Genomic DNA, 57,361 nt, shown 5'->3' with positions numbered 1-57,361 from the left:
AGGTGGCCTGCCGCCGGTCCATCGGCTGGGACGTCCACCAGCCGTGCACCGCCGCCGTCCGCGCGAGTTCCACGAGCTCGGCACGGTCGTCGCCGGTGACGTCGAGTGCGTCGGCGATCTGCCGGATGACGATCTCGTCCGGCCTGCCCTGGCCGTTCTCCAGCCGGCTGATCTTCGCCGCCGAGACGCCGATCTCGTTGCCGAGCTTGGCGTGGGTCAACTTCGCGCGTTCGCGTCGTTCGCGTAGCTCCCGGCCGAGCCGCTGCCGGCGCACCATCGGACTGCTTCTCACCCCGTGCCCCCTGTCGCCGTTGCGTACCCGGGCGCCCTGGTTTCGGGCCGTCGGGTACCTTCCCGTCCTGTACGGAGTGTCACCACTTTTTACAGAACGTCGCCAAATGAGGTTTGGATCATAGGCGGTGGAGCATCATCAATCCTGCCGAATGATGCAGATTCGGCGAGAACCCGAGTTCCGGTGGGGAGGCATGATGATCGGAACGACCTGGCACGACCAACATCGAGCCATCAGTGCCCGCCTCGCGCCGTGTACCGCGGCCGCGGGTCGGATCGCCGCCGAACTGGCCGACCGGTTCGAGCCCCTTGGAGTCGACGCCGCGCCGTTGTGGGACGAGCGCCGGGGTCGTTGGGGCGTACGAGTTGTCGAACCCGCGAACGGCCTGCTCCACATGCACGTCTGGCTGGACGACGACCACTGGACCTGGGTGCCCGGGTGCGCGTGGTCAGCGGCCGCCGACGACCACGACCGCGTGGTCCGCTTCGTGCTCACCTGGGTCACCGAACACCGGGTGGTCGTGTGATGGCCACCTTCGAGCTCCCGCCGCGTCGAATGCCTCGACCCCCGAAGTCCTTGGCGCGGCGGGCTTCCAGACTGGCCGGCCCGGGGGCGTCCCCGGCCCATTCCCTGCGTTCCCGGGTCGGCCGCACCACCCTGACGGGCACGCCAAGCAACGCCCCCACCGTCCGGGACGTGCTCCGCGAACGCGCCATCGCCCGCGACCTCGGACCCGAGGCCGTCGATGCGCTGGCCCGGGACATGGTCATCCGGCACACGCCCGAGCGAACGGGCTTCGGGCTGCGTCGCTGGTGCGGCCTGCCCGTACCCACCCTGCGCAGGCCGGTGTGTGCCGACTGCGCCGGAGTGTGGCCCTGCGCGCACGTGCGCTGGGCCGAACGCCGCACCACGGCCGCCACCACCACGGGCGGGCGTACGCCTCGCCACGACTCCGGTGCCGAGGCGGCCGAGACACCTGCGGCCCCCACGAACACCCCGCTCGCCCCGTCCACTAACAAAATCCTGATTAGGGACGGGCGGGGTCGGAAAGAAAGAGTAAGTCCCCCCGGGCGAACGACTTTGGCAGAAGCGACGCCCGGAAACCCCCTGATGAGAGGACGTTAAGCCATGCAGGCTTTCACCGCTACCCCCGGCAACGGCTCCAGCTCCGCCGACGAGACGCTCTTCGGCAGCACCGGTGTCCAGCGTGACCAGCTCACTGGTGAGCGGCTGGGCGACCCCCGGGCCTGAGCCCCGAAGGACGGGCCCTCGGACAACGGCGTCCGGGGGCCCGCCCCTGGCCCTGCACGGGGAGGGCCAGGGGCAACTTCGTGTCCGGGACGACATATGAACGCGCTAGCTCGCCTTTACGAGACCAATCCTGAGTTCGTGTCCTACTGCCTCGACGCGCTGTTCGTCCTGGCGGTGGGCTACATGGTTTCCTGCCACCTGCATCCGGACGTCGACTGCCGTAAGTGCAAGGGCACCGGCAAGCACCGGAGTTTCATCTACAAGCGGGCTCGCCGCCCGTGCCACAACTGCGGCGGTACGGGTAGAACCCGCCGCTTCTTCGCCTGGGCGACGGACATCGGCCAGCCGCGCCTCCACGGGCCCCGCTGGTTCAAGTCGAAGCGACACGTCTGAGGGCCGGAGCAAGCCCGGCCCGGTCCGCTGATCGCCGACTCGATGACAACTTCCGCGTTCGAGTAGGTGCGATCAAGCGTGTCTGTCATCGGTGAGAGCGACGTGACGACTTCCCTCATCCTCGAGTTCGAGTTCGAGTTCGAGTTCGAGTTCGAGTTCGAGTTCGAGTTCGAGTTCGAGTTCGACAGGTGACCTGTATCCGGGTCGTGCGACGAGGCGGCCCGCCTCCTCAGTTCGGCGAGGCGTGGGCGTCGAGGATGACGCTGACGGCGTAGTGGAGGTCGAGGGGGTCGCCGGACCACCAGGGCGGGGTGAGCACGTCTTCGCCGAGTGTGGGGTGGAGGTTGGCCCAGTGGTCGAGTACGGATCGGGCGAGGTTGTTGTTGGTGGTGGCTTCGCGGGTGGTGTCGGTGAGGCCTGGCAGTGGGGGTGTTGCGGGGATCTCGGTGCCGTCGGGCCGGTGGAAGCTGAAGTGTCCGCCGGGGCGGGCGGTGAAGGTGTGGCCGCCTTCGTGGGCGAGCCAGTGGTGGTAGCGGCAGATGAGGATGAGGTTGGCCAGGGTGGTGGGGCCGCCGTGGGACCAGTGGTGTGCGTGGTGGATCTGGAGTCCGTGTCTGGTGGTGCATCCGGGTGCTTGGCAGGTGTGGTGTGCGCGGATTCTGACTGCTCGTGCGGTTGCGGCGCGGGGGAATCTGGTGGGGTCGCTCAGGCTGTGGATCTGGCCGTCTGGGTCGAGGTGGAGGGCGGTCCCGGTCGATTCGCAGGCGAGGCGGTCCGCGGTGTCGGGGGCGAGTGGAACGCCGTCGTCGAGGGACGCGGGCTGTCGTGGCGCCGGGCGCGGAGTCGCTTGGCCGGTGGTTGGGGCGGTGGCCGGGGTGAGCTTTGGGGGCTGGGTGGGGTGTAGGTGGATGATGACGCGGTATTTGTCGGCGGAGTTGAGGAATGCCGGGGTGTGGGACAGCAGGGTTTCGGCCATCAGGACGAGTGCGTCTGCGGCCAGTGCGGCGCGGTGGCGGTGGGGGACAGCGCGTGGTGTGTGGCGTGGGGGCGCGGGGTCCGGCGGAGTCTGGTGTGGTCGGTGGTCGGATTCTTCCGCGGAAGAATCCGGGCTGGTGCCATCCGGCGCGGAGTGCACGCGCGTCTCGGCAGGACCGGTGGCGCCGCCGGATCCCGCGGAATCGGGGCGGGCCCCGGCCGGCAGTACTGCGGAGGGCGCGGCTGGTTCGGGTGACGCGGCTGGTTCGGGTGACGCAGGTGGTTCGGGTTTCCGTGCCAGCAAGGTGTCCAGTGCCGCTTCGAGTGCTGCGACGACCGTCGCGCCTTCGTCGGGGGCCAGCCTTCCGCGGATGACCAGTGAGCCGTCCTCGTCGTAGAACCAGCTGATCCCGCGCCGCATCGCTCGCCGGAGATTCTGCTCCTTCGAGCGAGCCGCGGCGCAGCCACGAGCGATCCGGTCGAGTTGGGAAGCGGTGGCACTGAACGCGAGGTTGAGCAGCTCGTCCTCGGCGTCCTCGGCCTCCGTTTCCTCCGCTTCGGCGCCTGTTGGCTGCGCGCCTGTTGGCTGCGCGTCCGTTGGCTGCGCGTCCTCTGGATGCGCGTCCTCCGGCTGAGTGTCCTCACTCCCGTATGTGCCCGAGTGGTCTGGACGATTCTCTTCGCCGGCGTGGTTCTGCGAGTCGGCGGGTTCGCCGTTCGGAACAGGTTCGGATTCCTGCGCCTGGTTTCGGGCTGAGCGAGACGAACGTTGGTCGGCGTCGGCGATCCTTGTGAGCGCGCGCACCTTCGAGTACGACAACCGGCCGGCGGCGAACTCCGCGGCGACCTTGGGGAGTTCTTCCAGGGCGCGTCCGACCCGGAGGTGTTCGTACGCGGCGGACAGACTCGTCCCGCAACGCCAGGACAGCCACTGTGCCGTGGACCTGCACCCGGAGGTGCGCCAGCCCTCGCGGCGGTCGAAGGCGACGATCAGCCGCAGCCACTCGTGCGTGGCGATGGCGATCCTGGAAGCGAGGTCGCAGATCTCGGCCTCCAGACCCTCCAGCGACCTGGGTGCACCACGCGTGCCGGCCAGGTCCGGCCCACCTGTCGCTCCTGCGATTCCTGCCGAACCTGAGGAACGTGCGGTGTCCGGTGGCGCCGAGGTGGACGTCGGCAGTGGCGGTCCATCTCCGGTGTCTGCCTGGTCGGGCATGGCCGGACGTGGAATCCGAGCCCGCGGTGCGGGCGAGGGGCCAGAGGGGTCTGTCGGCGCGGCAGCGAATACGGTCGCAGGGGTATTGAAATCGCTCATGCGTTCGATGGTAGAACTGGCCACCGACAGGCAGCCGGGATCCGATGGCCGGCTGGTCGATGAGGCTCATCAAGACCGACGAGAGCTCCACCTGCGCCGCACCGGGTCGAGGTCCCTCCGAACGACAGAATCCGATGAGCGTCAACGACGGCGGATTCTTCCGCGGAAGAATCCGCCGTCCGTCGAGCTCGCCGCTCCGTCTGGTCGCTGAGCAGGCGTCGAGGGGGTTGTGGAGCGGATCGGGGCGGGCAACTGTTCGGGCAGGCGGGCAACTGTTCCGGGTCGAGGAACGGGCATGGATTCTTCCGCGGAAGAATCCGGAGTCGGGTGGAGCGGGTGCTGAGGGACAGGCCGGAGCAGGTGGTGACTCCCTGGCTACGGACACGCCGGGAAGGTCGTACTCCGAAATGGGTGACAGGGCAGACTCGGCGGCGACGCGCGGCGAGTGGTTTGCCTAGGATCGCCGGGTGACCAGTGCCGAGCTCGATCCCGAAGACGCCAAGATCATCACCCTGGCCCGCTCGACCAGAGCGCGCGCCGGGGCCGCCGAAGGCGCCGGCGTCCGCGACACCACCGGACGCACCTACACCGCCGCGACGGTGGATCTCCCGTCGCTGCGGCTGTCCGCTCTCCGGCTCGCGGTGGCGATGGCCGTGTCCAGCGGCGCCGACGGGCTGGAGGCGGCGGCCGTGGTCACCGAGGCGGTCGAGGCCCCGGCGGAGGACGTCGCCGCGGTGGCCGACCTGGCCGGCGCCGGCGTCCCGGTCATGGTCGCCGGGCCGGACGGGACCGTCCGGACGGTCGCCCACACCGGATAGGGGACAATCGGCCGGGTGAGCGAGGCTACGACGCAGTTCCGGAGCGGGTTCGCCTGCCTGGTCGGGCGACCCAACACCGGCAAGTCCACGTTGACGAACGCCCTGGTCGGCCGCAAGGTGGCCATCGCGTCGTCACGGCCGCAGACGACCCGGCACACGGTGCGGGGGATCGTCAACCGGCCCGACGCCCAGCTGGTCCTGGTCGACACCCCAGGTCTGCACAAACCGCGCACCCTGCTCGGCGAGCGGCTGAACGCGCTCGTCCTCAGCACCCTCGGCGAGGTCGACGCCGTGGGGGTGTGCCTGCCGGCCGACGAACGCATCGGGCCCGGCGACCGCTTCCTGGTCAACGAGATCTCGAAGGTACGCAGGCGTCCCACGGTCGCGATCGTCACCAAGTCCGACCTGGTCGACCCGAGCCGCATGGTCGAGCACCTCACCGCGGTCGCGGCGATGACCAAGGACACCGGCGTCGAGTGGGACGACATCGTCCCGGTGTCGGCTCAGGACGGCACCCGGGTGGACCTGCTCGCCGACCTGCTCGTCGGCAAGCTGCCGCCGGGGCCGCCGCTCTACCCCGAGGGCGAGCTGACCGACGAGCCCGAGGAGGTGCTTGTCGCCGAACTCATCCGCGAGGCCGTCCTCGAGGGTGTCCGCGAGGAGCTGCCCCACTCGATCGCCGTACTGGTGGAGGAGATGGGGCTGCGGGAGGACCGCCCGCAGGACCGGCCGCTACTCGACATCTACGCCCACCTGTTCGTCGAACGCCCCAGCCAGAAGGCGATCGTCATCGGCGCCAAGGGTCGCCGGCTGGTGGAGGTGGGCACCACGGCGCGCAAGCAGATCGAGACGCTGCTGGGTACGCCGGTCTACCTCGACCTGCGGGTCAAGGTCGCCAAGGACTGGCAGCGCGATCCCAAGCAGCTGCGCCGGCTCGGTTTCTAGGGCAGACCTGATCAGACTGGCCGGGAGCCGGCCGGGAGCCGGCCAGGAGCCGGCCAGGAGCCGGCCAGGAGCCGGCCAGGAGCCGGCCAGGAGGCCGGGGCCCGACAGGCGCCAGGGCTGAGGCCCCACTTCGGCGTACGGGCCGGCGTGCACCGCCGTCGACCCGTTCCGGCACGTTCGCTTCCCCGCCAGACGAACGTTCTGCCGTGCGCGCACCACGATCGACCTTCCCGCTCGGCGCACCCTTGACCGCTCGTACCTAACGGTTTAGCTTGAATACCTAACCGTTGGGGATGTGAGCGATGCCTGAAGCTGTGGCCGCGTCGGAGCGGGAACCGTCGCGCGGGATTCAACTGGGTGTGGTGCAGGAAGTGCTGCTCGCGCTGCTGGCGAAGGAGGGCTCGCACGGCTACCAGTTGCGGGCCCGGTTGCAGCTGGCCCTCGGGCCGTTGGCCGAGGCTCTCAAGGAGGGTCAGGTCTATGTGACCCTGAACCGGCTGGAGCGGGCCGGGCTGGTCGACGTCAAACGGGTCGGGCAGGCGGATCGGCCGGATCGCAAGGTCTATGCGCTGACTCCGGCGGGGCGCGACCGGGTGGCCGAGTGGCTGGCCGACACCAGCTGGCCGAAGCCGGCACCGGCGGAGTTCCATCTCAAGTTGGTGGCGGCGGCCGCGGCCGGGCTGGGTGATCCGGCGCGGATCGTGGACGCCCAACGGCACGCCGTACTCGCCGAGCTCGCCGTGGTGCAGCGGGCGGCACTGGCCGAGCCCGCCGAGTCGCCGGCCGGGCTGCTGCTGGAAGGCGTGGTGCTCCGCCTGCAGGCGGATCTGCAGTGGCTGGAGGCGTGTGCCCGGTTCTGGGCCGCGCCACCCAAGGGCATATCGGGGAGAGGGAAGCCATGAACGCAGTGCTGTGTGCCCGCGACCTGCGGATGACGTACGGCCGGGGAACAGGTCTGGTGACCGCGCTGAGCGGTGTGGACCTCGAGGTGGCGCAGGGCGAGACGGTCGCCGTGATGGGGCCGAGCGGGTGCGGCAAGTCCACCTTGCTGCAGCTCATGGGTGGGCTGCAGCGTCCCAGCGGCGGCGAGGTGTGGGTGGCCGGGCGGCCGCTCACCGGGATGAGCGAACGGAAGCTGGCCCGGCTGCGGCGGGACGCGATCGGGTTCGTGTTCCAGTCGTTCCACCTGATGGACGAGCTGACGGCGGTGGAGAACGTCGAACTGCCGGCGCTCCTGGCCGGTCGTTCGTCCGCCCGTGCGCGCAGCCGGGCGCAGGCACTGTTGGAACAGGTCGGGCTGGCCGAGCAGGCCGGGCGGCTGCCCGCGGACCTGTCCGGTGGCGAGCGGCAGCGGGTCGCGGTGGCCAGGGCGCTGAGCAACGAGCCGCTGGCGGTGCTGGCCGACGAGCCGACCGGCAACCTGGACAGCGCGTCCACCGCGGATGTGCTGCGGCTGTTGGACGCCCTGCGGTCGGACGGGCAGACCCAGGTGATCGTCACTCACGACGCCCGGGTGGCGGCCGCCGCGGACCGGCTGATCTCGATGCGGGACGGCGTGTTCGTCGAGGAGACCCGGCTGAGCCACGGCAGCGGCGGCCTGTTGTCCGGGCTGGCGGGTTGGGGGAGCGAGCGATGAGCCGGATCCTGCTGGTGGGCCGGCTGGCCGTACGGGACCTTCGGCGCCGCCCGGGCCAGGCCGCGCTGCTGCTCCTCGCGCTCGCGGCGGCCACCACCACGTTGACCGTCGGGCTGGTGCTGCAAGGGGTGACCGACCAACCCAACCAGCGCACCCGGGCGGTGACCGCCGGGCCGGACGTCGTGGCCGGGACAGCGCCCGCGCCCGGCCGTCCGGCCGACCTGGCCGAGCTGCGGCGACTGGCGGGGGAGCCGGGTGTGGTCGCGGTCAGCGGACCGTACCCGTACACCCAGAAGACGATGACCGTCGGCGGCCGGCCGGTGACCGCCTGGCTGCAGGGCCGCGACACCGAGTCGGCCCCGGTCGACCGGCCGGCCCTGACGGCCGGAGAGTGGACTCACCCCGGCGGCGCGGTGCTGGAAGCCGGGTTCGCCAAGGCGCTCGGCATCCGTACCGGTGACAGGGTCGACATCGGAGGACGCCCCTTCAACGTCGCCGGACTCGCGGTGACCGCGGCGTCCGGGCAGTACCCGAAGGTGTGCTTCGCCCCGTGCTGGGGCGGCGCCGCCAAGCCGCTGCCGCCGACCGGACCGCCGAACGGGCCGCCGACGGCAGACGTCGGACCGAGCCCGTTCACCCTCGGCCCGGCCGGCCTGATCTGGCTCACCGAAGCCGACACTCGTTCGCTCGCCGGCCGGGACGCCCTCGGCTACGTGCTGAACGTGAAGCTCGCCGACGAGGAGGCCGCACCCGCGTTCGCCGCCGCCCACGTCACCGGCAACGGCAACTTCACCCTGATGACCTGGCAGGACGTGCAGGTCCTGAACGCCTGGCTGACCGAGGCCAACCAGTTCTCGATGCTGCTCGGCAGCTGGCTGCTCGGCCTGATCGCGCTGGCCAGCATCGTGGTGCTGGTCGGCACCCGGATGGCCGACCAGACCCGCCGGGTGGGCCTGCTCAAGGCCGTCGGCGCCACCCCCGAGCTGGTCGCGGCGGTGCTGCTCGTCGAGCACCTGGTCATCGCTCTGCTGGCCAGTGTCACCGGGCTGGCCGCCGGACGGCTGCTCGCCCCGGTGCTCACCACCCCCAGCGCCGGGCTGCTCGGCCGGGCCGCCCCGGCCCCGTTCACCGTGACGACGATCGTCTCGGTGATGACGGCGGCGCTGGGGATCGCCGCGGCGGCGACCTTCGTCCCGGCGGTACGCGCCGCCCGGACCAGCACCATGCGGGCGCTGGCCGGCACTGTCCGCCCGCCGCGCCGCCGGCCCCGGCTGATCGCGCTCTCCGCACGGTTGCCGGTTCCGCTGCTGCTCGCCCTCCGGATCGCGGCCCGGCGGCCGCGCCGCACCTGGCTGGGCGTGTTCGCGGTGGCGGTGACGATCACGGGAGTCACCTGCGCGCTCGCCACCCGGGCGCACCGGTTCGAGGAGGCGGCACCCGGGCTGGACCCGAGGCTCGCGATGACCCAGGGGCTGCTGGTGATCACGGTCATGCTGGCCGTCCAGGCGGTGGTCAACACCATCTGCCTGGTCTGGGCGACCACGCTGGACACCCGGCCGTCGGCGGCGCTGGCCCGGGCACTCGGCGCGACCCCGGCCCAGATCAGCGGCGGACTGTCGTCGGCTCAGGTGCTGCCCGCCCTGGCCGGGGCGCTGCTCGGGGTGGCCTGCGGGCTGGGACTGGCCCAGGTGCTGGACGACGACCCGCTCACCGTGCCGCCGCTGTGGCAGCTGGCCGCGGTGCTGCTCGGCACCGGCCTGGTGATCGCCGCCTGCACAGCCCTGCCGGCCCGCATCGGTGCCGTCCGTCCGCCCGGCCCCACGCTCGACGCACCCCGGTCCTGAGGACGGCCGGCCCCCCGACCGCGGCCGGTCAGGAATCGAGAAGCGGGCGCGTCCGCGGCCCGGCTAGCGTGGCAGCCGAGCACCCGAACGCCGCACAGATGGAGACCCGATGACCAAGGCCCCCAAAACGGCAGCGAAACCAGCCGCGCAGCCGCCCGCGCCGCACGTCGCCGACAGCCACGACCTGATCCGCGTACAGGGTGCGCGGGAGAACAACCTCAAGGACGTGAGCGTCGAGCTCCCGAAGCGCCGGCTGACGGTCTTCACCGGGGTCTCGGGTTCCGGCAAGAGCTCGCTGGTGTTCGCCACCATCGCGGCCGAGTCGCAGCGGATGATCAACGAGACCTACAGCGCGTTCGTGCAGGGGTTCATGCCGACCTTGGCCCGGCCGGAGGTCGACCTGCTCGACGGGCTGACGACGGCGATCATCGTGGACCAGGAGCGGATGGGTGCCGACCCGCGGTCCACGGTCGGAACCGCCACCGACGCCGCCGCCATGCTGCGCATCCTGTTCAGCCGGATCGGCACGCCGCACATCGGTTCCCCGCAGGCGTTCTCCTTCAACGTCCCGACCCGGATCGCGAGCGGGGTGATGAGGACGGAGAAGGGCCAGACCGAGCAGAAGTCCGTCGTACGCAACGCCGTCTACCAGGGCGGCATGTGCCCGCGCTGTGAGGGCATGGGCAACGTCAGCGACATCGACCTGACCGCGTTGTACGACGAGAACAAGTCGCTCGACGAGGGCGCGCTCACCATCCCGGGCTACAGCATGGAGGGATGGTACGGCCGGATCTTCCGCGGCTGCGGCTACTTCGACCCGGCCAAGCCGATCCGGAAGTTCACCAAGAAGGAACTCAACGACCTCCTCCACCGCGAGCCGACCAAGATCAAGGTCGACGGCATCAACCTGACGTACGCCGGACTGATCCCGCAGATCCAGAAGTCCTTCCTGTCCAAGGATGTCGACGCCCTCCAGCCGCACATCCGCGCCTTCGTCGAGCGGGCGGTGACGTTCGCGGTGTGCCCGGAGTGCGGCGGCACCCGGCTGAGCAAGGAGGCCCGGTCGGCGAAGATCGGCGGGAAGAACATCGCCGACCTGTACGCCATGCAGATCAGCGACCTGGCCGACTGGGTACGCGACCTCGACGAGCCGTCGGTGGCGCCGCTGCTCGCCGGGCTGCGGCACCTGCTGGACTCGTTCTCCCGGATCGGGCTGGGCTACCTCTCCCTGGACCGGCCGGCCGGCACGCTGTCCGGGGGAGAGGCGCAGCGGACGAAGATGATCCGCCACCTCGGGTCGTCCCTCACCGACGTCACCTACGTCTTCGACGAGCCGACCATCGGGCTGCACCCGCACGACATCGCGCGGATGAACGAACTGCTGCTGCTGCTGCGGGACAAGGGCAACACCGTCCTGGTGGTGGAGCACAAGCCGGAGACGATCGCGATCGCCGACCACGTGGTCGACCTCGGCCCCGGCGCCGGCACCGACGGCGGCACGGTCTGTTTCGAGGGCACGGTGGAGGGGCTGCGGGCCAGCGACACCGTTACCGGCCGGCACCTCGACGACCGGGCGACCCTGAAGTCCGCGGGGCGTACGTCGGCCGGCGCGCTGGAGGTCCGCGGCGCGTCCACGCACAACCTCGCGAACGTGGACGTCGACATCCCGCTCGGGGTGCTCTGCGTGGTCACCGGTGTCGCCGGCTCCGGCAAGAGCTCGCTGATCCACGGCTCGGTCGCCGGCCGCGACGGCGTGGTGGTGATCGACCAGCGCGGGATCCGGGGTTCCCGGCGGAGCAACCCGGCGACCTACACCGGCCTGCTCGACCCGATCCGCAAGGCGTTCGCCAAGGCCAACGGCGTGAAGCCCGCGCTGTTCAGCGCCAACTCCGAGGGCGCCTGCCCCGCCTGCAAGGGCGCGGGGGTGATCTACACCGACCTGGGCGTGATGGCCACGGTCGAGTCGCCCTGCGAGGAATGTGAGGGAAGGAGGTTCCAGGCGTCGGTGCTGGAGTACACCTTGGGCGGCGCGAACATCGCCGAGGTGCTGGCGATGTCGGTGGCCGAGGCCGAGGAGTTCTTCGGCGGCGGCGAGGGGAAGGTGGGCGAGGGGAAGAACGAGGCGCACACCCCGGCCGCGCACAGGATCCTGGACCGGCTTTCCGACGTGGGGCTCGGCTACCTCCACCTCGGCCAGCCGCTCACCACGCTGTCCGGCGGCGAACGGCAGCGGCTCAAGCTGGCCGCGGCGATGGCGGAGAAGGGCGACGTCTACGTCCTGGACGAGCCGACCACCGGACTGCACCTGGCCGACGTCGAACAGTTGCTGGGACTGCTGGACCGGCTGGTCGACTCCGGGAAGTCGGTCGTCGTCATCGAGCACCACCAGGCGGTGATGGCGCACGCCGACTGGATCATCGACCTCGGCCCCGGCGCCGGGCACGACGGCGGCCGGGTCGTCTTCGAGGGCACCCCGGCCGACCTCGTGGCCGCGCGTTCCACCCTCACCGGGGAGCACCTCGCGGCCTACGTCGGCACCTGACCGGGCCGAACGCCGGCGACCCCCGGTCGCGGCCTACGTCGGCCGCTGACCGGCCTCGGCGCCGGCGACCCGCGACCCCGGCGGAAGCCGGGCAGGTCCGGGCGTACGCCTCGAAAGATGTACGCCCGGACCGGCTCCCTCACACGGCCCGCTGCCAGCCCAGGTGCCGGGTGACGATGCGGTATCCGAGGGCCTCGTTGACGGCGATCATGTACGAGTTGGACTCGGCGTTCCAGGTGTCCAGCCAGCGGATCGCGGGCTCGGCGGACCGCAGCCAGGTGACCATGTCCGCCTTCAGCAGCATCCCGAGCCGGTGGCCGCGGTGCGCACCCACCACCGCGGTGTCCCACTGCCAGGCCCACTCGGGCAGGTCGACCGGGCGGCCCACCACGGTGTGTCCGGCCAGCGGCCCGTCGGTGCCCAGCCGGGCGATCACGCGGTAGAGCTTGTTGCCCGCGGCCTCCTGCGCGGCCTCGAACCCCCGCACCCGCTTGGCGTCGAACACCTCGTCCTCGATGTCGAGGTCGTCGGTGGGCGCGTCGTTGATCGCGGCGGACATCTCCGCCACCTCGTCCAGCAGGTCGTCGGGGACCGGGCCGTCCATCCGGATCAGCGTGTAGTCGCGGGCGGCCTCGGCGGAGTGCGCCCGCAGCTCGGCCACCCGGGCCGGGTCGACCTCGGTGAGGTCCTGGCGCCGCTGCACCTCGATGCTGGCGCGGGTGAAGCCCATCGCGGTGGCGAACGCCGCGGGCACCTCCGCGTCCAGCGTGCCGGTCGTGACCAGCCGGCGGCCGCTCGCGCGGACCCGGGCCAGCCCCTCCTCGAACAGCGCCCGCCCGCGCCCTTCGCGCCGTTTGTCCGGATGGACCGACACGCCCATGCCCGCCATGTGGGTGTTGTCGCGCTCGGAGAAGTGCAGGTGCAGCGTGCCGGTGACCTGCCCGTCCTCGATCGCCAGCCAGGCCTCGCCCGGTTCGCCGTCCCAGCCGTACCGCAGCGAGGACACGAGGCCGCGCTCGGTGTGCGGCGGGTCCCACGGAGTGTCGGCGGCGCGCGTGGCCTGGTGGAAGGACAGTGCGGCGGCGACCGCGGCGGCGTCGTCGGGGTCGAGGCGCTGAAGGTTCATACCGCACAGGGTGCGGGCGGGAGCGGCACCGGGCAACCGGATTTCGCCCGGTCGGGGAGGGGGCTTGCCGGGCCCCGGTTGTGCGGGGCTAAGCTGACCAACCTATGTGGTACGCAGGACTCCTCCTTCGCTGCCGCGACGGGGCCCTCTAGGCCGGGCTCCTCGTCGCGGGCTGCATGACGTCCCGGCCGGCCGAAGCGTCATCCCGCCACCGCCACGAAGCGAGGGACCTCCCCGATGCCACATCGTCAGCAGCCCAGCCGTATGCCCTTCCACCGCTACGCCGCGTTCCCGCCGGTCGAGCTGCCCGACCGCACCTGGCCGGACGCCCGGATCACCCAGGCACCCCGATGGCTCACCACCGACCTGCGTGACGGCAACCAGGCACTGATCGACCCGATGAGCCCGGCCCGCAAGCGCCGGATGTTCGACCTGCTGGTCCGGATGGGCTACAAGGAGATCGAGGTCGGCTTCCCGTCGGCGTCCCAGACCGACTTCGACTTCGTACGCGCCATCATCGAGGAGGGTCTCGTCCCCGACGACGTGACCATCTCGGTGCTGACCCAGGCGCGCGAGGACCTGATCGAACGCACCGCGCAGTCGCTGGTCGGCGCCAAGCACGCCACCATCCACCTGTACGCCGCGACCGCCCCGATGTTCCGCCGCGTCGTGTTCGGCGTCGACCGGGACGAGTGCCGCGCGATCGCCGTGCAGGGTGCGGAGTGGGTGGTGAAGTACGCCGAGCAGCTGCTGGCCGACACCGACTTCGGCTTCGAGTACAGCCCGGAAATCTTCATGGACACCGAACTCGACTTCGCCCTGGAAGTGTGCGAGGCGGTGATGGACGTGTGGCAGCCCGGTCCCGGCCGGGAGATCATCCTCAACCTGCCGTGCACCGTCGAGCGGTCGACACCCAACGTCTACGCCGACCAGATCGAGTGGATGAGCCGCAACCTGTCCCGGCGTGAGCACGTGTGCCTGTCGGTGCACACCCACAACGACCGGGGTACGGCTGCGGCCGACGCCGAGCTGGCCGTCCTGGCCGGCGCGGACCGGATCGAGGGCTGCCTGTTCGGCAACGGCGAACGCACCGGCAACGTCTGCCTGGTCACGCTGGGGCTGAACCTCTTCTCCCAGGGCATCGACCCGCAGATCGACTTCTCCGACATCGACGAGATCCGGCGCACGGTGGAGTACTGCAACCAGCTGCCGGTGCACCCGCGCCACCCCTACGCCGGGGACCTGGTCTACACCGCGTTCTCCGGCTCCCACCAGGACGCGATCAAGAAGGGCCTGGAGGCGCTGGACAAGGCCGCCGCGAAGGCCGGGGTGCCGGTGGGCGAGTACCCCTGGGAGGCGCCGTACCTCCCGATCGACCCCAAGGACGTCGGCCGCTCCTACGAGGCGGTGATCCGGGTCAACTCCCAGTCCGGCAAGGGCGGAGTGGCCTACGTGCTGAAGGCCGAGCACCAGCTCGACCTGCCGCGCCGGCTGCAGATCGAGTTCAGCCGGGTCGTGCAGGCGCACACCGACGAGGAGGGCGGCGAGATCCCGTCGGCGCAGATCTGGTCGACGTTCGAGCAGGAGTACCTCCGCACCGACGGGCCGTTCACCCTGCACAAGGTGCACACGTCCGCCGCCGACGGCACGCGCGACGCGCTCACCGTCACGGTCGAGCACAAGGGAAGGCAGCGGGTGCTCAGCGGTGAGGGCAACGGCCCGATCGCGGCGTTCGTGGACGCCATCAGGCAGGTCGACGTCGACGTCCGTGTCCTCGACTACAGCGAACACGCGCTCGGCGCCGGTGGAGACGCCACCGCCGCGGCGTACGTCGAGTGCGAGGTCGGCGACGACGTCTACTGGGGTGTCGGCATGGACGTCAACATTCTCAGCGCTTCGCTGAAGGCGGTCCTCTCCGCTGTCAACCGCGCCTTGCGCTGAGGGATCAGCGCAAGGCCCGGTTGACACGACCCGGCGAACGGGTCAGCCGGGGGGAGTGAGGGACGTCCAGCCGGTGAGGGCGTCCAGGACGGGGCCCTCCGCGCGCGCCTTGGCCTGGGCGTACGCCTCCTCCAGTACGTCGGACACCAGGACGCGGCGGCCGTCGCGCGCGGACTCGATCGCGGCGTACACCATAGCCAGGCTGGCGACGTTGTCGCGGGCGGTGCCCATCGGGGTCGTCCCCGTCCGCAGGGCGGCGACGAACTCCCGCAACGAACCGGCGATACCCGGATGCGGATCCGCCTCCGGGGTGTCGCCCTCCGGCGCGGTCTCCCCGCCCTCGACGATCTCGAGGGTCGGGGGGCCGTCGCCGTCCCACAGCGCGGTGCCGTGTTCGCCGCTGGCCCGCCACGCGGCGTTCCACGACGTCTCCTGGCCCGGGCTGCACCAGCTTCCGTTGTAGACGTAGCGCAGGCCGCCGCCGAACTCGAAGATCGCGGTGGCGGCGGCGTCCCCGGCGTACCAGCTCCAGCCCGGGTTGTACTCCTCGCAGTAGACCGCCACCGGGTCCGCGTCGAGCAGGAACCTCGCGCTGTCGAAGGCGTGGATGGCCATGTCGAGCACCAGCGGGTGGTCCATCGCGTCCCGGAACCCGCCGAAGTGCGGCGCCTTGAAGAACTCCGCGGTCAGGATGCCGAGCCGGCCGAGCTGCCGCAGCTGACGGCGGTAGGCGAACAGGTTGGCGTCGTAGCGCCTGCTCTGGCTGACCATGAACAACCGGTCGTACGCCTGCGCGGCCGCCGTCAGCTCCAGCGACTCGGCGAGGCTGGCCGCGAGCGGCTTCTCGCCCAGCACCGGCAGGCCGCGCCGCAGCGCCGCCATCGTCACCGGGTGGTGAGCCTCCGGAATCGTCACGTCCACCACGAAGTCCGGCCGCACGTCGTCGGCGAGCGCCTCGACCGTCGGGCCGGCCGCCACGTCACCCGCGCCGGCCTCCTCCAGTGCCTCCTTGGCCCGGGCGACGTCGAGGTCGGCGACGCCGACGAGTTCCACCTCCTCGTACGCCAGCAGGGTGCGCAGCCACCCGCGGCCCATGCCGCCGGCGCCGACCTGCAGCACCCGCAAGGGGCGGTTGACATCTCCGGACGTCATGCGCGGGCCTCCGAGCCGTCGGCGTTCTCGTACCAGCCGGTGGGGCAGTTCTGCAGCCGCGGCAGGTCCCGGGCGGACTCGGCCGGCGCCACCCACCTCACGGCGTTCGCGATCACCTTGCGGACGTCGGGGTGGTGGTAGACCGGGTAGGCCTGGTCACCGGGGGAGAAGTAGAAGATCCGCCCGTTGCCGCGGTGGAAGGAGCATCCGCTGCGGAACACCTCTCCGCCGCTGAACGAGCTGACGAACACGAGCTCGTCCGGGTCGGGGATGTCGAACACCTCGCCGTACATCTCCTGCTCGGGAATGACGATCGGGCTCGGCACGCCCTCGGCCACCGGGTGGTGCGGCTTGAGGGTCCAGACCAGCTCCCGGTCGTGCTCACTGCGCCACCGCAGCGAGCAGGTGGTGCCCATCAGGGTGCGGAAGATCTTCGAGAAGTGCCCGGAGTGCAGGACGACCAGGCCCATCCCGCCGAGCACGTGCCGCTGCACCCGCTCCACCACCTCGTCGGCCACCTTGTCGTGCGCCGCGTGCCCCCACCAGGTGAGGACGTCGGTGCTGGCCAGCACCTCCTCGGTCAGCCCGTGCTCGGGCTGTTCCAGGGTTGCCGTACGGACGTCGACCTGACCCTTCAGGTTCTCCTCGATGCCCGCGGCGACGGCGCCGTGGATGCCTTCGGGATAACGGGCGCGGACCGCTTCCTCCCGCTGCTCGTGGACGTTCTCGTTCCAGACGGTGACGCGGATCGTGCGTGCGGTGTCGGTCATGGAGCTCCTCGGCTCGGAAGGCGGGCAGGCGCTGGCGGAGCGGCGGTGCTCCCGCGCTCGTTCAGGACCGGTGGCAACAGCACCGGCTGGGCGGGGTTGCCGGAGATGGCGCCGACGACGAGGGCGACGGCGTGCTCGGCCATGGCGGCAACGGGCAGGTCCACGAAGGACAGCGAGGGTGAGGCGTGCCGCGCGGTGGACTCCGCGGCGACCGCCAGCACGGACAGGTCGGCGGGTACGCGCAGGCCGTCGGTGGCCAGCACCTCCTCGACGGTGGAGAGGGTCTCCTGGTCGTACACCGCCAGCGCGGTGATCGCCGGGGACGCGGCCAGCAGCCGCCGGATGCTGCCGGCCACCTCGCGGCGCACCGTACCGGTCTGCTCGGTCACGAGCGACACCGAGTGCCGCGCCGCCGCGTCCCTGGTGGACCGCAGGGTGCGCAGGGCGTAGCCGAGTCCGCGTTCGTAGGCCCCGGCGTTGGGGCCGAGCAGGCCGATCCGGCGGTGCCCGAGGTGGGCCAGGTGCTCGACGCACAGGACTCCGGCCGCGGTGAAGTCGAGGTCTACCCAGGGCAGGCCCTGCGAGTCGGCCGGCTGACCGAGCAGGGCGGCGGGGATGCCGAGCTCGCGGATCGTCGCCACCCGGGAGTCCTCGACCTCGACCTCCATCGGGAGTACGCCGTCGGCCAGCGCGCTGTGGGCGATCCGGCGCAGCCCTTCGTCGCCCTCGTCGGCGGTCATCAGCAGGACGTCGTAGCCGTAGCCGCGGGCGGCGGTGGTGATCGCGGTGACGAACGCCATTCCGACCGAGACGGAGAAGTACTCGGCGGCCGGCATCACCAGGGCGAGGATCTGGGAGCGGCGGCTGGCCAGGGCCTGGGCGCCCGCGTGCGGCCGGTAGCCGAGCGCCTGGATGGCCGCCTGCACCCGGTCGCGGGTCTCGGCGGAGATGCGGCGCTTGCCGCTCAGGGCGTACGACACCGTGCTGACCGACACCCCGGCACGCTCGGCGACGTCCTTGATCGTCGGCACGGTGACCTCCCCCGATGTGCGGATGCCCGACCGAGTGGCCGGCACGGAGGCGGCGGGCTCGGGGCCAGGAGTTGAAGCGGTTCGACAACGAAACTAACCAGCGCGGTCACCGGCTGTCTACGCCGCGAACGCCCACGGCCGGAGCCGGTCAGCGAGCGGGACCGGCTCCGGCCGAGGGCGCAGTCGTCCGGTCGGTGTCGCGGGGGCGGGAGGGGCTGCCCCCGGGTGTCGCGGAGCGGGAGGCTGCTCGGGTCAGATCGAGGTGACGACCTCGTCGAAGCCGAGCCGGGGAAGCCGGTCGCGGTAGGCGTTCTCGTCGGGCCGGCCGATGTTGACCACGGCGAGGGAGCGGTGCCGGCCGTCGGGGAAGAACTCGGCGTCCACCCCGGCCTTGTCGAAGCCGGTCATCGGCCCGGCGGCCAGGCCGGCGGCGCGGACGCCGAGGAGGAAGTAGCCGACCTGGAGGGTGGCGTTGAACTGCGCGGACGTGTGCCGCCGCTCGTCGTCGGCGAACAGGTCCTTGACGTTCGGAGCGTGGGGTACGAGGCGGGGCAGGTGCTCGGCGAACTCGGTGTCCGCGGCGAGGATCGCGACCAGCGGCGCCGCCGCCGTCTTGGCCCGGTTGCCCTCCGCCATCAGCGGCACCAGCCGCTCACGGGACTCCGGCGTACGCGACAGGATGACGCGGAGCGGCTGCTGGTTGAACGCGGTCGGCGCCCACTTGACCAGCTCGTAGATCTCGCGCACCGTCGCCTCGCTCACCGGTTCGTCGGTGAAGCTGTTGGCGCTACGGGCCTCCCGGAAGAGCAGGTCGGCCGAGTGCGGGTCGATCCGGAGCTCGTCGCGCGTCAGGTCGCTGACTGTCATCAAGTCCTCACCTCGTAGTGCGTGTCCATGTGCGTACGAGCGTGAGGAACAAGATTGATGCTTCAACTATTCCGTGGGGCCGGTCCTGATCAGCCCGCCGCCACCGAAGTCGCCGACGTCGCCGGAGCCACCCGAATCGCCGGAACCACCCGAGTTGCCGGAGCCGCCAGAGCCGCCGGAGCCGCCAGAGCCGCCGGAGCTGCCGGAGCCGCCGGAGCCGCCGGCGATCGCCGACATCGCGAGCCGTACCGCGGTCCGGGTCATCTCCGCCACCGGAAGCTCCCAGCGGGGGAGCCCGGGCACGCCGGGTCGCTCGCGGGTGCTCGCCACCGCGACCACCGGGAGGTCGGCCGGCACGTGGTGGCCCTGCTCGCGCAGGATCCCCACCAGTCCCGGCACGTCGTGCACGGTGACCAGGGCCGTGGGCGGGTCGTCGACGTCGAGCAGGCGGCGCACCCGGCCGGCGAGGGTGCTCGGGGAGTTCGAGGAGCGGATCACCGTGAGCTGGGCGCCGGTGTCCCGGGCGCCGAGCCGGGCACCGGCCAGGCCGCGCCGGGCGTAGCTCACCCCCTCGCGGAACTCGGTGTCGGTGGAGGCGACGAACCCGATCCGGCGGTGCCCGTACCCGGCGAGCATCCGCACCGCCTGCGCCGCCGAGCCCTCGAAGTCGAAGTCGCACCAGGGCAGGCCGCGCGGGTCGTCCGGGCAGCCGAGGAGCGCGGTCGGGAACCCCAGTTCCCGGACCACCGGGATCCGCGGGTCGTCGGTCAGCACCGACATCAGGACGGCGCCGTCGGCCAGCCGGCCGCGGGCCACCCGGCGGACGTCGGCCACGCTGTCCTCGCCGGTGAGCAGCAGCAGGTCGTACTCGTGTTCACGGGCGGCGGCGCTCAGGTCGTGCACGAACCGCCAGCGCAGCGGGTTGTACGCACCCTCGGAGGGGACCGAGACCGCGAGGACGCGGGTGGCGGCTCCCCGCAGCGCCCGGGCGCCGACGTGCGGTTGGTAGTCCAGGTCGCGGATTGCCTGGCGCACCGCCTCGCGGACCTGCGGGGAGATGCTGCGCCGGTTGGACAGGACGTACGACACCGTGCTCGGCGCCACGCCCGCCAGCCGGGCGACATCGGCGATCGTGGCCACCGGCCGTCTCCTCGTCAGGGTGTTCGTTACTGCTCTGTTGTCGAATCATTTCGACAGGGATGGACGCTAGAAGGCGGGTCGTGACGGTGTCAAGCAACCGGCCCGTGTCCGTTCGAGGACGCTCGTCATGTTCGTGCTGGTTGGAGTCTTGACACGACGTCCGTTCCCGCGATTACTGTTTCCGCCAGATTGCACAGTCGAATCGAATCGACTGATCGAGCGATCGGCGTGCGCCGCGCAGAGCGGCGTACGTGTCACCTGTTCCGTTCGTGTTCTCCGGGTGGGCCGTGTGGTCGGCGCACCGCGAAACACCCGCGAACCGGTCTGTTCCTGTTCTCTACGTGGGAGGTCGCGATGTCGGGGTCTGACGAACTCACCAGGCGCCGGCTGCTCTTCGGCGCCGCCGTGGTCGCCGGCGGCGTCACGCTGGGCGCCTGCAGCAGCGGCGGGGGAGGGAACTCCACCGGTGAGGGACCGAAGCCGAGCAAGGGTCCCACCAAGCGAGGATCGGCCGCGAAGCCGTTGTCGCCGCCGCGGCAGCTGAAGGAGTCGCCGGAGCTGGCCGCGCAGGTCAAGGCGGGAAAGCTGCCAGCGTTGAAGGACCGGCTGCCCGACAAGCCCTACGTCATCCCGCACTACTGGGCGCAGACGGGGAAGTACGGCGGGACCCTGCGGCTGGCGAGCGGCTCGAGCAACGACGCCGCGATCAAGGAGTACATGTACGGCCATTCGCCGCTGCGCTGGCTCAACGACGGCCTCACCCTCGGCCCCGGCCTGGCGGAGAGCTGGGAGTCCAACGCGGACGCCTCGGTGTGGACGTTCCACTTCCGCAAGGGGCTGAAGTGGTCCGACGGACAGCCGTGGACGACCGCGGACATCATGTTCTGGTGGCAGGACATGGTGCTCGACCCCGACTTCGGTGAGGGCATCCCCGACGAGGCCCGGTCCGGCAAGGGCACGGTCGCGAAGTTCGAGGCACCCGACGACAACACTCTGGTGATCACCTACGACGCGCCCAGCCCGATGGTGCCCGACATGATCGCCAACTGGGTCAACCGCGGGATCGCGGCGACCTGGATGGAACCCAAGCACTACATGAAGCAGTTCCACCCGAAGTACAACAAGTCCGTCGGCAAGGACTGGACGACGAAGTTCGACGAGAAGCGCAACACCGTCTTCAACCCGCAGACCCCGACGATGGGCGGCTGGCAGCTGGCCACCTACTCCGAGGGCCGGGCGACGACGTGGAAACGCAACCCCTACTACTACGTGGTCGACCAGGCCGGGAACCAGTTGCCCTACCTCGACGGGCTGAACTTCCGGGTGGTCGACAACATCGAGACCCGCAAGCTGCAGATCCAGTCCGGGCAGTTCGACCAGGTGCACGGCCCGTTCAACAGCCTGACCCTCGGCGACATCTCCGGGCTGAAGCGCTCGCAGGCCAAGAGCGGCATGAAGATGCTGTTGTGGGACAGCGGATCCGGCACCGGGTCCATCTTCTTCTTCAACCAGGACTACGACGAGCCCGCCATGCGCGCGCTGATCCGCAAGCCGGAGTTCCGCCAGGCGCTGTCGCTGGCGTACGACCGCGGCGAGGCCCGCAAGTCCATCTACTTCGACACCGGTGTACCCACGACCGGCGGGTACGGGCCGAAGACGCGGGAGTTCCACCGCGGCGACGGCCCCGGGATGTACAAGCAGTGGCGTGAGTCGTGGGTGAAGTTCGACCCCGAGCGCGCCAAGTCGATGCTGGACAAGCTGGGTGTGGTCGACAAGGACGGTGACGGCAAGCGGGAGAAGCCGGACGGCAGCAAGCTGGTCGTCCGCCTGAACTACCCGGCCGACATCGACACCACCGGCGAGCACATGAAGAAGAACCAGCTGCTGAAGAAGAGCTGGGACGCGATCGGCATCGACACCCGGCTCAGCCCGGTCTCTCCCACGTCCTTCGGTGACCAGTGGGCACAGGGAAAGCTGATGACCACCACCGCGTGGGAGACCAGCACGATGAGCGTCGCCGCCGACATGTTGTGGCTGATGCCGATGGAGCCGTCCCGGTGGGCCTCACTGCAGGGGCAGTACTACGCGCTGCGGGGTACGCCCGACGAGAAGAAGCAGCTCGACGTCGATCCGTACAAGCGCACGCCACCGCGGGCCGCACCCGAGCCCGGCGGTCCGGTGGACCGGCTGTGGAAGCTCGCCGACCAGGTGCGGGTCGAGGTCGACCAGACCAAGCGGGACAAGCTCGTCTGGGACATGATCAGGATCCACATCGAGCAGGGCCCGTTCTTCATGGGCGTGGTCGCCAACTACCCGCAGATCGTCCTTGTCAAGGACGGCTTGCGCAACGTCCCCGCCAAGGAACAGACCGCGCTCGGTGGGCTGGTCAACGACTGGCACCACCCCACCCCCGCGGCCTACGACCCGGAGGCGTGGTTCTGGGACGACCCGAAGGCGCACACCTGAGGGCCGCCACGGTCCAGGAGCCGGCAAGGATCCGGCCCACCTTGTGGTGAACGCACGCCTTGTAGGCCAGGCACGCCTTGTGGCGAATGCGGGACGGTGAACGCACAAACGGTGGCCGCCGGTGGAGAGTGCATCTCCACCGGCGGCCACCGTCGTCGCGTTCGGGACCGCCGAGCGTTCGAGCTACGCCTGTGCAGGCGGCGATGCGCCGGGCGGATGGGGCTGCCACTTGGGGTGTGCCGCGAAGCTTTCGGTACACAGCTGCTCGTACAGCCAAGGCACGTGGCCGCGTCGTCCGCGGGCCACCTGCCCTCGCGTACCGCCAGGTCTCACCTCACGCCGCGGGTGGTTCCGCGGGCGAGAGCGAGCCGGGGCAGCTGGGTGTGAGGCGCCGTTCCGGTTGGTCCTGCTGGTACGGAACGGCGCCCGCCCCCCGAACGGTCCTGACTGCTCAGGCGGTGGGACCGTCGGGGCCCTGGCTGTTCTGCGAGGGAGCGGCGCCACCGGGCTGCCCGCCCGCCTGGCCGGCCTGGCTGCCCAGGAAGAACTGCACGCTGCCCTGGGCGTCGACCTCGGCGTCGAGCACCATCTCGTCGAGCATGCTGGAGGCGCTCTCCTCGAGGAAGACGCGTGCGCCCTGCTCCTCGACGACGGCGTCACCGGCGGTGGGCTCGGCGGCGACCGCGAGGCTCAGGCTCTGCTGGTCCTCCGGCTGGGCCGTGATGCGCAGACCGGCACTTCCGGGAAGTTCGGGGCTGTTCGTCAGCGACTGGATGACGAGGGCAGCGTTGTTCGTGAGTGCAAGCAAGATTGCTCCTCAACTAGAGATCATGGGTGACGGGGAACTGCGCCCGAGCGCGCCGTCGAAGGCGTACGTCAGGGCGCCACTGGGCCCGACCGGCTGGCAGGTGTGAATCACTCCCCGATGCACTGGACGCCGGTGATTCCACCCTTGCCCCTGATCGGCGCTGAGTCAAACCAAGCGTGTCGGCGGGTGGTGTGGAGGTGGCGTACATGATGGAGGGGTGACCAGTCAGCCATCGCCTTCGGAGTCTTCCGGCCCTGTTCCCGCGTCGGGAGACGTCCCACCCGCCGGCCCCGACACGCCCGGCGGGACCGAGGTCGCGCCGCCGCCGCGATGGGGGCTTCCCACCGCGATCGGGTCGCTGCTCGGTTTCGTCGTGTTGTCGTTCGCGGTGTCGCTCGGCCTGTCCGCGCTGGGCGTGGATCCGGTCACGGCGACGATCATCGCCACCCCCGTGGGCTGGCTGTCGCTGGCCGGCGTGCCACTGCTGGCCTCCCGGCGGCGCGGTAACGGTCCGCGCTCGGACCTCGCCCTGTGGTTTCGCCCCGTCGACGTGGTGATCGGGCTGGTGGCCTGCCTGACCGTCCTTCTGGTGGCCGCGCTCATCCTGCTGGCCACGATCGCGGTGACCGGAAGTACGCCCACGTCCGCGCTGGGTGACGTCGCCGGGCACGCCAACGCCCATTGGCAGGTCGTGGCGCTGGCCGTGATGGCGCTGTGTGCGGCGTTCATGGAGGAAGTTCACTTTCGGGGCATGTGGTGGAGTGCGCTGCGCCGGCGCGGCCTGGGTGCCTGGCCGACGCTGCTGGTGACCGCGGTGCTGTTCGCCCTGGTCCACCTCGAACCCGCTCGGATACTGCTGCTGTTCGGTGCGGGGCTGGCCGCCGGATACGTCCGGATGCGGTCGGACCGGCTCGGTCCCGCGATCGTCACCCACCTGCTGGTCAACCTGCTGGCCGCGGCGTCCCTGCTGAGCCTGCTGTGACGTACGGGAAGTGGCGTACGGGCGCGCCGATGTGCGGCGGGGGTCCGCCACGTCGGCGCGGTAGGCGAGAATGGTCGGCGTGCCGCTGTACGTCGACGAGGCCGTGGTGCTCCGCACCCACAAGCTGGGCGAGGCCGACCGGATCATCACCCTGCTGACCCGTCATCACGGACGGGTGCGGGCGGTCGCCAAGGGTGTCCGCCGTACGACCTCGCGGTTCGGCGCCCGGCTGGAGCCCTGCTCCTACGTCGAGCTGCAGCTCGCGGTGGGCCGCTCGCTGGACGTCATCACCCAGGCCGAGATCCGCCGGCCCTACGCCGAGGCGATGTACGCCGACTACGGCCGCTACACCACCGCCGCCGCCATGCTGGAGACCGCGGAGCGGCTGACCGTCGAGGAACGCGAGCCGGCCACCCAGCACTTCCTGCTCCTGGTCGCCGCCCTTCGGTCCCTGGCAGACGGGGCCCACGAGCCCAGCCTGATCCTGGACTCCTACCTGCTGCGGTCGATGTCCGTGGCGGGCTACGCACCGTCCTTCGACGCCTGCGCCCGCTGCGGCACCGGCGGACCGCACCGCGCGTTCGCGGTCGCGGCCGGCGGGATGATCTGCGCGGACTGCCGGCCGGCCGGGGTGGCGATGCCCGCGCCGGAGACCGTCGGGCTGCTGGCGGCGCTGCTGACCGGCGAGTGGCCGGTGGCCGACGCGAGTGCGGACCGGCACCGGCGCGAGGCCACCGGCCTGGTCTCGGCGTACCTCCAGTGGCATCTCGAACGCGGCCTGCGCTCCCTGCCGCACGTCGAGCGGTTCGAACCGGAGATCCGGGTACGGGTGGCCGAGGACGACCCGCACGACCACAGCGAGCACGACGACCACGAGCAGCATGACCACGGGCGCACGAGCGGCACGGACGAGCAGCACGAAGGCGCTTTCCCCCACGACACCGGACGGGGTGTGATCTCGCGATGAGTCCCAGCCTGCGCGCCGGCCTGCGGCGCAGGCCGGCACCTGTCCGCCGGCAGGTGCAGCCGCCCGACCCGCACCCGTCGGGTGCCCGGCCACCGGACATCCCGCCGGAGCTCGTTCCCCGCCACGTCGCCCTGGTGATGGACGGCAACGGCCGGTGGGCCAAGGCGCGCGGGCTGCCGCGCACCCGTGGTCACGAACAGGGTGAGGGCGCGCTCTTCGACACCATCAAGGGTGCGATCGAGATCGGCGTGAAAACCCTGTCGGCGTACGCGTTCTCCACCGAGAACTGGTCGCGTTCGCCGGAGGAGGTGCGCTTCCTGATGGGCTTCAACCGCGAGGTGATCCACCGCCGGCGGGACGAGCTGGACGCCATGGGGGTGCGGGTGCGCTGGGCCGGTCGCCGGCCCCGGCTGTGGAAGAGCGTCATCCGCGAGCTTCAGGACGCCGAGGAACGCACCCAGGACAACGACGTGATCAACCTGCAGTTCTGCGTCAACTACGGCGGACGGGCCGAGTTGGCCGACGCGATGCAGGCGATCGCCCGCGACGTGGAGGCCGGAAAGCTGCGACCGGACCGGATCGACGAGCGGACGATCGGCCGGTACATCTACCAGCCGGATCTGCCCGACGTCGACCTGTTCGTCCGGTCGTCGGGGGAGCAGCGCACGTCCAACTTCATGCTGTGGCAGTCGGCGTACGCCGAGTTCGTCTTCCTGGACACGTTGTTCCCCGACTTCGACCGGCGTGACCTGTGGCGGGCGATCGAGCTGTACGTCGGGCGGGACCGCAGGTTCGGCGGCGCGATCCCCAACGAGGTGCGCGACCCCGAGGGCGAGTAGGACCCGTCGCTAGGCCCCGTCCTCACGGGCGCAGGTGGCGCAGGTTCCGAACACCTCGACGGTGTGGGTGACGTCGACGAACCCGGCCTGCGCGGCCACGCCTTCCGCCCACCGCTCGACCGCGGGTCCCTCCACCTCCACGGTGTGCCCACAGCTACGGCACACCAGGTGGTGGTGGTGCCGCGCGGTGGCGCACCGGCGGTAGACCGTCTCGCCGTCGTCGGTACGGATCGCGTCCACCTGCCCGGCGTCGGCCAGGGACGCGAGCGTGCGGTAGACCGTTGTCAACCCGACGTTGTCGCCGCGGCCGCGCAGCAGTGCGTGGATGTCCTGGGCGCTGCGGAAGTCCTCGACCCCCTCCAGCGCCTCCGCGACCGCGGCCCGCTGCCGGGTCGCGCGGATCCTCGGGTTCGCGGTCAGCTGGATCGCCTCCCCTGTGTGGCCGGGTCGACCGGGTCGACCGGGTCGGCCGGGTCGTCGGTGAAGTGCTCGTCGTAGTGCGCGCCGTGCGGCGCGTGCCGGTGCCCGTCGTGCAGGTAGTCCACGTGGTCCTCGTGGGGTACGGCGCGGTGCCCGCAGGTGGGTCCGTGGGCGTGCAGGTGGTCCTCGGCCTCGTTGTGCGGTCCGCGCATCCTGGCCCGCAGCGCGGTGCCCGCCGCGGTGAGCACGAACACCGCGATGGCCGCGAGCACGATCGTCGCACCGGAAGGAGTGTCGGCGTAGAAGGAGGTGAACACACCACCCACGCTCACCACCACGCCGACCACCATGGCGGTGGCGACGGTGCCGGCGAAGCTGCGCCCGACCCGCTGCGCCACCGCCACCGGCACGATCATCAGCGCGCTGACCAGCAACAGGCCGACGACCCGCATCGACACCACGACGGTGACCGCGACCATCACCGCGAGCACGATGTTGAGGGCGAGCACCGGCAGCCCGGCCGCGGTGGCGTACTCCTCGTCCGCGCCGACGGTGAAGAACACCCGGGACATCCCGAGCGCGACCGCCAGCACGACCACCGCGAGGACGGCGAACACCACCAGGTCACCCGGCGTGGTCGAGGTGATCGAGCCGAAGAGGTAGGCGTTGAGGTTGGCGGGCGTACTGCCGGGCGCCTTCGCCAGCAGCACCACGCCACCGGCGATGCCGCCGTAGAACATCACCGCCAGGGCGACGTCGCTGCTCGTACGACCCTTGGCCCGCATGAGCTCGATGAGTACGGCGCCGAGCACCGTGCACACCAGCGCCGTCCACACCGGGCCGGAACGGGTGAGCAGCCCGATGCCGACGCCGGTGAGCGCGACGTGGCCCATGCCGTCGCCGATCAGGGCGAGCCGGCGCTGGACGAGGTAGATGCCGACCGCCGGGGCGGACAGGCCGATGAGCAGCGCGGCCAGCAACGCCCGCTGCATGAAGTCGAACTGCAGGATCTCCATGCTCAGTCCACGAATCCGAAGGGGTCGCCGGGTGAGTTCGGCAGGTCCGGTGAGGTCGGCAGGCAGTGCGGGTCGGTGCCGCCGAAGCCGTTCAGCACCTTGTCCGTGGGCGGGCCGTCGTAGCCGACCCGGCCGTGCTGCAGTACGACCGTACGGCCGATCAGGCCGGCCAGGGGGCCGATCTCGTGCGTCACGATGAGCAGGGTGGTGCCGGCCTCCACCAGACCGGTCAGCGTCCGGGTGAGGATCTCCTGGTTGGCCAGGTCGACCCCGGCCAGCGGCTCGTCCATCACCAGCATGTCCGGCTCGCCGGCCAGCGCGCGGGCGATCAGCGCCCGGCGCTGCTGGCCGCCGGACAGCGTGGACACCTGGGCGCAGGCCTTCTCCTCCAGCCCGACGGTGGCGATCGTGTCGGCGACCACCGCCCGGTCGGCCGGGCGGAGCCAGGGGGTGAGCAGCCGGCGGCGGGCCAGCCGGCCGGAGGACACCACCTCCTGCACGGTCGCGGGAACGCCGCCGCCGACGGTGTGCCGCTGGGGTACGTAGCCGATCCGGGCGCGGTCGTGGAACCGCTGCGCGGGTGTGCCGAAGAGTTCGAGCGTGCCGGCCGACAGGGGAACCAGGCCGAGGATCGCCCGGACCAGGGTCGACTTGCCCGAGCCGTTCGGCCCGAGCAGGGCGACCACCTCACCGGGCGCGACGTCGAGGTCGACACCCGACAGCGCGCGCTGGCCGGCGTAGGAGACCGCGCCGCCACGAAGGCTGACGGCGGGGGTGGCCGCGGAACGTTCGATGCCGGTTCCGGGGCCGGGCGGGCTGGTGCTCATGAGCAGTCCTGTCCCTTCCGGAGCGTGCCGAGGTTGGCGCGCATGACGGCGAGGTAGTCCTTGCCGGCCGACTCCGAGGTCAGCCCCTCCAGCGGGTCGAGGACCGCGCTCCGGGCTCCGGTCTCCTCGGCCACCGTCTTCGCCACGGCCGGGCTCACCAGCGTCTCGTGGTAGATCGTACGAACGTCGTGCCTGCGGGCGAACGTCGCGGCCGCGCTGAGCTCGGCGGGGGAGGGCTCCTGCTCCGGGGACAGCCCGGTGATGCCGAACTGCGTGAGCCCGTAGCGATGGGCGAGGTACCCGAACGCCGCGTGGCTGGTCACCAGGTCGTGGGTGCGGCAGGTGGCCAGGCCGGTACGGAACTCCCGGTCCAGCTTGGTGAGGTCGGCGCGGAGCCGGGCGGCGTTGGCCCGGAACGCGGCGGCGTGGCCGGGGTCGACCGCCGCCAGCCGGTTGGCGAGGGCGTCGCCCACGGCGGCCAGGCGGAGGGGGTCGAGCCAGAAGTGTGGATCCTTGCCCGACGCGACGCTGTCGGTCTCCCCGCCGCCCTCGACGTGGTTGCCGTGGTCGGCATGGTCTGCGTGGCCGGCATGGTCGGACTCGCCGGCGCGCGGTGCGGGCAAGGTCAGCTTGGCGGCGCCGGCCACGTCCAGGCTGTGGTCGCCGGCCTCCTGTTTCACCGCGGTGTCGACGGCCGGCTGCAGACCGCGCAGGTAGACCACGAGGTCGGCCTCGCTCACCGTGCCCACCGCCCGCGGCGACAGCTCGAGGTCGTGCGGTTCGGCGCCCGGCTTGGTGAGGTTGACCACGTTCGCGGAGTTGCCGGCGACGCGCTGGGCGGCGTACTGCAGCGGGTAGAACGACGCCACCACGCTCAGCTGGTCTCCGCTCGCAGAGCCCGGTCCGGACTCCGACCCGCACGCCGTGAGCAGGCTGCCGGCGCACAGGCCGGCGACGGCGACGACGGCGAACCGCCGTACGACGGCCGCCCGCCGGATCATGAAGAACATGAGAACCATTTTCAACTGGCGGCCGTGCGCTGTCAACTCCGGGTTGCCCGGTCCGTACGGATCCGTACGGACTCCGTGCGGAAATGGAGGTGATGGAGGTGAAGGTGTCGCTCAGGCGGCGACGATGCGCATCGCCAGCGCCGCGCCGCCGAGGGCCAGCGCGACCAGGCGGATCACCCGGCGGGAGCGGTCTCCCTCGTGCCAGGCGAGGTAGGTGAGCCAGGCCATCGTCGCCACGACGACACCGAGACAGACCGGTCCGTACGGCGCGGGCGCCAGCAGGCCCGCGACCAGTAGCGCCACCAGGACGATCGTCACCACCCAGCGCGGCGCGCGGTGCAACCGGAGGATGACCGGGTAGCTCAGGCGTTCCGCCGTACGGCGAAATCCGGTGGAGCCGGGCGAGCCGGAAGAACTCGGCGACCGTGACGGGCCGGCCGAACCCGAGCCATGCCGGGCGCCGGTGCCACTCGTGCCACTCGTGCCGCCCGCACCCGCGGAGGTGCCCGGCCGACGGTTGCCGCCCGTCCGCGACGTCGCCGCCGCGGACCTGGGGCCGGGCGGACGGCTGCGCGGCCCGCCGGCCTTCGGCTGCCTCGACTTCGGTCGGTCGGACACGACACTCCTCGACTGCGACAGGGCCGCCGCCGATGCCGGCCGCCACGCGTTCCCACCGATCCTCTCACCCGCGCCAGGGCGTAGGACACCGTGCATCGGGGCACACCGGTAGCCTGTGTCCTTCCGCGTCCCCGCCGACACCCAGCCGGATGGAGTGCACACGTGCCAGCCGATCGCCTCGACACTCTCGTCAGCCTCTGCAAGCGCCGTGGTTTCGTCTTCCCCTGTGGGGAGATCTACGGCGGCACCCGTTCGGCCTGGGACTACGGCCCGCTCGGTGTGGAGCTGAAGGACAACCTCAAGCGCCAGTGGTGGCGGGCGATGGTGCGCACCCGCGGAGACGTGGTGGGCCTGGACTCCTCGGTGATCCTGCCGCGGGCGGTGTGGGAGGCCTCCGGTCACGTCGAGGCGTTCGTCGACCCGCTGACCGAGTGCCAGAGCTGCCATCGCAGGTTCCGGGCCGACCACCTGGAGGAGGCGTTCGCCGCGAAGCACGACCGGCCGCCGGCCGACATCACCGAGCTCGGCTGCCCGGCGTGCGGCACCAAGGGCGCGCTCACCGAACCGCGGTTGTTCAACGGCCTGCTGCGCACGCACCTCGGACCGGTGGAGAGCGCGGAGGGCATGCACTTCCTGCGACCGGAGACCGCGCAGGGCATCTTCGTCAACTTCGCCCAGGTGATGGCCTCCGCGCGACGCCGGCCGCCGTTCGGCATCGCTCAGATCGGCAAGAGCTTCCGCAACGAGATCACCCCCGGCAACTTCATCTTCCGTACCCGCGAGTTCGAGCAGATGGAGATGGAGTTCTTCGTCCAGCCGGGCACCGACGAGGAGTGGCACGACTACTGGCTGGCCAAGCGCTGGGAGTGGTACACCGACCTGGGCATCTCCGCGGACAACCTGCGCTTCTACGAACACCCCAAGGAGAAGCTCTCCCACTACTCAAAGCGCACCGTCGACATCGAGTACCGCTTCGGGTTCGGCGGCAAGGAGTTCGACGAGCTCGAGGGCGTGGCCAACCGCACCGACTTCGACCTCAGCACGCACGCGCGAGCCTCCGGCGCCGACCTGTCCTACTTCGACCAGGACAAGGGCGAACGCTGGACGCCGTACGTCATCGAGCCGGCCGCCGGCGTGGGCCGGTCGATGGCGGCGTTCCTGCTGGACGCCTACACCGAGGACGAGGCGCCGAACTCCAAGGGGAAGCTCGAACGCCGCACCGTGCTCCGGCTGGACCGCCGGCTCGCCCCGGTGAAGGCGGCCGTGCTGCCGCTGTCGCGCAACTCCGACCTGTCACCGCAGGCCCGCGCCCTCGCCGACCAGCTGCGCCAGTCGTGGAACGTCGAGTTCGACGACGCCGGCGCGATCGGGCGGAGGTACCGTCGGCAGGACGAAATCGGCACGCCGTACTGTGTGACGGTCGACTTCGAGACGTTGGAGGACCACCGCGTGACGGTACGTGAGCGCGACTCGATGACGCAGGAACGCGTCTCCCTCGACGGCGTGGAGGCCTACCTCGCCGCCCGTCTGGTCGGCTGCTGACCGTCCCGCCCGGTTCGCCTGTTCCCCTGCCCCGTTCCCTTCTCCCAGGTGTCATGACACTCCACTCCCACCTCTCCCGGACGCGCCGGTCGGCATGGCAGCGCCGGTCGTCCCGGCCGCGCCGGTCGTTCGGGCTCGCCGGGCTCGCCGTCCTGGCTCTCGGCGTCACCGCCGGCTGCGGCCCGCTCGGCGCCCTGACGGACTCCAACGACTCGGCGGCATCGCGGACACCGGAGCCGAGCTCGACCGCCCAGCGCGGTGACATCTCCCTGCGCAAGCTCACCGACGCGACGGGCACGCCCAGGCCGGCTCCGACGAGGACGGCCACCCCGACCCCGAGCCCGACGGTCACGCTCACCCCGCTGCCCAGGCCGACCAGCACCTACCCGGCGCCGAAGCTGCCCTCGCCGCCGAAGGACGCGGCGCCGGAGCTGGAGCGGATCAGGTACCGCCTGGAGACGATCGTGTGGGCCTCGGCCGGCGAGGTGGACGAGAAGGGCACGAAGTCCAGCTGCTCGAAGTCCGAGGACGACATCATCGCGCTCGGCACGTACAAGTTCACCTGCGACGTGCGGCTGGACGACGTGCGGACCACGTTCGCGATCACCGCCACGGTGAAGGAGTCCGAGGTCAACTGGGGCTGGTCGGCGGCCAAGCTGCCGGTGACGGAGAAGAAGGCGGTGTACGAGGCGACCCGCCAGGCGTTCCGGCCGGCCCGGGTGACCTGCGACATCACCGACCTGGAAGCCGTCGAGGTCGGCACCCGCACCGGCCTGACCTGCTGGGTCACCGACGTCTACAACGAACGCGTGACCTACCACGGCAAGCTGCTGCCCAACGGCGCCCTCGCGTTCGAACCGGACGGCTCATGACCACCACCGCTGACACCGCTCACACCGCCGACACCGCTCACACCGCCGACACCGCTCACACCGCCGACACCGCTCACACCGCCGCGGCCCCCGGGCCGGGTTCGGTGCCGCAGGCCGCCCCGAGCGGGTTCCGGCTCGGCGCGTCGACGGTCAGCCCGCCGGTGGTCCTCGCGCCGATGGCAGGGGTGACCAACGCGGCCTACCGCACGCTGTGCCGCGAGCAGGGGCAGGCGTACGTGCCGAGCTCGCCTTCGGGCGGGGAAGAACCCCTCGCCGGGGTGTACGTCTGCGAGATGATCACCTCCCGCGGCCTCGCCGAGGGCGACGAGACGACGAAGCGGATGCTGGTGTTCGACCCGGGCGAGACCGTCCGGTCGGTCCAGCTGTACGGCGTCGACCCCACCTACATCGGCCGGGCGACCGAGATCCTGTGCGGCGACTACGGCGTGGGCCACGTCGACCTGAACTTCGGCTGCCCGGTGCCCAAGGTCACCCGGCGCGGCGGGGGAGCGGTGCTGCCGTGGAAGCGCAACCTGCTCGGCACGATCCTGCGCTCGGCGGTCGCCGCGGCCGCGCCGTACGGCGTTCCGGTGACGATGAAGACCCGCAAGGGCATCGACGACGACCACCTGACCTTCGTGGAGGCCGGGCGGATCGCCGCGGACAGCGGCTGCGCGGCGATCGCGCTGCACGGCCGGACCGCCGCCCAGCACTACAGCGGCCAGGCCGACTGGTCCTCGATCGCCGAGCTCGCCGCGGCCGTGGACATCCCGGTGCTCGGCAACGGCGACATCTGGGAGGCCGAGGACGCGGTACGCATGGTCGCCGAGACCGGCTGCTCAGGGGTCGTCGTCGGCCGCGGCTGCCTGGGCCGGCCGTGGCTGTTCCGCGACCTGGCGGCGGCGTTCGGCGGCCTGCCGGCGCCGGCGCTGCCCGGCCTCGGCGAGGTGGCCGCGATGATGCGCCGGCACGCCGAACTCCTCGCCGGGTACGTCGGGGAGGACCGCGGCTGCCGGGAGTTCCGCAAGCACGTCTCGTGGTACCTCAAGGGTTTCCCGGTCCGCCAGCAGGTGCGCCGGGACCTCGGCCTGGTGTCGGACCTGGCCGGGCTGGACGCCCTGCTCGCCGAACTCGACCACGACCAGCCGTTCCCGGTCGCCGAGCTCGGACTGGCCCGCGGCCGGCAGGGCAGCCCCCGGTCGGTGACCATGCCCGAGGGCTGGCTGGACGACCGCGACGGGCTGGGCGAGGACCTGGCCGGCGCCGAGCTCGGCATCTCCGGCGGCTGAGGCATCCGGCTGAGGCGTCCGGCTGAGGCGTCCGGCGGCTGACGCCCCGGTCGCGAACGCGGGGCGCGTGTTGTGCCCCGGGGGTACGGTCGGGATCATGGCGGCGCGCAAGGACCACGGACTGTTCGGCCCCGGCTCGGTCACCTGGCAGGTGCACGGTGAGCACGTCATGTGGGTGGCGGGCGTCCGCGCGCTGTACCTCCAGGCGCTGTACCCGCGGGTCATGCGCGGCACCTTCCAGAACTCCGCGCTGTTCGACCGGAAGAAGGCCTGGGCGCGGTTCCTGCGTACGACCGACTTCGTGGCGATGCGCACCTACGGCAGCACGGCGCAGGTGAAGGAGGCCGGCCGGCGGGTGCGGGCCATCCACGCGAACCTCACCGGCTACGACCCCGACACCGACGAGACGTTCCGGCTGGACGAGCCGGAGGGCCTGCTGTGGGTGCACTGCGGTGAGATCGACTCCTACGTCGACATCGCCCGCAGGGCAGGCATCCTGGGCAGCGACGAGGAGGCCGACGCCTACGTCTCGGAGAGCAGGCGGGCCGCCGAGGTGGTCGGCATCAAGCGCGCCGACGCGCCCGCCTCCCGGGCCGACCTCGCCGACTACTTCGCCATGATGCGGCCGAAGCTGTACCTCTGCGACGAAGCCCGCCAGGGCATGCTGAACTCCTTCAACCCGCCGTTTCCGTTCCGGCTGGCGCCGCTGCGGCTGGTGGTGCCCTCGCTCAACACGCTCGCCTTCATGGCGCTGCCGCGCTGGGCCCGCCGCATCTTCGGCGTACCCACGCTGCCGACCACCGAACTGTCCGTCACGCTCAGTCTGCGGGCCGTCCACCAGGCCACCTCGCTGCTGCCGCCCCCGCCGCTTCCCGTGGCCGTGGCCGGCGCGGCGTAGAGCCGCGGGCCGGAGGTCACACCGGCGGAAGCCGCGGTGCTGTTGACCCGCCTGATTCACAGGACACGCCCTACGCTCGAAAGCGCGGCGCCGCACGGGGAGCGGCCGTCGCCAGGGGGTGATGTGCGGATGTTCGTGTACGGATTTGCCCAGGGAAACAAGGACATGCGGGACCTGCTCGGCGGGAAGGGCGCGAACCTCGCCGAGATGACCAACCTCGGCCTGCCGGTCCCGCCCGGGTTCACCATCACCACCGAGGCGTGTCGTACCTACCTCGAGACCGGGCGGGAACCGGCCGGGCTGCACGAGGAGGTCGGCAGGCACCTGGCGAACGTCGAGGCGGTACGCGGCAGGCGGCTGGGTGATCCCGCCGACCCGCTGCTGGTCTCGGTGCGTTCGGGGGCGAAGTTCTCCATGCCGGGCATGATGGACACGGTGCTCAACATCGGGCTGACCGACCGCTCCGTGCGTGGCCTCGCCGAGCAGGCCGGTGACGAGCGGTTCGCCTGGGACTCCTACCGCCGGCTGCTGCAGATGTACGGCAGGACGGTGCTCGGCATCGACGGCCCGCACTTCGACGACGCGCTGGACGCGCTGAAGCGGGACCGCGGCGCGGCGCACGACGTGGACCTGGACGCGGGGGCGCTGCGCGAACTCGTCCTTACGTACAAGGGAATCGTGCGCGCGGAGAGCGGCCGGGACTTCCCGCAGGATCCACGCGAGCAGCTGGACGCCGCGATCCGGGCGGTGTTCGACAGCTGGAACGCACCGCGGGCGATCACCTACCGCCGCCAGGAACGCATCAGCGCCGACCTCGGCACCGCGGTCAACGTGGTGGCGATGGTGTTCGGCAACCTCGGCTCCGACTCCGGCACCGGTGTGGCGTTCACCCGCGACCCCGCCTCGGGTGCGCGCGGCGTCTACGGCGACTACCTCGCCAACGCGCAGGGCGAGGACGTGGTCGCCGGTATCCGCAACACCGTCCCGCTGACCGAGCTCGCCCAACTGGACAAGGTGTCCTACGACGAACTGCTGGACATCATGGCCACCCTCGAGGGCCACTACCGCGACCTGTGCGACATCGAGTTCACCATCGAACGCGGCCGGCTGTGGATGCTGCAGACCCGGGTGGGCAAGCGGACCGCGGCCGCGGCGTTCCGGATCGCCACCCAGCTCGTCGACGAGGGCCTGATCACCGAGGACGAGGCGCTGGCCCGGGTCGACGGTCACCAGCTCGCCCAGCTGATGTTCCCGCGGTTCGACGACCGCGCCGCCAGACGGGCGGTGGCGCACGGCATGAACGCCTCACCGGGCGCGGCCGTGGGGCGGGCGGTGTTCGACACCGCCACCGCGGTGGAGTGGAACGCCACCGGCGAGCAGGTGATCCTCGTCCGCCGGGAGACCAACCCCGACGACCTGGACGGGATGATCGCCGCCCGCGGCATCCTCACCAGCCGGGGCGGCAAGACCTCCCACGCCGCCGTGGTCGCGCGCGGCATGGGCAAGACGTGCGTGTGCGGAGTGGAGACGCTGGACATCGACGTGGCCCGCGGCCGCTTCACCGCGCCAGGCGGGGTGGAGGTCGCCGAGGGCGACGTGATCTCCATCGACGGTACGACCGGAGACGTCTTCCTGGGCGAGGTTCCGGTCGTCGACTCACCCGTCGTGCGTTATTTCGAAGGGGAACTGGACCCCGGTGCGGCGCAGGCCGACGAGCTGGTGCGTTCGGTGCACCGGCTGATGGCGGTCGCCGACTCCCGCCGCCGGCTCGGCGTACGCGCGAACGCCGACCTGCCCGAGGACGCCGCGCGCGCCCGGGCGATGGGTGCGGCCGGCATCGGGTTGTGCCGTACCGAGCACATGTTCCTCGGCGACCGCCGGCACTACGTCGAGGCGCTGATCCTCGCCGAGAACGACGCGGAGCGGACCGCCGCGCTGGCGGAGCTGCTGCCGTTGCAGCGCGCCGACTTCGAGGGACTGCTGGCGGCGATGGACGGGCTGCCGGTCACGGTGCGGCTGCTCGACCCGCCGCTGCACGAGTTCCTGCCCGACCTCACCGACCTGTCCGTACGGGTGGCGCTGGCGAAGGAACGGGGCGAGCAGGCCCCGCGCGACGAGAAGCTGCTGCGCGCGGTCCGGCGGCTGCACGAGCAGAACCCGATGATGGGGCTGCGCGGCGTCCGGCTCGGGCTGGTCGTACCCGGCCTGTACGCCCTGCAGGTGCGGGCCGTCGCCGAGGCGGCCGCGGCCCGGGAGCGCGCCGGCGGCGACCCGCGGGTCGAGGTGATGATCCCGCTGGTGAGCACCGTCCAGGAGTTGGAGCTCAGCCGCGAGGAGGCCGAGCGGACCATCGCCGGCGTCCGCGACCGCACCGGGTTCACCCGGCCGATCCCCGTCGGGACGATGGTCGAGCTGCCCCGGGCTGCGCTGACCGCCGGTGCGATCGCCCGGACGGCGGACTTCTTCTCCTTCGGTACCAACGACCTCACCCAGACGACCTGGGGGTTCTCCCGCGACGACGTGGAGGCGGCGTTCTTCGCGGCCTACCTCGAACGCGGCGTCTTCGGGGTCTCGCCGTTCGAGTCCCTCGACGTCGCCGGGGTCGGCCGTCTCGTCGAGCTCGCCGTACGGGAGGGCCGGGCGGCCCGCCCGGACCTCAAGCTCGGGGTGTGCGGCGAGCACGGCGGCGACCCGGACTCGGTGCACTTCTTCCACGACGCCGGCCTGGACTACGTCTCGTGCTCGGCGTTCCGGGTCCCGGTGGCCAGGCTGGAGGCCGGCCGGGCGGCGGTGCTCGCCGACACCGACGCGGGCAGCGCCAGCAGGTGAGCGACGCGGGCGTCTCCTGAGAGGTCGCCCTGAGTGTTGCCCTGAGCGTTGCCCGGACGGTTGCCCTTAGTGCCAATGTCGGTCACTCGTTGACACGACGATCTCGCGCGTGCCTAGTGGAACCATGGAGCCGCCACCTTGAGGGGGTGTCCTCGTGGAGCCCAACGAGAGGTTACGTTCCGCGCGCGAGAGAACGGGGTCCCGGGAGTCTCCCGGTCACGCGATGTCCCGGCAGGAGATGGCAGACCAGCTGAACACGTACCTGTTCCGGGTCACCGGTCGCGAGTTCGGAATCGACGCCAACTACGTGGGGAAGCTCGAGCGCGGAGTCATTCGCTGGCCGCAGAAGCTCTACCGGGACGCGTTCCGGGCCGTTCTCGGGGCGAGTACCGACCGGGAGCTGGGCTTCTTCAACCCGCGGCGGGCGCCGGCCCTGGCCGGCAACGGTGGTGCCGGAGGTGTCGGTGGTGCCGGTACCGGGACCACCGGTTCCGGGAGCAACGGTCACTCCGGGACCGCGGGAGATTCCGGCGGGACCGCAGCGTTGTCGGTGCGTATAGGCGCGAGTGGTGCGCCCGCGGCCGGTTCCGGTGCCGGCGGTGCCGGCGGTGCTGGACTGGTGCCGGCCGCCGCGTTCGCGCTGCTCGGCCCGCTGGAGGCGACCCCGATACCGTCGCGGATCGGCCGGGACGAGATCGGGCACGTGCGGGCGGCCGCGGTGCTGTTCAGCCGCTGGGACCACAGCTACGGCGGCGGTTTCGTACGGGACGCCGTGGTCGCACAGCTGCGCTGGTCGGCCCGGCTGCTGCAGGCCGGCGCCGGGCACCGCGAACGCCTGGAACTGCACGAGGCGGTCGGGCATCTCGCGCACGTGGCCGGGTTCATGGCCTTCGACGCGTACGCCTTCACCGACGCGGAACGGCTGTTCCGGTTCGCGCTCGCCTGCGCGGAGGCGGCGGGCACCTGGCACCTGCGGGCGAAGGTGCTCTCCTCGATGGCCCGGCTGGCGGTCTGGCGGGGCCAGGCCGCCACGGCGCTCGGGCTGACCGACCTGGCCCTGGTCCGCTCGGACCGGATCACCCCCACCGAGCAGGCGATGCTGCTCACCGCGCGGGCGCGCGGACTGGCCCGGCTGGGCCGCACCCGGGAGACCCTGCGGGTGGTCGGCGCGGCCGACGACGCGTTCGCCCGTTCCAACCCGGCCGAGGACCCGCCGTGGATGGCGTATTACGACGCGGCCCAGCACGCCGGCGACACCGGGCACGCGTTGTTCGACCTGGAGGTACGCGGATATCCGACCGAGGCCGGCCGGCGGCTGGCCGCCGCGGTGGCCGGGCACACCCCGGTCTACGCCCGGTCCCGCACCATCTCCCGGATCAAGCTCGCGTCGCTGCTGATGGCGACCGACGACCCGCGGGAGGGAGTGGCGGTGGGAACGCCCGCGCTGGAGGGCGCGGGCCGGCTGCGGTCCCGGCGTACCGCGGAGGACCTGCGTGAGCTCCGGAGGTACGCCGGGCAGCACGCGAACGTCCCCGACGTGGCCGACCTCCGCCGCCGGATCGGCACCCTGGTCGGCTGACTGGTCGGCCGACTGGTCGGTGCCGGTCGCCGTCGATCAGGCGGCGGGCGGCCACAGCCGCGGGCAGGCGGCCGGGTCGGTGTAGTCGGGGTGGCCGGCGGCGTCGCGGCGTACGTACTGGTCGTTGGGGTGGAAGGCGAGGGTGCCGTCGGGCCGGGTGTGCTCCACGAAGCGGTTCGACCCCGGCTGCATGTGGATCGCCATCGACCGCCGCGGCGCGCCGCTGCGGTTCGGCCCGCTGCCGTGGACCGTACGGCAGTGGTGGATGCTCATCGCCCCGCGCGGGATCTCCGCCACCACCACCTCGACGTCGTGCTGCTTTCGCACCGCGTCCAGGGTGGACAGGTCGGGGTTGAAGAAGTCCAGCACCACGTCGTCCTCCCAGCGGTGGCTGCCGGCCACGAAGGACACCGCGCCCTCGCGTTCGCCGACGTCGTGGAAGGGCACCCAGGCGGTGAGCATGTCGGCGGACGCCGCGCTGCGCCAGTACTGCCGGTCGGTGTGCCAGCCGACGTTCACCTTCCCGGACTCCGTGAGGCCGTCCTCGGACGGCTTGTACAGCAGCTGGTCGTGCCAGAGCCGGATCTCCGGCTCGCCGTTGAGGCGGGCCGCGCAGGCGCCGATCAGCGGATGCCGCACCAGGGTGGCCAGGTCGTCGACGATCAGCGACGTGTAGTCGTTCTTGCGGAGTACGTCGCCGTGCTCGGCCCGCCAGCCCACCCGGTCGCTGCCGTCGGGCATCGGGCGGTCGGCGTGCCCGGCGTAGAAGCTCGCCATGCCGCGTTCGGCGGAGTCGAGCACCTCCGGCGGCAGGATGCGCCCGGAGATCCAGTAGCCGTTCTCCTGGTAGAACGCCACGTCCTCGGGCGTCGGCAGCAGGTCGGCGTAGCGTTCGAGCAGGTCTTCGGTCGTGGTCGTCATGTCTCGCGACGCTACGGCCGGGTGCGGTCGCAGGCGTTCACGCGCGGGCCGGGAAACGTACACAATCGCCGGATGCGTGCGGACAGTGGTGGCGGGGCCGGCAGAGCCGGTGGGGCGGGCGGGACTGGTGGGGCCGGCGGGGCGGGCGGAACCGACGAGGTGGTACGGCCGGACGGGATCTCGGCCGGCTTCCACGCCTACCTCGGCCGGGCGGGCGTACCCGGGCTCGAGCACGCCGGCGACCAGCGCGCGCCGACGTCCTGGCTGATCGGCGCCCACCACCACGACGTGTGGGAGCTGTACCTCCAGACCGACGGCCCGGCCACCCGCTGGCGGGTCCGTGACCGCGACTACACCGTGGGCCGCAACGGCCTGCTGGTCGTGCCGCCGGGTGCGGTCCACCACATGGTCTGCCCGGCGAGCACCACCTGGCACTACGTGTTCGCCGCGTTCGACGCCGCCGCCCTGCTGGCGGACCTGCCCGAGGCGTTGCCGGTCTGGCAGCGGTCGGCGCCGGCGTACGTGCCCGACGCGGGCTCGGCGGTCGCGCCGTTCGAGGCGTTCCTGCGCGAGGTCACCACCACCCAGTCGCTGCGGGCCACCGGGCTGACGCTGACCGCGCGGCACCTGCTGGTGGAGGTGACCAGGCTGCTGACCACGGGTGAGGTTGCCGGCCAGGTCGGCCTCCACCCCGCGGTGGCGCACGCCCGCCGGCTGCTGGACGCCGCGCCGGGTGAGCGGCTGCCGCTGGCCGAGCTGGCCCGGGCGGTGGGGCTGTCGCCGGCGTACCTCGGCGAGCTGTTCACCGAGCAGTTGGGCGCCAGCCCGGCGAACTATCACCGGTCGCTGCGGCTGCGCCGGGCGGAGATGCTGCTGGCCGAGACCGACGCGAGCGTCACCCAGGTCGCGGTGGAGCTGGGCTTCTCCTCCGCCCAGCACTTCGCGACCGCGTTCCGTGCCCGCACCGGGCGTACGCCGCGGGAGTTTCGCCGGCAGTGGCGGGGCGGGCGTACGCCGGCGCCCCGGGTCACCCCGAACCCGGCCACCCCCAAGCCGGTCACCCCCAAGCCGGTCACCCCGACGTCGGCAACCCCGAAGCCGGTCTGCCCCACGTCGCCGAAGGTGGGCGCGTCGACGTGGTGATAGTCGCCAGGTGACGATCGGCCAGGCGCGGGGTCGGCCGTCACCGACCGTCACCGACCGGCGCGGCCGGTGACCCTGGCAGGGCCACCGCCGCGTCGGCCATCGCTTCCCTCGTCGTGCGGGTCAGCCTAGGGGTGGGCACCGACAGGGCTCATCGGTCACGAGGCTGAACGCAGGTCCTCCCAACGGACCAGCCCACCTCGCCGCGGACCAGCCCAAAGGACTGCCCGAAGGACTGCCCCGAAGGACTGCCCCTACCGCGCCTGGTCGAAGGGGACGGTCAGGCAGGCCAGCCGCGCACCGGCCATGCCCGCGTGTCCGTGCCCTCTGCTCGTGCGGTGCTCGTGGATCACCACAGAACCGGCGTCCTTGGCGGTGATCGGCCAGTAGACGGTGCTGACCGCGTACCCGACCCCGTTGGCGTCGGCGCGGAAGTCCAGCCAGATCTCGTTGCGCGGGTTGGCGTACCTCGGGTCCACCGACGGCTGCACCGGGTCCTCGACGAACTGCACGTGCGGACCGGCGTCCGTCGGCGCGGCACCGCAGGCGTTCACGTGGACGTGGGCGCCGTAGGTGCGCCGGGGGACCAGGCCGGTCACCGCGAGCACGGTGGTGGTGCCGAACGGCCAGGTGTAGGCGGCCACCGCCGCCTGCGCTCCGGCCGGCACCAGCGCCGGGTCGTACGTCAACGCGTTGCCGCCGTCGTCGACGGGCCCGAACCGGCCGATGGCGATGACCGGACGGTCCTGGCCGGCCCGGCCGACCTGAGTGGTGGCCTGGGTGGCCTGGGTGGGCGCGGCGGCAGACCGCGCGAGCGCCGTGACCGAGGGCTGCGCGGGCTTTCGGGTCGCCTCCCCGGCCGCCGCGGCGGCGGAGGGGACGGCAGTCGTGGTGGCGGCCACCGCGACCGCGGCCACGAATAGTGACAGCATGACTGCGTAGCGTTTCATGGGGTGGTTGTAGCACGTCCGGCGTGGTCGTTACGGAAGGCGCGCACCAGGCACCGGCTCCGCCCGGGCCGGGGTCCGCCGATGCCATAGGGTCTGTGCTGCGATGAACCGAACCACGCCGGGCGAGCGGCACGAGGACTCGAGCTACCAACCCTCCGATGTCGAACGCTGGGTGGGCGAGCCGCCGAAGAGCGCCGGCCGCACGCCGTTCGCCCGCGACCGGGCCCGCGTCCTGCACTCGGCGGCACTGCGCCGGCTCGCCGCCAAGACGCAGGTGCTCGGTCCGGGGATCCACGACTTCGTCCGTACCCGCCTCACGCACACCCTCGAGGTCGCGCAGGTGGGCCGCGAGCTCGGCCAGTCCCTCGGCTGCGACCCCGACGTGGTGGACACCGCCTGCCTGGCCCACGACCTCGGCCACCCGCCGTTCGGGCACAACGGCGAGACCGCGCTGGACGAGGTGTGCGCGGAGGCGGGCGGGTTCGAGGGCAACGCGCAGACGCTGCGGCTGCTGACCCGGCTGGAGGCGAAGACGTTCGCCGGGGATGGTACGGGCCGCAGCGCCGGGCTGAACCTCACCCGGGCCTCCCTCGACGCCGCGACGAAGTACCCCTGGCGGCGCGGTGACGGGCCGCCGGACGCCGGGGCGAAGTTCGGCGTGTACGACGACGACCTGGAGGTCTTCGGCTGGCTGCGGGCCGGCGTCGACCGGCGCCGCTGCCTGGAGGCCCAGGTGATGGACTTCGCCGACGACGTGGCGTACTCCGTGCACGACGTGGAGGACGGCGTGGTGTTCGGCCGGATCCTGCTGTCCGCGCTGGCCGACCGGGCCGAACGCGCCACCGTGTGGGAGGTCGTCCGCGACTGGTACCTCCCCGGCGTCGCGGACGCCGAACTCGACGAGGCGTACGACCGGCTGCGCGGTTTCGGCTACTGGCCGCCGACCGACTACGACGGCGACCGGCGCTCGCTGGCCGCGCTGAAGGACCTCACCAGCCAGCTGATCGGGCGCTTCTGCCTGGCCGCCGAGCAGGCGACGCACACGGAGTACGGCCGGGGCCGGCTGGTCCGCTACCGCGCCTCCCTCGTCGTACCCCACGAGACCCGGGTGGAGATCGCCGTCCTGAAGGGGATCGCCGCGACGTACGTCATGCGGTCGGCCGAACGTGTCGCCCTGCTGTCGCGGCAGCGGGAGGTCGTGCACGGGCTGGTGTCGGCGCTGCGGCGGCACGCGCCGGAGGGGCTGGCGCCGGCGTTCCGGGCCGACTTCGCCGCCGCCCCCGACGACGCCGCCCGGCTGCGGGTGATCATCGACCAGACGGCATCGCTGACCGATGCGTCCGCGGTGGCGATGGCGCGTTCGCTGCAGCGCTGATCCTCACGACATTACGGCCACGCGGCCGGTTCCCGCCGAGATCCTGCTCCGCCGGGCCCGCCTGTGGCACGGTGGGAATCCCGTACGTGAGCTTTCGAAGGAGTTCCCCGCATGGCTGAGCAGACCGGACAGCAGACCTACGTCGTGATCGGCGGGGGACTGGCCGCGGCGAAGGCGGTGGAGGCGTTGCGGTCGGAAGGTTTCTCCGGCCGGGTCGTGCTCGTCGCCCGCGAGTCCGAGCTTCCGTACGAACGCCCGCCGCTGTCCAAGGGCGTCCTCCTCGACGCCGACGATCCGGTGACGGTGATCACCCACGACCAGGCGTGGTACGACGAGCAGCGGATCGAGCTCCGCCTCGGTGTCGCCGTGCGGCGGCTGGACCCGTCCGCGCACGAGGTGGTGCTGGCCGACGGTGAGACGCTCCACTACGACAAGGCGCTGCTGGCGACCGGCTCGGTGGTGCGCCGGCTGAACGTTCCCGGTGCCGACCTGGCCGGCGTGCACTACCTGCGGACCCTCACCGACTGCCTCACGCTGAAGGCGACCCTGGCCGCCGCGGACCGGGTCGTGGTCGTCGGCGCCGGCTGGATCGGCCTGGAGACCGCGGCCGCGGCGCGCCACCACGGCGCGGAGGTGGTGGTGGTCGAGCCGCAGCCGGGGCCGCTCTACACCGTGCTGGGATCGCAGATGAGCGAGGTGTTCGCGCGGCTGCACCGCGACCACGGGGTGGAGTTCCGGTTCGGCGCCTCCGTCGAGCAGATCAGCGGCGACGGCGGGAAGGTGACCGGCGTGGTCACCGGAGCCGGCGAGGAGCTGGCCGCGGACGCGGTGATCGTCGGCGTCGGCGTGGCCCCGGACGTCGAGCTGGCCGAGGCCGCCGGGCTGGACGTCGACAAGGGAGTGCTCACCGACGAGCGGCTGCGTACCTCCGACCCGGACGTCTACGCCGCGGGCGACGTCGCGCGGTGGCACTCACCGACGTTCGGCCGCCGGCTGCACGTGGAGCACTGGGCCAACGCCCAGGACGGCGGTGCCGCCGCGGGCCGGGCGATGCTGGGCGCCGACGCGGCGTACGACGCGGTGCCGTTCTTCTTCAGCGACCAGTACGACCTGGGCATGGAGTACTCCGGGGACGTCGGGCCGGACGGGTACGACGACGTGGTGGTGCGCGGTGACCTGGACGGACGGGAGTTCGTGGCGTTCTGGCTGCGCAAGGGCCGGGTCGTCGCGGGCATGAACGTCAACGTCTGGGACGTTCAGGACGCCATCCAGGCGCTGATCCGGTCCGGGCGTGAGGTCGATCCGGGCAAGCTCGCCGACGGGGACGTGGACCTGGACGCGGTCTACGCGTAACGGGCAGGCGAGGCCGACGCCGGAGCGCCCGGTGGAGTGTGAAAGCTCCAGGTGGCCAGGACCCCCCGGAGTTTTCACGCTGCGGGTTTGGCGCGGCGCTGCTTGGTGAAGTGTGAAGACGGCCGGATGCCAGGCCCACCTCAGGTCTTCACGCTTCACGGCGCGCTCCGACGTACGACCTGACGCGGGGGATTCTTCCGCGGAAGAATCCGGTTGGCATTTTCTTCCGCGGAAGAATCCGAGCGCCCGCCAGGCGTCACACCACGCGGCGGTCGACGTCGGCGAAGTGGCAGGCCGACGGGTGTCCCTGCCCGCGGTCGACGAGCTGCGGCTCCTCCCGCGCGCAGATGTCCTGCGCCTTCCAGCAGCGGGTGCGGAACCTGCACCCGCTCGGCGGGTCGACCGGGCTCGGCACGTCGCCGGTGAGGATGATCCGCCGGCGTTCGCGTTCCCGCTTCGGGTTGGCCATCGGCGCGGCCGACAGCAGCGCCTGGGTGTAGGGGTGCGCCGGGTGTTCGTACACGTCGTCGCGGCTGCCGGTCTCGACGACCTTGCCGAGGTACATCACCGCCACCCGGTCGGAGATGTGCCGGATCACCGACAGGTCGTGGGCGATGAAGATGTACGCGACCCCGAGGGTGTCCTGCAGGTCCTCCAGCAGGTTGACCACGCCGGCCTGCACGGACACGTCGAGGGCGGAGACGGGTTCGTCCAGGACGAGCAGCCGCGGCTCCAGCGCCAGCGCCCGGGCGATCCCGACCCGCTGGCGCTGTCCGCCGGAGAACTCGTGCGGGTAGCGGTTGCCGTGCTCGGCGTTCAGGCCCACCAGCCGGAGCAGCTCGGCCACCCGCGCCTTGCCGGTCGATCCCCAGCGCCCGTGCACCTTCAGGGGCTCGGCGATGATGTCGTTGACCGGCATCTTGGGGTTGAGCGAGGCGTAGGGGTCCTGGAAGACGATCTGCAGGTCCCGGCGTACTCCCTGCATCGCCCGCCGGCCCAGCGTCGTCAGCTCCTTGCCGGAGAACCGCACCGACCCGCTGGTCGGGGTGTGCAGCTGCAGGATCGCCCGGCCGGTGGTCGACTTGCCGCAGCCGGACTCACCGACCACGCCGAGGGTCTCGCCCGGGTCCACGTGCAGGGACACTCCGCTGACCGCCTGGACCTGGCCTACGACCCGGCGCATCAGGCCCTTGCCGCGAACGGGGAACGTCTTCACCAGGTCGGTGACCTCGAGCAGGTGGGTTGCCGGTGCCGCCGGGGCGGGTGAGGTGTTCCCGGCGGTCGCGGTGCCGCTCGCTGGGGGTGTCATGGCCGCTTCCCCTCGCTCTCGGTCCGGAAGAACTCCGTCGGGTCGGGCACCGCGGCGAGCGCGTCCCAGTGGTGGCAGGCGGCCACGTGGTCGGGATCGTCCTCGTCGCCGGTGCTCAGCAGGTCGGGCTCGGCCTGCCGGCAGGCGTCGTCGGCCAGCGGGCACCGCGGCCGGAACGGGCAGCCGGCGGGCATGTCGATCAGCGACGGGGGAAAGCCGCCGATCGGGCGCAGCCGGTCCGTGCCGGCGCTCTCCAGCGCGGGAATGGACCCCAGCAACCCTGCCGTGTAAGGCATCCGGGTGCGGTAGAAGACCGCATCGGTGCCCCCGATCTCCACCGGGCGGCCGGCGTACATCACCAGCACCCGGTGCGCGATCCCGGCGATCACGCCGAGGTCGTGGGTGATGAGCACGATGGCGGCGTTGACCGCGTCCTTCACCTCCAGCAACTTCTCCAGGATCTGCGCCTGCACGGTGACGTCCAGCGCCGTCGTCGGTTCGTCGGCGATGATGACGTCCGGGCCGTTGATCACCGCCATCGCGATCATCACCCGCTGGCGCATTCCGCCGGAGAACTCGTGCGGGTAGCTGCGCAGCCGCGCCCGGGCCTGCGGGATGCCCACCAGGTCGAGCATCTCCTCGGCCCTGGTGAGCGCGACCTTGCGGTCGACGAGCTGGTGGGACAGCACCGCCTCGGCGAGCTGGTCGCCGATCGTGTGGACGGGGTTCAGCGCGGTCATCGGGTCTTGGAAGACCATGCCGATCCGCAGTCCGCGCAGGCCGCGCTGGCGGCGGCGCGACATGGTGAGGATGTCCTCGCCGCGGAAGAGGATCCGCCCGCTGATCCGCGCCGTCCGGGGGAGCAGGCCCATCACCGCCATCGAGGACACCGACTTGCCCGAGCCGGACTCGCCGACGATGCCGAGGACCTCGCGTTCGTGCACGACGTAGGAGGCTCCGCGGACGGCGCGGACCGTTCCGTCCTCGGTGGGGAAGCTCACCGCGAGGTTCTCCACCCGGAGCACCTCCGCCGGCGGCGCGCCCGGCCCGGCGCCACCGGTGCCGCGGCCGGCCGCACGGTCGGGTCCGAACGCGTCGTCACGTCCACGTCCGGGCGGGCCGAAGTCCAGCACCTCGGGACCGGTGCCGTCGCGGTCGCCGGTGCCGTCGGCGCCGAGCTGACCGGGGGAGTCGGGGCCGGATCCGGAACGGCTGCCCCGGCGGGGCCACAGGGAAGGAGTCATCAGGCGCGCACCCTTGTCTGTCGCGGGTCGAACGCGTCCCGCAGCCCGTCGCCGATGAAGTTGACCGCGAGGGCGATGGCGATGATGAACAACCCGGGCCACCAGAACAGCCAGGGCCGGGTGATCATCGCCGAGCGGTACTGCGTGATGAGCAGGCCGAGGGAGGTGTCCGGCGGCTGGACGCCGAACCCGAGGAACGACAGCGCCGTCTCCAGCAGCACCGCGCCGGCGATCGTCAGGGTGGCGCTCACCACGATCACGCCGATGGCGTTCGGCATGATGTGCCGGAAGATCGTCCGCATCGACGGCGTGCCGACGGCGCGGGCCGCCTCCACGAACTCCTTCTCCCGCAGGGAGAGGAACTCACCGCGCACCAGCCGGGCGAGCTGGGTCCAGACCACCAGTCCCAGCACGATGCCGAGCATGACGATGCCGCTGCCGAGTGCCATCCGGCCGACGACCGCGCAGATGACGATCGTCGGGATGGTGATCATCACGTCGGTGAAGCGCATCAGCGCGGCCTCCACCCAGCCGCGGAAGTAGCCCGCGACCGCGCCGACGACCGTGCCGACAATGGTGGCCACGATGCCGACGATGAACGCGACCATCAGCGACTGCTGCGCACCGCGCATGGTGAGCGCGAAGTAGTCCTTGCCGATGTTGTCCTGGCCGAACGGGTGCGCGCCCCACCGCAGGCCACCGCCGCCGAGGAAGGAGGGCACCACGCTGAGGGTCGGGCGGCCGCCGTCGACCACCTCGGCGGTCGCCTTGTAGCTCAGGTGCCACCAGCCGGGCAGCGGCCCGATGCCGATCGAGCTGAACGCGAGGAGGAGTACGCCGGCCAGCAGCACCATGCCGGCCAGCGCGGCCCGGTGCCGGAAGAACCTGCTGCGGATCAGCTGGCCCTGGGTACGGGCGACGACGGTCGTCCCGCCCGGCGCCGTGTCGTCCGGCCCGCGCGCGGGCCCGGGCTCACCCGGGACCTGCCGGTCGGTGGCTTGAGTGGTCACGCGTCCTCCCTTCACGTCAGCCGGATTCGCGGGTCGAGGTAGGCGTAGGCGATGTCGGCCAGCATGTTGAACACCACGACGGCGGTGCCGGAGACGATGAAGAACGCCATCACGGGGTTGGGGTCGACGTTCATCACGCCGTCCCGGAACATCACGCCGAGGCCTCGCCAGCCGAAGACGTTCTCGGTGATGATCGCCCCGCCGAACATGCCGGCGAAGTCGAACGCCATCAGCGTGGTCAGCGGCACCAGCGCGTTGCGCAGGGCGTGCCGGGTGATGACGCTGCGCTCGGTCAGTCCCTTGGACCGGGCGGTGCGTACGTAGTCCTGGTTGAGCACCTCGAGCATGCTCGCCCGGGTGTAGCGGGTGTACAGCGCGAACGAGATCAGCAGCAACGCCATGCTGGGCAGGGCGATGTGGCTCACCGCGTCCCAGGTGAGGTCCCAGAACCCGCCGGTGAAGTTGGGGGTGCGGGCGCCGATGGTGGAGACCGGCCGGCCGAACGTGCGCTGGCTGTAGCCGGAGAACGCCTGGAAGAACCTGTCGAAGAAGATCAGCCCGCCGGTGAACAGCCCGGTGAGTACGGCCGCGGTGACCGCGCGCCGGCGTTGCACCCCGCCCAGCGCCAGGCCGATGCCGGCGCTGACCACGACGCTGACCAGGGCGAGGCCCGCGATCACCGCCCAGGTCGGGTCGGCGAGGACGGAGTTGAGCGCCAGCGAGGACAGGGCGCCGACCCCGGCCGCCGCCAGCGCGGCGTACAGCGGATCGCGGTTGCGCAGACCCGCGACCAGGGTGGCGATCCCGACGGCGGACGCCAGCGAGACGACCAGGATCACCGCGAAGCCGAGACCCGGATCGGCGAACCACCGGGTGAGCGACAGATAGGTGAGGATGCCACCGGCCGACAGCGCCGCCACCGTGAACGCGAGGGCCCGGCGGCGCAGGTTGCCGCCCATGATCGCGCTCCAGGCGAGTCCGGCCACGGCGGCGACGAGCACGATCACCTGGACGGGTATCTCCGGATCGCGCAGCCAGTTGTTGAACTCGATCGCGGCGAACTGCTTGAGCATCACCGCCACCCAGAACGACGGCAGCGAGAAGAACAGGAACGACCCGAGGGTGACCGCGTAGTCGAACCCGGTGTACTGCCGCAGTGCCGACACGATCCCGACCATGATCCCGACGACCAGGGCCAGCACCGAGGCGGCCAGGACGAGTTGCAGGGTGGCCGTCACCGCCTGGCTGAGCAGGCCGCCGACGTCCTGGCCGGTTCGGGTGGAGCCCAGGTCACCGTGGGCGACCCCCGCGAGCCAGGTGACGTAGCGCAGCGGCACCGGCTGGTCGAGGTGCATGAGTTTCGTGCGCTCGGCGATCTTCTGCGCCCGTTGCGCTGTCTGGTCCTGCCGCAGGTCGGCCAGCGGGTCACCCGACAACGCGGTCAGCGTGTAGACGACGAACGTCGCCACGAGCAGCACACAGGCCGAGATGACGAGCCTGCGCACGATGAAGACGACCACCCCGAACTCCTCACTGAACGTCGTACGCAGGCCTTCTCGTCCGGTGGTTCGCCGTGGCGGGCCGGCCGGCCCGCCACGGCGTTTCGCCAGGGCTGTCCTACGGCCTTGCCGAATCAGGCCGGGTGGCGTCCTAGGACGCGGACCACTTGTCCATGTTCCAGGTGATCGACGCCTGGGACGGGTTCGGCTTGATGTTCTTCAGGGTGTCGCTCCAGGCCGACAGACCGGGCTGGCTGTACAGCGGGATGGTGGCCAGGTCGTCCCACAGCAGCTTCTCGATCTGCGCGTTCAGCTTGGTGCGGGTGTCGGGGTCGGTGCTGCGGTTGAGCTCGCCGATCAGCGAGTCGACCTTCTTGTTGGAGTAGCAGCCGTTGTTGTTGCCCTTGCCCGACGGCGTGCAGGCGGTCGGCGTACGGAACGTCGAGGACCAGCCGCTCACCAGCGACGAACCCGACCAGCCGAACAACGCCACGTCGAAGCCGCCGTTCGCCAGCGCGCCGTCGGCCTCGAAGAAGTTGGCGGCGCCCTGGTCGACGATCTTGAAGCCGGCCTTGCCGCAGGAGTCCGCGATCAACTGGACGACCTGGGTGCGCCGTGGGTTGGGCGTGTTGTAGCCGATCCGCACCTTCAGGCCGGAGTTGCCGGTCGAGGCCAGCATCGCCTTGGAGCCCGCGACGTCGGCCTTGGCGTACTTCTCGGCGCCGACCTCCTTCGCCACGCCGGCGTAGGCCTTGTCGAACGGCGCGATGGTACGGACGTCCATCGGCGCGGCGTCCGGCTTCTGCGGCTTGATCAGGTTGTCCACGATCAGCTTGCGCGGAACGCACATCGCGAACGCCTGCCGCACCTTCTTGTCCTTGAAGGGTCCGGAGCGGAAGTTGAAGTCCAGGTGGTCGTAGAGGTACTGGTCGCCGGTGACGACCTTCACGCCCTGGGTCTCCTTGAGCTGGTTGAGCAGGTCGGGGTTGGACTGCGGCTCGATGATGTTGACCTCACCGTTCTGCAGCGCCTGCACCTGCTCGTCCTGCGCGATGAAGCGGATGACGACGTTCTTCGCCGCCGGCGGGTCGCCCCAGTACTTGTCGTTGGCGGTCAGCGTGATCGACTGACCGGCGTCCCATTTGCTCAGCTTGTACGGGCCCGAGGACGGGATCACCGACGCGTCGGGCAGCTTGCCCGGCTGCATCACCCAGCCGGAGTTGTAGAACTTCGCCGCCTTGGCCAGCGCCGCCGCGTCCTTCTTCTTGACCGCGGTGATGAACTGGTCCTCGCTCATGCCCGACTGCTTCTCCACCACGTGGGCGGGCAGCAGGCCGGTCGCGCCCGGCGCCACCGACTCCCAGTCGGCGAACGGCTCGGAGAACTTGAAGGTGAACTTCTTGTCCCCGGCCGCGCAGTTGGGGGTCTCGACGAGCTCCTTGCCCGTGGTGCCCGCGGTGGAGAACAGATCCTTGCCGACCTTGCCGGAGTTGGCGGCCCAGAACAGCAGGATGTCGTCGCAGTCGATCGGGTTGCCGTCGGACCAGACCGCCTTGGGGTTGATCGTGTAGTCGACGGTGAGCGGGTCGTCGGAGGTCTTCTTGTACGTGCCGAACGTGGTGTCGGGCTTGACCGAACCATCCGCGCCGAAGTACCAGAACCCGCTCAGCACCCGCTGGAGAACGATGTTGTTCTTGCTCGCGTTGTTCTCCGCGGTGTTGCCGTTGTAGGCGTCGATCTCCTGCTCGAAGGTGTGCGTGATGGTGATCGGCGCCGACGTCTTGCCGCCCTGGGCTCCGGTGTCGGTGCCCTCCTTGTTGCCGCCACCTCCGCCGCCGCAGCCGCCGAGCACCAGCGCGGCACTGGCGACGAGTCCGACGTACCAGGTCTTCCTGCGTTGCGTGCTCACCGGCGGCTCCTAGCTGGAAATGCTCCGTCACGGGCGGGAATGCCAAAGATGATCATTCTTGTCGTACGGGCCGCAAGGGCCGTGCCGGAGTGTTATCGAGCTGAGACGTGCTGTTTATCGGGGTTGTCGACCCGGCGCCGTCCGGCTCTTCGGCGCCCGGCCGTAGACTCCGACCCATGGCCGGCCGGATCCGCGACGACGACATCGCGCTGGTCCGGGAACGCACCCGGATCGACGAGGTCGTCTCCCAGTACGTCACGTTGCGCCCGGCGGGGACCGGTTCGCTGAAGGGGCTGTGTCCCTTCCACGACGAGAAGTCGCCGTCGTTCAACGTCCGCCCCCAGGTCGGCGCCTACCACTGCTTCGGCTGCGGCGAGGGCGGCGACTCCATCTCGTTCCTGCAGAAGATCGCGGGCCTCGGTTTCGTCGAGTCGGTCGAACGCCTCGCCACCATGGCCGGCGTTCAGTTGCGCTACGTCGACGGCGGTCAGCCCGAGCGGCGCCAGCCAGGCACCCGCGCCCGGCTGATCGAGGCCCACAAGGCCGCGGAGGAGTTCTACAAGGAGCAGCTGAACTCCTCGCGCGACGCGGCGGCCGGGCGCACCTTCCTCGCCGAGCGCGGCTTCGACCGCGCGGCGGCGGAACACTTCGGCGTCGGCTTCGCCCCGCGCGGCGGCAGCGTGCTGCTGAGCCACCTGCGCGGCCGCGGTTTCTCCGACGACGAGCTCGCCACCGCCGGCCTGGCCGCCAGCGGTGCCCGCGGCCGGTACGACCGGTTCCGGGGGCGGCTGGTGTGGCCGATCCGCGAGCTGTCCGGCGACGTGGTGGGGTTCGGCGCGCGCCGGCTCTTCGACGACGACCGGATCGACGCGAAGTACCTCAACACCCCGGAGACGCCGATCTACCACAAGAGCCAGGTGCTGTACGGCGTCAACCTGGCCCGCCGCGAGATCGCCCGCCAGTTCCAGGCGGTCGTGGTGGAGGGCTACACCGACGTGATGGCCTGTCACCTCGCCGGCGTAACCACCGCCGTCGCCACCTGCGGCACGGCGTTCGGAGAGGACCACGCCCGGGTGCTACGCCGGCTGCTGCTGGACCACGAGGAGTCCCGCGGTGAGGTGATCTACACCTTCGACGGCGACGAGGCCGGCCAGCGGGCGGCGGTGAAGGCGTTCGAGGGCGACCAGCAGTTCGCGTCACAGACCTACGTCGCGGTCGAGCCGGACGGGCTCGACCCCTGCGACCTGCGGCTCAAGCACGGCGACGCGGCGGTCCGCGACCTGATCGCCCGCCGCATCCCGCTGTACCGCTTCGTCCTGGAGCGGGCGCTGGACCGGTTCGACCTGGACCGCGCCGACGGCCGGGTGGACGCGCTGCGGGCCACCGCGCCGTACTTCCGTTCCGTCCGCGACCGGGCCAAGCTGGTCGGCTACTCCCGCGAGCTCGCCGGCATGCTCGGCATGGACGTCGAGGAGGTCCGGGCGGAGGTGGCCCGGGCAGCCGCCGCCACCGGACGCGCGGCCGGTGGCCCCGGGTCCGGTGGTGCGCGCGCGGACCGAGCGGACCGGGCCGGACGTGGGCGCGGGACGGCGCCGGAGCCCGAGGCCGCGCCGGCGGCGCCGCAGACACCGCTGCCCGACCCGCGCGACCAGCCGCTCAGCACCGAACGCTCGCTGCTCCGGTTGGTGGTCCAGGCGCCGACCGTGGTGGGCCCGGCGTTCGACGCGCTGGAGGAGAACGTCTTCACCCATCCCGCGTACGTCGCCGTGCGGCAACTGGTCGCGGACGTCGGCGGCGTCGGCACCTCCGCCGGCGGCGACGCCTGGGTGTCCGCACTCGCCGAGCACGCACCCGACGACGCCGTACGCCGGCTGGTCACCGTGCTCGCCGTGGAGCCGCTGCCGGCGTCCGGTGCCCCGGAGCGGCGTTACGCCGCCGACCTGCTCGTCCGGGTGCAGGAGCGCGCGGTCGCCCGCCGGATCGCCGACGTCAAGTCCAAGTTGCAGCGGATGAACCCCACCGAGCACACCGAGGCGTACAACAAGCTCTTCGGTGAGCTGGTCGCGCTCGAGCAGCACCGCTACGGGCTGCGCGAACAGGCGGCCGGCGGCCTCGGCTGACTCCGGACCGGTCGGCGCCGCGCCGCACCGCACCGCACCCGGCGGCGCCCGTTGACCGAGGTCCCGGTGGCCGGGACCGGACCGGCTCGGCGCCCGGCCGCCACCTGCCGCACCGGCCGGTTGGCGGCAGCGGTTAGTTTCTAGAGCATGCCGAAGGTCGCCGGAGTCGACTCCTCCACCCAGTCCTGCAAGATCGTCGTGGCCGACGCCGACACCGGCGAGGTGCTCGACGAGCGCGTCGCCGCACACCCGGACGGCACCGAGTGCCCGCCGGACGCGTGGTGGTCGGCGCTGAAGGAGGCGGCCGAGGGGCTGCTGGACGACGTGGCCGCGGTCGGCGTCGCCGGCCAGCAGCACGGCATGGTCACCCTGGACGAGGCCGGCGAGGTCGTCCGCCCGGCGCTGCTGTGGAACGACACCCGGTCCGCGGAAGCGGCCCGCCGGCTGGTGCGGCTGCTCGGCCCGGGCGGCTGGGCGGAGGCGGTCGGATCGGTGCCGCTGGCCAGCATGACCGTGAGCAAGCTCGCCTGGCTGGCCGAGCACGAGCCGGCCAACGCCGAGCGGGTGGCCCGGGTACTGCTGCCGCACGACTATCTGACCTGGGAGCTGTGCGGGCGACCGGACCGGCCGGTGACCGACCGCGGCGACGCGTCCGGCACGGCGTACTGGTCCCCGGTGACCGGCGACTACCGCACCGACCTGCTCCAGCTCGCGCTCGGCCGTACGCCCGAACTCCCCACCGTGCTCGGCCCGGCCGAACCCGCGGGGGAGACGGGCACGGCCGGACTGAACGGCATCCTTCGTCCCGGCACGCTGGTCTCGGCCGGCACCGGCGACAACATGGGGGCCGCGCTCGGCCTGGGCATCGAGCCCGGTGACGTGGTGGTCTCCCTCGGCACCAGCGGCACCGTCTTCGCCGTCCACGACAAGCCGTCCACCGACCCGGCCGGCATCGTGGCCGGCTTCGCCGACGCGACCGGGCGGTTCCTGCCGCTGGTCTGCACGCTGAACGCCGCCCGGGTGCTCACCGCCACCGCGGACATGCTCGGCGTCGACCTGGCCGGCCTGGAGCGGCTGGCCCGCGAGGCCGCGCCCGGAGCGGGTGGGCTGGTGCTGCTGCCCTACCTCGACGGCGAGCGCACCCCCAACCTCCCGGACGCGGCGGGTTCGCTGCACAACCTCCGGCGGGACACGATGACGCCGGCCAACCTGGCCCGGGCCGCGGTCGAGGGCATGCTGTGCGGTCTCGCCGACGGGCTGGACGCGGTGCGGGCGCAGGGCGTGACCGTGCGCCGGGTGCTCCTGATCGGCGGTGCCGCCCGGTCGGAGGCGGTGCGCTCGGCTGCCCCGACGGTGTTCGGCGTACCCGTCACCGTGCCGCCGCCGGCGGAGTACGTCGCGCTCGGCGCGGCCCGGCAGGCCGCGTGGGCGCTGGCGGGCTCGGAGGCGCCGCCGTCGTGGAGTCTCGGCGAGTCGGTGGTACGCGACGACGTGGACGAGGCCGCCGGCGAGCGCATCCGGTCGGCGTACGCGCAGGCGCGCACCGCCCTGCATCCGGGCGACTGACCGTCAGGCGATCCCGCGGCTGACCTGGGACTGACCTGGGCCTGACCTGGGCGGCCCGACGTGGGGCACGTCGCTCGCGACATGCGGGGAAGTCGGCGCGACTCGCCGGACACATTCGGTTGGTCACAACGTGTGCGGTTGGCGTCGCACTCGGTGGGGAAGGTGCCTGTTTCGGGGAGGCACAATGGTGATGAACTCTGCCGACGTCGGCGCCCGTCGACGGCTGATCGTGATGCAACGTCTGCGTGAGCGGCGTCGCCGCCTCGGACTGACCCAGAAGCAGGTGGTCAGCCGATTGGGCCGGCTCGGCGTCCTCACGACCAACAAGGCCCTCAGCAGCCTGGAGCACGGTGCCGGACTGGACGTGGCGAAGCTACCCGAGCTTGCCCACGCGCTGGAATGCACGGTGACGTATCTCCTGGGCATGACCTCGGACCCGCGAAGCTGGGCACCGGACACCACGCCGGCCAGCCAGCAGCAGGGTTCTCGGGACCAGGCCGCGGTGGCCGCGAACCGGCCGAGGGTGCCGGGCGCGGTGCCTGCCGGGGTCCGGCCCGACTGGGCCCGGCGACCTGACCTGGCGCGCCGCCCGGCGGCCGCTCCGGGCCTGGTCAACGCACATCCGCCCACCCGTAACCCACCACCGTCCGCCTGACGGAGCGCGCGGTCCGGGGACACCCGGACCGCGCGGACTTCTCTCCTGGGGATCAGCCAGACCAGGAGCGGTGGGCGCGGGTGACAATGTCCAGGACCAGCTTCGCCGCGGGTCCCACGGCGTTCTCCACCGCGGGTGACAGGCCGATGCCGGTGCCGATGTCGCCGGGTTCGCACCCCACGACCACGACCCGGGCGACCTGGCGGTGGATCGCGGGCACGAGCGCCAGCACTCCGTCGGGTGGTGGGTACGGTCCCGCCCCCGCCGCGTCGTCGGCAGCCTCCACGACGTACAACGTGCCCGGCGGGCCGTCGCGGTGCAGCGAGTCGACGAGGACCACCAGCTCGTACCCGTCGAGGTGCTGCGCGGCGAGGTGCCGGCCGCGAATGCCGTAGTCGCGCAGGTCCACCAGCGCGGGCAGCGGGTCGCGGGTAAGCCGGTGGATCACCGCGACGCCGAAGCCGTCGTCGGCGCAGAAGACGTTGCCGACTCCGGCGACGAGGACCCGCTTGCCGCTGCCACGGCCCGTTCTTTCAGGGCCCGTTCTTTCAGGGCCGGTTCGTTCACGGCCGGTTCGTCCAGGGCCAGTTCGTTCTGGGTGGTCAGGCGGATGGACCACAGCGCGCTCCCCGCGTCGCCGACGAGCCGTTTCCCGGTCAGCGTACGTCCGGGCGATGATCGCCACGGCGGGAACGCGTGACCTCACAGCCGGGGCGTGGCTGCGACCCGGGTGGCTGGTTCCGGACGCGGTCGGGGGGCGACTTCCCGGCAGGCGGATGCCGCGCCTTGACCCCCGGTGCGCCGCGGTCCTAGTTTGTTCGGACCCTGAACAAAATGGGCGACCGAAATCCGGCCGGAGTGCCGGGCGCGGTCCTCGCCCACGACGGGTCCGTACTGGAGGTTCCGTGAACGGCGCGACCAGGCAGCTGCCGGGCCGGGCCGATCATGCCGCCGTCCGCCGGGCCAACCTGGCCGTGGCGGTCCGGGCGTTGCGGGCGGGCGGGCGAAGCCGGGCCCAGCTCGCCGCCGACACCAGCCTCACCAAGGCCACCGTCTCCAGCCTGGTCACCGAGCTTGCAGGTCGCGGCCTGGTGCACACCGCCAGGCCCGGCACCACCGCCGCCGACGCCGCCTCCAACGGCGACACCGCACGGTCCGGCGCGGTCGGCCGACCGGGTCAGCCGGTCGAGCTGGCCACCGGGCGGGTGCTCGCGATCGGGGTGGAGCTGAACGTCGACTACCTGTGCGGCGTCGTCCTCGACCTCGGTGGCCGGGAGCGGGTGCTGACCCGGACCGCCTTCGACGTG

At 71.7% G+C, this 57,361-nt stretch carries 49 protein-coding genes (2 of these 49 running past the window's edge); 27 read left to right on the top strand and 22 right to left on the bottom strand.

The genetic code is table 11. The features are described from left to right. Positions 1–292 carry the 5' portion of a helix-turn-helix domain-containing protein gene (locus tag FHR37_RS13725; protein WP_139238936.1) on the bottom strand. It extends 584 nt beyond the left edge of the window, so the window shows 292 of its 876 coding nt (coding positions 1–292); the start codon lies at positions 290–292; its stop codon lies off the left edge, out of view. 193 nt (positions 293–485) lie between these two features. On the opposite strand from FHR37_RS13725, the gene FHR37_RS13720 reads away from it, so the two are divergent. The 3 genes from FHR37_RS13720 to FHR37_RS13715 all read left to right on the top strand — a co-directional run bounded on the left by FHR37_RS13720 (position 486) and on the right by FHR37_RS13715 (position 1,936). Next, positions 486–818: a hypothetical protein gene (locus FHR37_RS13720; RefSeq protein ID WP_139238935.1), complete on the top strand. Its 333-nt coding sequence runs from the start codon at positions 486–488 to the stop codon at positions 816–818. Between the two features lie 602 nt (positions 819–1,420). Further along, the gene (locus FHR37_RS32460; protein WP_269086079.1) at positions 1,421–1,543 is read left to right on the top strand and encodes a hypothetical protein; all 123 of its coding nucleotides are present in this window, start codon (positions 1,421–1,423) and stop codon (positions 1,541–1,543) included. 138 nt (positions 1,544–1,681) lie between these two features. Next, the gene (locus FHR37_RS13715; protein ID WP_092883378.1) at positions 1,682–1,936 is read left to right on the top strand and encodes a hypothetical protein; all 255 of its coding nucleotides are present in this window, start codon (positions 1,682–1,684) and stop codon (positions 1,934–1,936) included. Between the two features lie 229 nt (positions 1,937–2,165). Here the strand turns inward: FHR37_RS13715 and FHR37_RS30890 are convergent, their stop codons facing one another. Further along, positions 2,166–4,127, bottom strand: a complete 1,962-nt coding sequence (locus tag FHR37_RS30890) for an HNH endonuclease signature motif containing protein (RefSeq protein WP_202884523.1) — start codon at positions 4,125–4,127, stop codon at positions 2,166–2,168. Between the two features lie 566 nt (positions 4,128–4,693). Between FHR37_RS30890 and FHR37_RS13705 the strand changes: the two genes are divergently transcribed. From FHR37_RS13705 to FHR37_RS13680, 6 genes are all read left to right on the top strand, one after another. Next, entirely contained in the window at positions 4,694–5,044 is a 351-nt protein-coding gene (locus tag FHR37_RS13705; protein WP_092883333.1) for a cytidine deaminase, read from the top strand. 6 nt (positions 5,045–5,050) lie between these two features. Next, positions 5,051–5,989, top strand: a complete 939-nt coding sequence (era, locus tag FHR37_RS13700; RefSeq protein WP_092883332.1) for a GTPase Era — start codon at positions 5,051–5,053, stop codon at positions 5,987–5,989. A 302-nt stretch (positions 5,990–6,291) separates the two neighbouring features. After that, positions 6,292–6,891, top strand: coding sequence for a PadR family transcriptional regulator (locus tag FHR37_RS13695; protein WP_202818073.1), 600 nt, complete (start codon positions 6,292–6,294; stop codon positions 6,889–6,891). Next, positions 6,888–7,625 carry an ABC transporter ATP-binding protein gene (locus FHR37_RS13690; protein WP_092883331.1) on the top strand — a complete coding sequence of 246 codons (738 nt, stop codon included), beginning with the start codon at positions 6,888–6,890 and terminating at the stop codon, positions 7,623–7,625. Before FHR37_RS13695 ends, FHR37_RS13690 begins: the two co-directional genes overlap by 4 nt. After that, the gene (locus tag FHR37_RS13685; RefSeq protein WP_092883330.1) at positions 7,622–9,469 is read left to right on the top strand and encodes an ABC transporter permease; all 1,848 of its coding nucleotides are present in this window, start codon (positions 7,622–7,624) and stop codon (positions 9,467–9,469) included. The genes FHR37_RS13690 and FHR37_RS13685 overlap by 4 nt, the downstream gene beginning before the upstream one ends. Positions 9,470–9,578: 109 nt before the next feature. Further along, a complete protein-coding gene (locus FHR37_RS13680) occupies positions 9,579–12,011 on the top strand; it encodes an ATP-binding cassette domain-containing protein (RefSeq protein WP_092883329.1) in 2,433 nt (810 codons plus the stop codon). 139 nt (positions 12,012–12,150) lie between these two features. Here FHR37_RS13680 and FHR37_RS13675 read toward each other — a convergent pair whose 3' ends face one another. Further along, positions 12,151–13,137 (bottom strand): GNAT family N-acetyltransferase, encoded by a 987-nt coding sequence (locus FHR37_RS13675; RefSeq protein WP_092883328.1) that lies wholly within the window; start codon positions 13,135–13,137, stop codon positions 12,151–12,153. Positions 13,138–13,374: 237 nt separating this feature from the next. On the opposite strand from FHR37_RS13675, the gene leuA reads away from it, so the two are divergent. Further along, positions 13,375–15,078, top strand: a complete 1,704-nt coding sequence (gene leuA, locus FHR37_RS13670) for a 2-isopropylmalate synthase (protein WP_092883327.1) — start codon at positions 13,375–13,377, stop codon at positions 15,076–15,078. Positions 15,079–15,120: 42 nt separating this feature from the next. On the opposite strand, the gene FHR37_RS13665 is transcribed toward leuA, so the two are convergent. From FHR37_RS13665 to FHR37_RS13645, 5 genes are all read right to left on the bottom strand, one after another. Next, positions 15,121–16,230, bottom strand: a complete 1,110-nt coding sequence (locus FHR37_RS13665) for a Gfo/Idh/MocA family protein (protein WP_092883326.1) — start codon at positions 16,228–16,230, stop codon at positions 15,121–15,123. Beyond that, positions 16,227–17,000, bottom strand: a complete 774-nt coding sequence (locus tag FHR37_RS13660; protein ID WP_092883325.1) for a ThuA domain-containing protein — start codon at positions 16,998–17,000, stop codon at positions 16,227–16,229. Before FHR37_RS13660 ends, FHR37_RS13665 begins: the two co-directional genes overlap by 4 nt. Next, on the bottom strand, positions 16,997–18,031 hold the full coding sequence (locus FHR37_RS13655; RefSeq protein ID WP_202818072.1) for a LacI family DNA-binding transcriptional regulator: 1,035 nt from the start codon (positions 18,029–18,031) through the stop codon (positions 16,997–16,999). The genes FHR37_RS13660 and FHR37_RS13655 overlap by 4 nt, the downstream gene beginning before the upstream one ends. 252 nt (positions 18,032–18,283) lie before the next feature. Then, positions 18,284–18,898, bottom strand: coding sequence for a malonic semialdehyde reductase (locus tag FHR37_RS13650; RefSeq protein ID WP_092883323.1), 615 nt, complete (start codon positions 18,896–18,898; stop codon positions 18,284–18,286). 66 nt (positions 18,899–18,964) lie between these two features. Then, complete coding sequence (locus FHR37_RS13645) at positions 18,965–20,038, bottom strand: LacI family DNA-binding transcriptional regulator (protein ID WP_092883322.1); 1,074 nt, start codon at positions 20,036–20,038, stop codon at positions 18,965–18,967. A gap of 354 nt (positions 20,039–20,392) precedes the next feature. Between FHR37_RS13645 and FHR37_RS13640 the strand changes: the two genes are divergently transcribed. Then, entirely contained in the window at positions 20,393–22,504 is a 2,112-nt protein-coding gene (locus FHR37_RS13640) for an ABC transporter substrate-binding protein (RefSeq protein WP_092883321.1), read from the top strand. A 451-nt stretch (positions 22,505–22,955) separates the two neighbouring features. On the opposite strand, the gene FHR37_RS13635 is transcribed toward FHR37_RS13640, so the two are convergent. Further along, positions 22,956–23,312 (bottom strand): Fe-S cluster assembly protein HesB, encoded by a 357-nt coding sequence (locus tag FHR37_RS13635; protein ID WP_237768762.1) that lies wholly within the window; start codon positions 23,310–23,312, stop codon positions 22,956–22,958. Positions 23,313–23,529: 217 nt separating this feature from the next. Between FHR37_RS13635 and FHR37_RS32450 the strand changes: the two genes are divergently transcribed. The 3 genes from FHR37_RS32450 to FHR37_RS13620 all read left to right on the top strand — a co-directional run bounded on the left by FHR37_RS32450 (position 23,530) and on the right by FHR37_RS13620 (position 26,100). Then, the gene (locus tag FHR37_RS32450) at positions 23,530–24,294 is read left to right on the top strand and encodes a CPBP family intramembrane glutamic endopeptidase (RefSeq protein WP_139238929.1); all 765 of its coding nucleotides are present in this window, start codon (positions 23,530–23,532) and stop codon (positions 24,292–24,294) included. A 79-nt stretch (positions 24,295–24,373) separates the two neighbouring features. Then, complete coding sequence (gene recO, locus FHR37_RS13625) at positions 24,374–25,261, top strand: DNA repair protein RecO (RefSeq protein WP_202818071.1); 888 nt, start codon at positions 24,374–24,376, stop codon at positions 25,259–25,261. Further along, positions 25,258–26,100, top strand: coding sequence for an isoprenyl transferase (locus FHR37_RS13620; protein WP_092883318.1), 843 nt, complete (start codon positions 25,258–25,260; stop codon positions 26,098–26,100). The genes recO and FHR37_RS13620 overlap by 4 nt, the downstream gene beginning before the upstream one ends. Before the next feature lie 9 nt (positions 26,101–26,109). On the opposite strand, the gene FHR37_RS13615 is transcribed toward FHR37_RS13620, so the two are convergent. From FHR37_RS13615 to FHR37_RS13595, 5 genes are all read right to left on the bottom strand, one after another. Further along, the gene (locus FHR37_RS13615; RefSeq protein WP_456237028.1) at positions 26,110–26,502 is read right to left on the bottom strand and encodes a Fur family transcriptional regulator; all 393 of its coding nucleotides are present in this window, start codon (positions 26,500–26,502) and stop codon (positions 26,110–26,112) included. Positions 26,503–26,516: 14 nt separating this feature from the next. After that, the gene (locus tag FHR37_RS13610) at positions 26,517–27,536 is read right to left on the bottom strand and encodes a metal ABC transporter permease (protein WP_092883316.1); all 1,020 of its coding nucleotides are present in this window, start codon (positions 27,534–27,536) and stop codon (positions 26,517–26,519) included. A 2-nt stretch (positions 27,537–27,538) separates the two neighbouring features. Then, entirely contained in the window at positions 27,539–28,363 is an 825-nt protein-coding gene (locus tag FHR37_RS13605) for a metal ABC transporter ATP-binding protein (protein WP_092883315.1), read from the bottom strand. Beyond that, positions 28,360–29,373: a metal ABC transporter substrate-binding protein gene (locus FHR37_RS13600; protein WP_092883314.1), complete on the bottom strand. Its 1,014-nt coding sequence runs from the start codon at positions 29,371–29,373 to the stop codon at positions 28,360–28,362. Before FHR37_RS13600 ends, FHR37_RS13605 begins: the two co-directional genes overlap by 4 nt. A gap of 111 nt (positions 29,374–29,484) precedes the next feature. After that, the gene (locus FHR37_RS13595; protein ID WP_139238928.1) at positions 29,485–29,991 is read right to left on the bottom strand and encodes a DUF6703 family protein; all 507 of its coding nucleotides are present in this window, start codon (positions 29,989–29,991) and stop codon (positions 29,485–29,487) included. Positions 29,992–30,153: 162 nt separating this feature from the next. On the opposite strand from FHR37_RS13595, the gene FHR37_RS13590 reads away from it, so the two are divergent. The 6 genes from FHR37_RS13590 (at position 30,154) to FHR37_RS13565 (ending at position 39,000) form a co-directional block, all read left to right on the top strand. Further along, a complete protein-coding gene (locus FHR37_RS13590) occupies positions 30,154–31,533 on the top strand; it encodes a glycine--tRNA ligase (RefSeq protein ID WP_092883311.1) in 1,380 nt (459 codons plus the stop codon). Positions 31,534–31,586: 53 nt separating this feature from the next. Further along, complete coding sequence (locus tag FHR37_RS13585) at positions 31,587–32,405, top strand: hypothetical protein (protein WP_092883310.1); 819 nt, start codon at positions 31,587–31,589, stop codon at positions 32,403–32,405. Next, positions 32,402–33,694: a tRNA dihydrouridine synthase DusB gene (dusB, locus tag FHR37_RS13580; RefSeq protein WP_092883309.1), complete on the top strand. Its 1,293-nt coding sequence runs from the start codon at positions 32,402–32,404 to the stop codon at positions 33,692–33,694. Before FHR37_RS13585 ends, dusB begins: the two co-directional genes overlap by 4 nt. Positions 33,695–33,791: 97 nt before the next feature. Then, positions 33,792–34,592: an oxygenase MpaB family protein gene (locus tag FHR37_RS13575; protein ID WP_092883308.1), complete on the top strand. Its 801-nt coding sequence runs from the start codon at positions 33,792–33,794 to the stop codon at positions 34,590–34,592. A gap of 129 nt (positions 34,593–34,721) precedes the next feature. After that, positions 34,722–37,421, top strand: coding sequence for a pyruvate, phosphate dikinase (gene ppdK / locus FHR37_RS13570; protein ID WP_175542499.1), 2,700 nt, complete (start codon positions 34,722–34,724; stop codon positions 37,419–37,421). Positions 37,422–37,659: 238 nt separating this feature from the next. Next, positions 37,660–39,000 carry an XRE family transcriptional regulator gene (locus tag FHR37_RS13565; protein ID WP_179771001.1) on the top strand — a complete coding sequence of 447 codons (1,341 nt, stop codon included), beginning with the start codon at positions 37,660–37,662 and terminating at the stop codon, positions 38,998–39,000. Positions 39,001–39,036: 36 nt separating this feature from the next. On the opposite strand, the gene FHR37_RS13560 is transcribed toward FHR37_RS13565, so the two are convergent. Further along, a complete protein-coding gene (locus tag FHR37_RS13560) occupies positions 39,037–39,921 on the bottom strand; it encodes a phytanoyl-CoA dioxygenase family protein (protein WP_092883306.1) in 885 nt (294 codons plus the stop codon). A gap of 72 nt (positions 39,922–39,993) precedes the next feature. Between FHR37_RS13560 and FHR37_RS13555 the strand changes: the two genes are divergently transcribed. Continuing rightward, positions 39,994–41,064, top strand: a complete 1,071-nt coding sequence (locus tag FHR37_RS13555; RefSeq protein WP_092883305.1) for a helix-turn-helix domain-containing protein — start codon at positions 39,994–39,996, stop codon at positions 41,062–41,064. Between the two features lie 254 nt (positions 41,065–41,318). On the opposite strand, the gene FHR37_RS13550 is transcribed toward FHR37_RS13555, so the two are convergent. Beyond that, positions 41,319–42,014 (bottom strand): superoxide dismutase family protein, encoded by a 696-nt coding sequence (locus tag FHR37_RS13550; protein WP_237768761.1) that lies wholly within the window; start codon positions 42,012–42,014, stop codon positions 41,319–41,321. Between the two features lie 103 nt (positions 42,015–42,117). On the opposite strand from FHR37_RS13550, the gene FHR37_RS13545 reads away from it, so the two are divergent. After that, the gene (locus tag FHR37_RS13545) at positions 42,118–43,389 is read left to right on the top strand and encodes a deoxyguanosinetriphosphate triphosphohydrolase (protein ID WP_092883304.1); all 1,272 of its coding nucleotides are present in this window, start codon (positions 42,118–42,120) and stop codon (positions 43,387–43,389) included. A 111-nt stretch (positions 43,390–43,500) separates the two neighbouring features. Further along, positions 43,501–44,742, top strand: coding sequence for an NAD(P)/FAD-dependent oxidoreductase (locus tag FHR37_RS13540; RefSeq protein WP_092883303.1), 1,242 nt, complete (start codon positions 43,501–43,503; stop codon positions 44,740–44,742). A gap of 256 nt (positions 44,743–44,998) precedes the next feature. On the opposite strand, the gene FHR37_RS13535 is transcribed toward FHR37_RS13540, so the two are convergent. From FHR37_RS13535 to FHR37_RS13515, 5 genes are all read right to left on the bottom strand, one after another. Continuing rightward, on the bottom strand, positions 44,999–46,051 hold the full coding sequence (locus FHR37_RS13535) for an ABC transporter ATP-binding protein (protein WP_092883302.1): 1,053 nt from the start codon (positions 46,049–46,051) through the stop codon (positions 44,999–45,001). Further along, positions 46,048–47,295, bottom strand: coding sequence for an ABC transporter ATP-binding protein (locus FHR37_RS13530; protein ID WP_202818070.1), 1,248 nt, complete (start codon positions 47,293–47,295; stop codon positions 46,048–46,050). Before FHR37_RS13530 ends, FHR37_RS13535 begins: the two co-directional genes overlap by 4 nt. Continuing rightward, complete coding sequence (locus tag FHR37_RS33115; protein WP_237768760.1) at positions 47,295–48,305, bottom strand: ABC transporter permease; 1,011 nt, start codon at positions 48,303–48,305, stop codon at positions 47,295–47,297. Before FHR37_RS33115 ends, FHR37_RS13530 begins: the two co-directional genes overlap by 1 nt. An 11-nt stretch (positions 48,306–48,316) precedes the next feature. Next, positions 48,317–49,825, bottom strand: coding sequence for an ABC transporter permease (locus tag FHR37_RS13520; RefSeq protein ID WP_092883301.1), 1,509 nt, complete (start codon positions 49,823–49,825; stop codon positions 48,317–48,319). A 130-nt stretch (positions 49,826–49,955) separates the two neighbouring features. Further along, positions 49,956–51,713, bottom strand: coding sequence for an ABC transporter family substrate-binding protein (locus FHR37_RS13515; RefSeq protein ID WP_092883300.1), 1,758 nt, complete (start codon positions 51,711–51,713; stop codon positions 49,956–49,958). Positions 51,714–51,889: 176 nt separating this feature from the next. Here FHR37_RS13515 and dnaG point away from each other — a divergent pair, with 176 nt between their 5' ends. The 3 genes from dnaG (at position 51,890) to FHR37_RS13500 (ending at position 56,054) form a co-directional block, all read left to right on the top strand. Further along, positions 51,890–53,833 carry a DNA primase gene (gene dnaG, locus FHR37_RS13510; RefSeq protein WP_092883299.1) on the top strand — a complete coding sequence of 648 codons (1,944 nt, stop codon included), beginning with the start codon at positions 51,890–51,892 and terminating at the stop codon, positions 53,831–53,833. A gap of 147 nt (positions 53,834–53,980) precedes the next feature. Further along, positions 53,981–55,399 carry a xylulokinase gene (gene xylB, locus FHR37_RS13505; RefSeq protein WP_092883298.1) on the top strand — a complete coding sequence of 473 codons (1,419 nt, stop codon included), beginning with the start codon at positions 53,981–53,983 and terminating at the stop codon, positions 55,397–55,399. Between the two features lie 184 nt (positions 55,400–55,583). After that, positions 55,584–56,054 (top strand): hypothetical protein, encoded by a 471-nt coding sequence (locus FHR37_RS13500; RefSeq protein WP_092883297.1) that lies wholly within the window; start codon positions 55,584–55,586, stop codon positions 56,052–56,054. A 52-nt stretch (positions 56,055–56,106) separates the two neighbouring features. On the opposite strand, the gene FHR37_RS13495 is transcribed toward FHR37_RS13500, so the two are convergent. Next, entirely contained in the window at positions 56,107–56,673 is a 567-nt protein-coding gene (locus tag FHR37_RS13495; RefSeq protein ID WP_092883296.1) for a hydrogenase maturation protease, read from the bottom strand. 286 nt (positions 56,674–56,959) lie between these two features. On the opposite strand from FHR37_RS13495, the gene FHR37_RS13490 reads away from it, so the two are divergent. Continuing rightward, a protein-coding gene (locus FHR37_RS13490; protein ID WP_202818069.1) for an ROK family protein crosses the window boundary here: on the top strand, positions 56,960–57,361 show its 5' portion. Its footprint extends 1,008 nt past the window's final position; only the first 402 of its 1,410 coding nucleotides appear in the window; the start codon lies at positions 56,960–56,962; the stop codon falls past the right edge of the window.

Source organism: Actinopolymorpha cephalotaxi, assembly GCF_013408535.1.
Classification (GTDB): domain Bacteria; phylum Actinomycetota; class Actinomycetes; order Propionibacteriales; family Actinopolymorphaceae; genus Actinopolymorpha; species Actinopolymorpha cephalotaxi.
This window is presented reverse-complemented; position numbering and strand designations above follow the sequence as displayed.

What these genes read in the sequence shown, in the direction of transcription:
- FHR37_RS13720 (WP_139238935.1), top strand. Translation starts at nt 486, where the DNA reads ATGATGATCGGAACGACCTGGCACGACCAACATCGAGCCATCAGTGCC.
- FHR37_RS32460 (WP_269086079.1), top strand. Translation starts at nt 1,421, where the DNA reads ATGCAGGCTTTCACCGCTACCCCCGGCAACGGCTCCAGCTCCGCCGAC.
- FHR37_RS30890 (WP_202884523.1), bottom strand. Translation starts at nt 4,127, where the DNA reads ATGCCCGACCAGGCAGACACCGGAGATGGACCGCCACTGCCGACGTCC.
- FHR37_RS13695 (WP_202818073.1), top strand. Translation starts at nt 6,292, where the DNA reads ATGCCTGAAGCTGTGGCCGCGTCGGAGCGGGAACCGTCGCGCGGGATT.
- FHR37_RS13690 (WP_092883331.1), top strand. Translation starts at nt 6,888, where the DNA reads ATGAACGCAGTGCTGTGTGCCCGCGACCTGCGGATGACGTACGGCCGG.
- FHR37_RS13685 (WP_092883330.1), top strand. Translation starts at nt 7,622, where the DNA reads ATGAGCCGGATCCTGCTGGTGGGCCGGCTGGCCGTACGGGACCTTCGG.
- FHR37_RS13680 (WP_092883329.1), top strand. Translation starts at nt 9,579, where the DNA reads ATGACCAAGGCCCCCAAAACGGCAGCGAAACCAGCCGCGCAGCCGCCC.
- FHR37_RS13675 (WP_092883328.1), bottom strand. Translation starts at nt 13,137, where the DNA reads ATGAACCTTCAGCGCCTCGACCCCGACGACGCCGCCGCGGTCGCCGCC.
- leuA (WP_092883327.1), top strand. Translation starts at nt 13,375, where the DNA reads ATGCCACATCGTCAGCAGCCCAGCCGTATGCCCTTCCACCGCTACGCC.
- FHR37_RS13665 (WP_092883326.1), bottom strand. Translation starts at nt 16,230, where the DNA reads ATGACGTCCGGAGATGTCAACCGCCCCTTGCGGGTGCTGCAGGTCGGC.
- FHR37_RS13660 (WP_092883325.1), bottom strand. Translation starts at nt 17,000, where the DNA reads ATGACCGACACCGCACGCACGATCCGCGTCACCGTCTGGAACGAGAAC.
- FHR37_RS13650 (WP_092883323.1), bottom strand. Translation starts at nt 18,898, where the DNA reads ATGACAGTCAGCGACCTGACGCGCGACGAGCTCCGGATCGACCCGCAC.
- FHR37_RS13640 (WP_092883321.1), top strand. Translation starts at nt 20,393, where the DNA reads ATGTCGGGGTCTGACGAACTCACCAGGCGCCGGCTGCTCTTCGGCGCC.
- FHR37_RS13620 (WP_092883318.1), top strand. Translation starts at nt 25,258, where the DNA reads ATGAGTCCCAGCCTGCGCGCCGGCCTGCGGCGCAGGCCGGCACCTGTC.
- FHR37_RS13610 (WP_092883316.1), bottom strand. Translation starts at nt 27,536, where the DNA reads ATGGAGATCCTGCAGTTCGACTTCATGCAGCGGGCGTTGCTGGCCGCG.
- FHR37_RS13605 (WP_092883315.1), bottom strand. Translation starts at nt 28,363, where the DNA reads ATGAGCACCAGCCCGCCCGGCCCCGGAACCGGCATCGAACGTTCCGCG.
- FHR37_RS13600 (WP_092883314.1), bottom strand. Translation starts at nt 29,373, where the DNA reads ATGTTCTTCATGATCCGGCGGGCGGCCGTCGTACGGCGGTTCGCCGTC.
- FHR37_RS13585 (WP_092883310.1), top strand. Translation starts at nt 31,587, where the DNA reads ATGACACTCCACTCCCACCTCTCCCGGACGCGCCGGTCGGCATGGCAG.
- dusB (WP_092883309.1), top strand. Translation starts at nt 32,402, where the DNA reads ATGACCACCACCGCTGACACCGCTCACACCGCCGACACCGCTCACACC.
- FHR37_RS13575 (WP_092883308.1), top strand. Translation starts at nt 33,792, where the DNA reads ATGGCGGCGCGCAAGGACCACGGACTGTTCGGCCCCGGCTCGGTCACC.
- ppdK (WP_175542499.1), top strand. Translation starts at nt 34,722, where the DNA reads ATGTTCGTGTACGGATTTGCCCAGGGAAACAAGGACATGCGGGACCTG.
- FHR37_RS13565 (WP_179771001.1), top strand. Translation starts at nt 37,660, where the DNA reads ATGGCAGACCAGCTGAACACGTACCTGTTCCGGGTCACCGGTCGCGAG.
- FHR37_RS13560 (WP_092883306.1), bottom strand. Translation starts at nt 39,921, where the DNA reads ATGACGACCACGACCGAAGACCTGCTCGAACGCTACGCCGACCTGCTG.
- FHR37_RS13555 (WP_092883305.1), top strand. Translation starts at nt 39,994, where the DNA reads ATGCGTGCGGACAGTGGTGGCGGGGCCGGCAGAGCCGGTGGGGCGGGC.
- FHR37_RS13550 (WP_237768761.1), bottom strand. Translation starts at nt 42,014, where the DNA reads ATGAAACGCTACGCAGTCATGCTGTCACTATTCGTGGCCGCGGTCGCG.
- FHR37_RS13545 (WP_092883304.1), top strand. Translation starts at nt 42,118, where the DNA reads ATGAACCGAACCACGCCGGGCGAGCGGCACGAGGACTCGAGCTACCAA.
- FHR37_RS13540 (WP_092883303.1), top strand. Translation starts at nt 43,501, where the DNA reads ATGGCTGAGCAGACCGGACAGCAGACCTACGTCGTGATCGGCGGGGGA.
- FHR37_RS13535 (WP_092883302.1), bottom strand. Translation starts at nt 46,051, where the DNA reads ATGACACCCCCAGCGAGCGGCACCGCGACCGCCGGGAACACCTCACCC.
- FHR37_RS13530 (WP_202818070.1), bottom strand. Translation starts at nt 47,295, where the DNA reads ATGACTCCTTCCCTGTGGCCCCGCCGGGGCAGCCGTTCCGGATCCGGC.
- dnaG (WP_092883299.1), top strand. Translation starts at nt 51,890, where the DNA reads ATGGCCGGCCGGATCCGCGACGACGACATCGCGCTGGTCCGGGAACGC.
- xylB (WP_092883298.1), top strand. Translation starts at nt 53,981, where the DNA reads ATGCCGAAGGTCGCCGGAGTCGACTCCTCCACCCAGTCCTGCAAGATC.
- FHR37_RS13500 (WP_092883297.1), top strand. Translation starts at nt 55,584, where the DNA reads ATGGTGATGAACTCTGCCGACGTCGGCGCCCGTCGACGGCTGATCGTG.